At 58.0% G+C, this 57671-nt stretch carries 40 protein-coding genes, 1 pseudogene and 1 riboswitch (1 of these 42 running past the window's edge); of the genes and pseudogenes, 19 read left to right on the forward strand and 22 right to left on the reverse strand.

The window, feature by feature from the left end; translation table 11 throughout:
- Positions 1–322: 322 nt before the first annotated feature.
- The 11 genes from XI06_RS24765 to XI06_RS24815 all read right to left on the reverse strand — a co-directional run bounded on the left by XI06_RS24765 (position 323) and on the right by XI06_RS24815 (position 18062).
- Positions 323–2578 carry a hypothetical protein gene (locus XI06_RS24765; protein WP_271606681.1) on the reverse strand — a complete coding sequence of 752 codons (2256 nt, stop codon included), beginning with the start codon at positions 2576–2578 and terminating at the stop codon, positions 323–325.
- 1331 nt (positions 2579–3909) lie between these two features.
- Positions 3910–5247: a glutamine synthetase gene (locus XI06_RS24770; protein ID WP_271606682.1), complete on the reverse strand. Its 1338-nt coding sequence runs from the start codon at positions 5245–5247 to the stop codon at positions 3910–3912.
- Entirely contained in the window at positions 5247–6533 is a 1287-nt protein-coding gene (locus tag XI06_RS24775) for an ATP-grasp domain-containing protein (protein WP_271606683.1), read from the reverse strand. The genes XI06_RS24770 and XI06_RS24775 overlap by 1 nt, the downstream gene beginning before the upstream one ends.
- The gene (locus tag XI06_RS24780) at positions 6530–7432 is read right to left on the reverse strand and encodes a DMT family transporter (RefSeq protein WP_271606684.1); all 903 of its coding nucleotides are present in this window, start codon (positions 7430–7432) and stop codon (positions 6530–6532) included. Before XI06_RS24780 ends, XI06_RS24775 begins: the two co-directional genes overlap by 4 nt.
- A gap of 129 nt (positions 7433–7561) precedes the next feature.
- The gene (locus XI06_RS24785) at positions 7562–8347 is read right to left on the reverse strand and encodes a gamma-glutamyl-gamma-aminobutyrate hydrolase family protein (protein WP_271606685.1); all 786 of its coding nucleotides are present in this window, start codon (positions 8345–8347) and stop codon (positions 7562–7564) included.
- 29 nt (positions 8348–8376) lie between these two features.
- Positions 8377–9435 (reverse strand): dhydrorhizobitoxine desaturase, encoded by a 1059-nt coding sequence (gene rtxC, locus XI06_RS24790; RefSeq protein ID WP_271606686.1) that lies wholly within the window; start codon positions 9433–9435, stop codon positions 8377–8379.
- 31 nt (positions 9436–9466) lie between these two features.
- Positions 9467–11944, reverse strand: a complete 2478-nt coding sequence (locus XI06_RS24795; RefSeq protein WP_271606687.1) for a 2-aminoethylphosphonate--pyruvate transaminase — start codon at positions 11942–11944, stop codon at positions 9467–9469.
- A gap of 1065 nt (positions 11945–13009) precedes the next feature.
- Positions 13010–13282 carry a hypothetical protein gene (locus tag XI06_RS24800; RefSeq protein WP_271606688.1) on the reverse strand — a complete coding sequence of 91 codons (273 nt, stop codon included), beginning with the start codon at positions 13280–13282 and terminating at the stop codon, positions 13010–13012.
- Positions 13283–13901: 619 nt separating this feature from the next.
- On the reverse strand, positions 13902–15785 hold the full coding sequence (cysN, locus tag XI06_RS24805; protein WP_271606689.1) for a sulfate adenylyltransferase subunit CysN: 1884 nt from the start codon (positions 15783–15785) through the stop codon (positions 13902–13904).
- The gene (cysD, locus tag XI06_RS24810) at positions 15785–16741 is read right to left on the reverse strand and encodes a sulfate adenylyltransferase subunit CysD (protein ID WP_271606818.1); all 957 of its coding nucleotides are present in this window, start codon (positions 16739–16741) and stop codon (positions 15785–15787) included. Before cysD ends, cysN begins: the two co-directional genes overlap by 1 nt.
- A gap of 220 nt (positions 16742–16961) precedes the next feature.
- A complete protein-coding gene (locus XI06_RS24815) occupies positions 16962–18062 on the reverse strand; it encodes a sulfotransferase family protein (protein ID WP_271606690.1) in 1101 nt (366 codons plus the stop codon).
- A 3061-nt stretch (positions 18063–21123) separates the two neighbouring features.
- Here XI06_RS24815 and XI06_RS24820 point away from each other — a divergent pair.
- Together XI06_RS24820 and XI06_RS24825 are read left to right on the forward strand one after the other, a co-directional pair.
- Positions 21124–23571 carry an NEL-type E3 ubiquitin ligase domain-containing protein gene (locus tag XI06_RS24820; protein ID WP_271606691.1) on the forward strand — a complete coding sequence of 816 codons (2448 nt, stop codon included), beginning with the start codon at positions 21124–21126 and terminating at the stop codon, positions 23569–23571.
- 87 nt (positions 23572–23658) lie between these two features.
- On the forward strand, positions 23659–23919 hold the full coding sequence (locus XI06_RS24825; protein ID WP_271606692.1) for a hypothetical protein: 261 nt from the start codon (positions 23659–23661) through the stop codon (positions 23917–23919).
- Between the two features lie 15 nt (positions 23920–23934).
- Here XI06_RS24825 and XI06_RS24830 read toward each other — a convergent pair whose 3' ends face one another.
- Positions 23935–24234: a hypothetical protein gene (locus XI06_RS24830; RefSeq protein ID WP_333909363.1), complete on the reverse strand. Its 300-nt coding sequence runs from the start codon at positions 24232–24234 to the stop codon at positions 23935–23937.
- Between the two features lie 365 nt (positions 24235–24599).
- On the opposite strand from XI06_RS24830, the gene XI06_RS24835 reads away from it, so the two are divergent.
- Positions 24600–24896 (forward strand): chorismate mutase, encoded by a 297-nt coding sequence (locus XI06_RS24835; RefSeq protein WP_271606693.1) that lies wholly within the window; start codon positions 24600–24602, stop codon positions 24894–24896.
- 409 nt (positions 24897–25305) lie between these two features.
- Here the strand turns inward: XI06_RS24835 and XI06_RS24840 are convergent, their stop codons facing one another.
- From XI06_RS24840 to XI06_RS24860, 5 genes are all read right to left on the reverse strand, one after another.
- Positions 25306–25515, reverse strand: coding sequence for a hypothetical protein (locus XI06_RS24840; protein ID WP_271606694.1), 210 nt, complete (start codon positions 25513–25515; stop codon positions 25306–25308).
- 805 nt (positions 25516–26320) lie between these two features.
- Entirely contained in the window at positions 26321–26581 is a 261-nt protein-coding gene (locus XI06_RS24845) for a hypothetical protein (protein ID WP_271606695.1), read from the reverse strand.
- Positions 26582–27259: 678 nt separating this feature from the next.
- Positions 27260–27604: a hypothetical protein gene (locus XI06_RS24850; protein ID WP_271606696.1), complete on the reverse strand. Its 345-nt coding sequence runs from the start codon at positions 27602–27604 to the stop codon at positions 27260–27262.
- 1174 nt (positions 27605–28778) lie between these two features.
- Entirely contained in the window at positions 28779–29039 is a 261-nt protein-coding gene (locus XI06_RS24855) for a hypothetical protein (RefSeq protein WP_271606697.1), read from the reverse strand.
- A gap of 372 nt (positions 29040–29411) precedes the next feature.
- The gene (locus XI06_RS24860) at positions 29412–29639 is read right to left on the reverse strand and encodes a hypothetical protein (RefSeq protein WP_271606698.1); all 228 of its coding nucleotides are present in this window, start codon (positions 29637–29639) and stop codon (positions 29412–29414) included.
- 1648 nt (positions 29640–31287) lie between these two features.
- Between XI06_RS24860 and XI06_RS24865 the strand changes: the two genes are divergently transcribed.
- From XI06_RS24865 to XI06_RS24880, 4 genes are all read left to right on the forward strand, one after another.
- Positions 31288–31539, forward strand: coding sequence for a hypothetical protein (locus XI06_RS24865; RefSeq protein WP_271606699.1), 252 nt, complete (start codon positions 31288–31290; stop codon positions 31537–31539).
- Between the two features lie 169 nt (positions 31540–31708).
- Positions 31709–32017, forward strand: coding sequence for an ATP-binding protein (locus tag XI06_RS24870; protein WP_271606700.1), 309 nt, complete (start codon positions 31709–31711; stop codon positions 32015–32017).
- Positions 32014–32619, forward strand: coding sequence for a response regulator FixJ (fixJ, locus tag XI06_RS24875; RefSeq protein ID WP_271606701.1), 606 nt, complete (start codon positions 32014–32016; stop codon positions 32617–32619). Before XI06_RS24870 ends, fixJ begins: the two co-directional genes overlap by 4 nt.
- A gap of 926 nt (positions 32620–33545) precedes the next feature.
- The gene (locus XI06_RS24880) at positions 33546–34145 is read left to right on the forward strand and encodes a hemerythrin domain-containing protein (RefSeq protein ID WP_271606702.1); all 600 of its coding nucleotides are present in this window, start codon (positions 33546–33548) and stop codon (positions 34143–34145) included.
- Between the two features lie 1161 nt (positions 34146–35306).
- Here XI06_RS24880 and metE read toward each other — a convergent pair.
- Complete coding sequence (gene metE / locus XI06_RS24885; RefSeq protein WP_271606703.1) at positions 35307–37652, reverse strand: 5-methyltetrahydropteroyltriglutamate--homocysteine S-methyltransferase; 2346 nt, start codon at positions 37650–37652, stop codon at positions 35307–35309.
- Positions 37653–37755: 103 nt separating this feature from the next.
- A riboswitch (cobalamin riboswitch) is annotated at positions 37756–37956 on the reverse strand.
- A gap of 999 nt (positions 37957–38955) precedes the next feature.
- On the opposite strand from metE, the gene XI06_RS24890 reads away from it, so the two are divergent.
- The 5 genes from XI06_RS24890 to XI06_RS24910 all read left to right on the forward strand — a co-directional run bounded on the left by XI06_RS24890 (position 38956) and on the right by XI06_RS24910 (position 45427).
- Positions 38956–39738, forward strand: coding sequence for a nodulate formation efficiency C protein (locus XI06_RS24890; RefSeq protein WP_271606704.1), 783 nt, complete (start codon positions 38956–38958; stop codon positions 39736–39738).
- 1799 nt (positions 39739–41537) lie between these two features.
- Positions 41538–42278, forward strand: a complete 741-nt coding sequence (locus tag XI06_RS24895; protein WP_271606819.1) for a thermonuclease family protein — start codon at positions 41538–41540, stop codon at positions 42276–42278.
- Positions 42279–42312: 34 nt separating this feature from the next.
- Positions 42313–43032, forward strand: a complete 720-nt coding sequence (locus XI06_RS24900; RefSeq protein ID WP_271606705.1) for a carbonic anhydrase — start codon at positions 42313–42315, stop codon at positions 43030–43032.
- 897 nt (positions 43033–43929) lie between these two features.
- Complete coding sequence (locus XI06_RS24905) at positions 43930–44109, forward strand: hypothetical protein (protein WP_271606706.1); 180 nt, start codon at positions 43930–43932, stop codon at positions 44107–44109.
- Between the two features lie 151 nt (positions 44110–44260).
- Complete coding sequence (locus XI06_RS24910) at positions 44261–45427, forward strand: acyl-CoA dehydrogenase family protein (protein ID WP_271606707.1); 1167 nt, start codon at positions 44261–44263, stop codon at positions 45425–45427.
- 1511 nt (positions 45428–46938) lie between these two features.
- On the opposite strand, the gene XI06_RS24915 is transcribed toward XI06_RS24910, so the two are convergent.
- Both XI06_RS24915 and XI06_RS43575 read right to left on the reverse strand, forming a co-directional pair.
- On the reverse strand, positions 46939–47991 hold the full coding sequence (locus XI06_RS24915; protein WP_271606708.1) for an omptin family outer membrane protease: 1053 nt from the start codon (positions 47989–47991) through the stop codon (positions 46939–46941).
- Positions 47942–48565 (reverse strand): outer membrane protein, encoded by a 624-nt coding sequence (locus XI06_RS43575; RefSeq protein ID WP_333909364.1) that lies wholly within the window; start codon positions 48563–48565, stop codon positions 47942–47944. The genes XI06_RS24915 and XI06_RS43575 overlap by 50 nt, the downstream gene beginning before the upstream one ends.
- 1530 nt (positions 48566–50095) lie before the next feature.
- Between XI06_RS43575 and XI06_RS24925 the strand changes: the two genes are divergently transcribed.
- The gene (locus XI06_RS24925; RefSeq protein WP_271606709.1) at positions 50096–50452 is read left to right on the forward strand and encodes a hypothetical protein; all 357 of its coding nucleotides are present in this window, start codon (positions 50096–50098) and stop codon (positions 50450–50452) included.
- A gap of 168 nt (positions 50453–50620) precedes the next feature.
- Here XI06_RS24925 and XI06_RS24930 read toward each other — a convergent pair whose 3' ends face one another.
- Positions 50621–51268 (reverse strand): FkbM family methyltransferase, encoded by a 648-nt coding sequence (locus XI06_RS24930; RefSeq protein WP_271606821.1) that lies wholly within the window; start codon positions 51266–51268, stop codon positions 50621–50623.
- Between the two features lie 872 nt (positions 51269–52140).
- Between XI06_RS24930 and XI06_RS24935 the strand changes: the two genes are divergently transcribed.
- Complete coding sequence (locus XI06_RS24935) at positions 52141–52455, forward strand: co-chaperone GroES (protein ID WP_271606710.1); 315 nt, start codon at positions 52141–52143, stop codon at positions 52453–52455.
- A gap of 84 nt (positions 52456–52539) precedes the next feature.
- Positions 52540–54180, forward strand: coding sequence for a chaperonin GroEL (groL, locus tag XI06_RS24940; RefSeq protein WP_271606711.1), 1641 nt, complete (start codon positions 52540–52542; stop codon positions 54178–54180).
- 723 nt (positions 54181–54903) lie between these two features.
- Here groL and XI06_RS24945 read toward each other — a convergent pair.
- Positions 54904–55320, reverse strand: coding sequence for a hypothetical protein (locus XI06_RS24945; protein WP_271606712.1), 417 nt, complete (start codon positions 55318–55320; stop codon positions 54904–54906).
- A gap of 98 nt (positions 55321–55418) precedes the next feature.
- Here XI06_RS24945 and arfA point away from each other — a divergent pair.
- The 4 genes and pseudogenes from arfA to XI06_RS24965 form a co-directional block, all read left to right on the forward strand.
- Positions 55419–56959, forward strand: a pseudogene (gene arfA, locus XI06_RS24950) (arabinosylfuranosidase ArfA).
- Positions 56960–57118: 159 nt separating this feature from the next.
- Complete coding sequence (locus XI06_RS24955) at positions 57119–57367, forward strand: hypothetical protein (RefSeq protein WP_271606713.1); 249 nt, start codon at positions 57119–57121, stop codon at positions 57365–57367.
- 18 nt (positions 57368–57385) lie between these two features.
- Positions 57386–57631: a hypothetical protein gene (locus tag XI06_RS24960; protein ID WP_271606714.1), complete on the forward strand. Its 246-nt coding sequence runs from the start codon at positions 57386–57388 to the stop codon at positions 57629–57631.
- Between the two features lie 5 nt (positions 57632–57636).
- Positions 57637–57671, forward strand: partial view of a site-specific integrase gene (locus XI06_RS24965; protein WP_271606715.1) — the start only. The gene runs 778 nt beyond the window's last position; the window shows 35 of its 813 coding nt (coding positions 1–35); its start codon is at positions 57637–57639; its stop codon lies beyond the right edge, outside the window.

Genomic DNA, 57671 nt, shown 5'->3' on the forward strand with positions numbered 1-57671 from the left:
CCTGAACAAACGCAAGTATGATTTTACAAGTTCATCAGTCGAGCCCACTTTTCGCGCAAGGTGGCTAATGCTTGCAGCCGCTATTCCCGCTTCAGGAGGGCTCGTCTTGTCCACGCCTTTGATTTCCGTCGTTGACGACGACGCCTCAGTCTCTGGCGAACGCTCGCCTCTCCAACACAGCTCAATCCGGCTTCTTAACTCAGGAGTTGGAGCCTGGAGGCCAAAGTGCGGTTCATTCGGCCACTGGATCCGGATGCGAAGAAGACCAATGCCGTACCACAAGCGGCACTCTATCGAGGCGCTTAACTAGTCTCGTATCGAGTCACCTGCGTGCCCCGCGCTCCGTTCCGGCCAAAGGATACCCTGGATAGCCGCTAAAAGCGGAACCTAACAAGGACTTGCAGAACGCAGGCGTGAGCTTGCCGCGGTGGATCACGACGTCTTCGTGACCCGTTGCAGCTCGAGCGTTCTGCCAGAGGCGATTGTAGCCGCGCTGTTCGTTGGATTTCACGTGGCAAGCGGCGAATTCGGCGTCATCCAATGTCGTTAACTGCCACGCATAGACCCGCCGCTTCGTATGGATGTGCACCCACATCGGATTCACCGTACCATTGCGCAGTGGCGTAGGCTGCAGCTTGAGCTCGAATAGCGTTCCTGGCTCACCCTTCAGCGCGCGCGGTGACTCCAAGGGAGCCAACTCCTCGGCCGCCTGCAACCGTTCGAGGTACTTCTGCGAGGGAAACGCATAGGTCTTCATGCAATCGATCTCGATCGAAGCCTTTTGCGCCTTCGCAGTACGTGCCTGCCCCTTAACCTCCGACAACATCGCCTTGAGGCGGACTATTTTTTTTTGCACTTCGGGCACTTGGATAGGCGGGAGTAGGCCGCGTCGGCGAGGTTCGTCCAGCGCGGTTACACAGGCCTCAATCTCCGCGGATTGGCTCTGCAGCCGCTCAACCACGGTGTCCACGACGTGCTCGGCATCTTCGGGCTTCATGTGGCGCGCTTGCGAAACGGCTCTTTGCTCACTGCGCAGATCGAATTGCAAGAGTTCGTCCAATCGCGCGAGCAGGCGCGTCAGTGTCTCCGCCGATGGCGGGGCCTGCCATATTGCCAAGTGTTCTCTCGCGGACGATGACATCCTCGTATGCGCCTCCTCCGGGCTCGCGAGTTTCTTCGTGCCCAGATCCGAGAGCACAATAACCTTGGTGGTTCGCGTCGTATCGGCGTCGGGCCTAGCGAGCTGCGGCTCGGGCTGCCCGGCTGCCGAACTCCCCGCACCTCCGGCCTGCCTGCGCTTGCCCTTCCCTTTCCTTCGCGCTGGACTGCCTTCGGCCGCCGGGTCGTTGCCGGCAGCGTCGGCCGGTAACGCAAGGCCAGCCTCCGTTGGCGGTGCAATGATGGCTGGTGTCTTCGGCTGCACTGCTAGCAGGCGCATGACCTCATGGGCCGTGACCCACGATCCTTCCACGATCTGATCCAACAGATCCAACGGAAGCTCGGGACTTGCTCCCTTATTCCTTAGCTCGGCAACCATGTTGGGCAGCGCCGACGCAAATTCCGATAGCCGCTCCATGACCCCTTCCAGAACGGCGCAGTGCTCTGCGTCGAGGGCTTGTCCTTTGCTGTTCAGAACAGCGTCGCCCGTTGAGAGGAATGCCGGAACAACATCGCCGATGAAGGTTCCGAGTAGACGTGCTCGACCGTTCTCACCCAAGAGGATTTGCCTGACGGCCGGGTCGAGCGTGCTCGCGTGCGACTCAATCATGACCCGCGCGAGAAGGACTTGCGATTGCAGATGCACGCACCTCGTATTCAGTGCCCAACCGGTATGCAGCCGTAGTGTCGCCTGTTCGGCCTGTCGCATTTCGGCCGTTGCACTTGGCAAGCTGGCCGTGGCTGCGCAGACGGACTGCATCCGTTCAGAGCGCAACGCCTTCTTTTCCCACCACTCCGTGCAGGCCAAATAGTGTTTCGCCACACTCGAAGCCGCTCGAAACAACTGGTCGGGCGGAGCATTGGATTGGCGCATCCGCTCGAGTATCTTTCCCGCATTCTCCCTACTCTTCTCCAAGGCGTAGATAGTCGGTGCGGCCAGCGCGTTGCATTCGTTCCCCGCATCCAGAGTCCGGTCACGAATTCGACGAGCCTGCTCTTCGGACAGAATGCTGCGCGCCACATCTGGAGACAGGCTCGCGTAGTAGTCCAGAACTGCTGCGCCTGCTTTGACAACCTGATCGATCAGCTCTTGCGCCTCAGACGAGCTCTGAGCGCCCGTGGCAGCACTGTGGCAAGCATCAAGTTCCTCAAGCAGGCCGTCCATATTTTGTTTCGCTGCGTTGATCCCCTCACCGCTTGAGGAAGTGGGGACTGCCACACCCGAACCTGAGGGCAGGCTCGCGAGCGTCGCCATGCTATCTTCAGACGCTAAGCGCATCCGCTCCACGACGGAGTTGAACACTTGGTGGCCTTCCGCAGGGACAAACTTTGGCTCCGAATGCGCACTGCTCGATACCGACGTAGTGTCGGCTCCCGCAGCCCCAACGTGCGGTTCGCCAGGTCGGCCAATGCCCGTCATGTTCCATCTCCCATACGGTCAACAATGCGCAGCGTCCCTGGATAGGCCACCTGGCTGACGGTTGGCTGACGAAGGATGCTCTCCGAATGCACAACCCTGCCGTCCGAGTTCCTATTCATGGAAGCTGTTGTGGTGCTGAGGCACAATAGAGGATGACCCATAAGGTGCGGGATAGTCGATTGTAGCGCCGGTCCGCATTCCGCTGCCTCGCCGTGACCAGTATGGAAATGTGCGCTGCCAGAAATAGCCTTGCCAAAGTCATTCCCGAATACCGAAAGCCGTCGAGCATGGCGAACCGCAGGGTCGATTGCCAGGCTTCGGCAGCAGCAAAGCTCTTATTAACCGGGAGGAGATGCTATTGTTCGACCAAAGAGTTTCGGATCCAACTATGCGTAGATCTGGCTCGATGTGGAACGTTCCGTCAACTCGACCTCTTCTTCGCGCGTTCGAGTGAGGAGAATCTACGTTGCGCAAGTCCTTTTCAGAATAGGACCTCGCCGAGGATGCTGCCCAGTTAAGCGCACTTAGAATACGGTCATAAAAATAGCGCAGTGAGCGTGCCAAGCACACCGAGCGCCAATCCGATATCGGCGAACTACCGTTAGCCCGTCTCGAAACAGCAGAAAGCGTGAGAATCGGTTCCACCACCAAGATTGCTCCGACCTTGAGCGTCGATCTACAGGATGCATGCACATGACCCGAGGCTGGCGGCATGGGCCCGACCACGACCTCGGTCCGGATCAAGGTCACCTCTCAAGGATGTGAAACCGGAGGTGACGCGGGGCTCTTCAATATCGTTTAGGAGATCGGCGCGAAGACGATCCACTTCGGTGACAGCTGAGACCAAGTGATCAAACTTGGAAAATGGTTCGACTCCACGACGATAGAGGGACTTCCCTCCTGCTCAAGGACGTCGGCAGTGCGCCCGGCTATGCCGAATACCTCGACGCCAGCGGCGACCCTACTCATCTGGAATATGAAAATATGCGCCCGCGGCTCTTTTGATGATTGACGCTTGACATCTATTTGAGCCGCGTGCCGCGACGCCGCGGCTTCCAAATTTTGGACAATGCGCTGGCGCCGGCCTCGAGCATCCTCGGGGCGACGAGGTTGGGATCGAACTGTAGATATAATCTAGCATCCCAACGGAGCAATCGCGGTTGCTGCCACAGAGCAGATAACAGCAGACCTCCTCAACGTTCCCGAGGTCCTCACTTAACGAGTAACGCACATTTGCTCTGTATGAAGTCCAACATCAGCGGAACAGGCAGCCGCAATAGTGTGGCCGGCAAGCGAGAGGAATGAAGTTCAGAACTGTCGAAGAGCTCAAGCTAAATGATCTCGAAGTATCTCCGACGTTCAAAGTCGGTGACCCGATGTTGAACGGCTTCCCACTCCCAACGGCGCGAGCAAGAAAACGCTTCAACAAACCTTTCTCCGAAGACATCACTTGCCGCCGCAGACTCTGCAAACCGAGACGTTGCCTCTGATAGGCTTTGAGGCAGTCTCGCGGACGGCCGACACATTTCCGCGCTTGCATCACCGACGATCGAAGCCGGCAGTGCCGGACCTGTCTCGACACCCAATATTCCCGAACCAATCGCACTTGCGAGCGCGAGATATGGGTTCAGGTCTGCGCCAGGCAGCCTATACTCCAGGCGATGGGCAGATGGCTCTCCCGGAATGGCGCGAATTGCGCAGGAGCGGTTGTCAACTCCCCAGCTTGGACAGATTGGTGCCCAGCAGCCAGGTACCAATCTCTTGTAGCTGTTGAAGTTCGGCGCAGCGAGCACACAGAACTCATTCATGTATTCTAGTTGTCCGGCGATGAATTGCCTCATAAGCTTCGAGACGTTGCCGAACGCATCACTGTCGTAAAACGCATTCTGACTATCCGAGGACATCGAGATGTGAATATGCCCGGACTGGCCGGGCCATTCCTCGGAAACCTTGGCCATAAATGTAGCCATCATGCCTCGCGTTTGCGCCCAGGCCTTTATCATCGACTTGAATATGGTTGCCCGATCGGCAGCTTCCAGCGCATCACAATGACGAAGTGACGCTTCGACCACGCCAGGTCCCGTTTCAAAGTGCAGTCCGCTGAGAGGTATTCTAGCCTTCTCACAAAGCGCCAAGATCTCATCAAACAGCTCATGTTGCGCGACAGAGCGCGCAATCGAGTAGCCGAACGGGCCGCGAGTTAAAGGAGCCCACTCGCCGAACGGCTTTTCTTCAATCGTGTCTGCGTTCTCCTTAAACAGCATGAATTCAAACTCGAACCCGGCAGTGCAGTCGTATCCGTGTTCAGCAGCCCTTCGCAGGACCTTACGCAGAATACCGCGCGGGCAGACGTCCTCATGTGCGCCCGTGAACTCCGCGAGGTAGAGATATTGATCGCCAAGATGAGACACCGAACGGCCGGTGCCTGACAGAATACGCAGGTCAGCATCTCCGAACGCTGATAGCGGCTTTTGCGTGAAACTGGCCGGAATGACCCGGTCCGTACAATCCCACGCCAGCACCGCTTCAGAGAACTTGATAACTTTATCTCCATCCGAGAGATCTTCACCCAAGACGTGTTTGCCTCGCAGAACGCCATCGAAGTCGCTTGCGCCGACCATCGCCACGCGGGCTGGATTCGCTCCGGTCAACCTGGGATCTGTCGGCATTAGTCGCGGTCCTGCATCACTAAATCGAACACCTGGTCCATTCGTATTGCTCGCAACTTGCGATAGTCACTCTCAAGCTGAGTCAAGTCGCTATTCACGAGATAAACGATGCCTGGTGTTGACGCCAAGTCGATCGTGGGAACTAGCTCTTGACCAATCGGAACAAATGCAATGGCATCCGCGAAGCTTGGGAGCTTGCGGATTGCTTCGAGTCCCGGGTAACCGGCAACGACACCGCCCATATCTGAGATCAGCGAGACGCAAAGTGCGTGAGCCTGCCGCTTGTAGGGCCCGCGCAGCCTCATATATTCACCAAAGCCGTTGGGATCTGCGTAGCGCCAGGCCGTCAGGGTCAAATGGTTGTGCCCCAACGCCATCGTTCGTGCTTTTGCCGACATGGTCCCTTGAAGCCTCGCTCCGAAGTCCACCAGGACCGGTCCCCGATGATCGACGATGATCTCAGCATGAGCCGGCCCGTCGACGATCTGTAGTGCCTGCAACGCACGCTCCAAGTAGTCTGACAGTTCCTGAACGATTGGTTCGCTGCCCTCCAACAATCTCTCAAGTGAGCAGACCGATGACGCCCCCTCAATTGGAACCGTGTCATATGTCCAGGCCTCCGTAACGAAGGCTTCCCCGTCCATCGATACGGCATTGACCGTGTATTGCTGGCCATTTATTTTTTCTTGGCCGAGGGCAAAACGATTCAATGCTCCGACACGGTTCGTCTTCCCGACAATTGCGCCAAGAGCCCGCTGAATATCAGCATCTGTCGAGCAAAAGAATACATCCTCGGTACCCGTACTGTTCAGAGGCTTGATCACGATCTGATCGAACTTCGCTTCGCGCTTCCAGCTCGCGATCTCTACAGGACTGTCGGACACGACTTGCCTGATCGATCGCACGCCTGCAGAGGTGAGCGCGCAAGACAATCGCGCTTTGTCACGCCGAGCAGCGGATAGCGCGGTCCCATTTGATGGTAAGCCCAGCCGCTCCGACAAAGAATCGGCGAGTTCAACTCCGGTCTCGCAGCCCGCGATAACGAACTCCAATTCCCGGCCATGGAGAGCCTGAAGATGATATTCAACGATCTCGTCATACCCCATGCGCTCCCTGGGGCGAATGACTTCACCATACAGATCCGCATTGAAATGCGATTGGAATATGGGCGGAATCTGTGCAGCCGACATCACATGCACCGTTCCAATTCCATAGCGCTTGAACTCTTCCGGTAGGTATCGGCCGGTAGAGTATGCGTCTACGATTACACAATTCCGTTCTTTCATGCGGATCTCCGATACTGCAAGTAGATGTTGCCGACAGCAACAGCCGTAATGAGAACATTTCCAACGAACGTGTGTGACGAAGGCACGATGCGAGAATCGAAGTACTGGAACAGGAAGGTGATGATAGGGGCGGTGGACAGGACCATGTTGACGGTGAAGGGCTCTACGCGCCGAATGCCCTGCTGGATCAAGAGCAAAGGAATAAGGATCGTCGACAGCCCAATTGCTGCGATCGCAAACCAATGCTGCGAGATCTCAGGCAAGATAGATGAATGATCGACTAGTCCCAGCAGCAAGAGAATCGTTCCATAAAAGCGATGCGCCAGGACTTGTCGGCCGGAAAACCCACGATCGAAGAGCAGTTTGACAAGTATATTTGTAAGGGCCAGCGATAGGCCGGCCACGATGGCCAAGACGATGCCAAAGGACGATCGAGCCCCCCACTCCACGCCTGCGTTGCCGCAGGCCGAGATCCAAATCATGTAAGTTCCGATCGTTGCGATCGTAACGCTCACGACAATATCGGATGCTGGAGGGGCACCCTGGCGCCTGATCAGTGCATTCAACCACGCTGTTGCGGTGGGCCCCAGCGCCACCATGAAGGCGACGACGATCGCGGGTTCTGCGTATTTCAATCCGATAAATAAGCCGATCCAGCTGATTGCTGTCACGACATTGAGCGCGACAAAGACCAGGAGCGACCATTTCGTCACCGTTGCCCCGCCTCCCCCGTGGCGAGCCAGGAGATTGAACATCAGACAAACCACAGCGAAGGAGAGCAGGAGCGCGACGAACACATCCGCTTGCTGAAAATACGACGCCGCATAAACCTCGCCTGCCGCGCTCAGGACGACGTAAAGCGCCACAAAGAAAACTCCCAGAGCGAAGCGATTCGCCAATCGTCCAGTCTTCCTGTGCCCGCGAGGCGACGCACGGCCCTCGCAGGACCCGACGCGTGCGTTGGCTCCGAGGAAATGTCCTTTCGAGGTGCACGGACCACGTTTGGTTCGAAATGTCACAATCCGCCTCTAGTTCTTCTTCGTTCGGTAGTATCCAACACACGCCTCTCCAAATGCCTTGAACAGTTGCTTGCTGAGGAGATCGGTTGAGACGTGCCATTCGGGGTGCCATTGCACACCGATTTGCAGGGTCGGGGCGCCAATGACCGAAGCCGCCTCGACCAAACCGTCAGCCGCCCACGCCTCCCGCCTCAGCGCCGGCGCAAGCGCCTCGATGCCTTGATTGTGCAGCGAGTTGACTTGCGCTTCGATCGCGCCCGCGATTGGAAAGAGCGCGCCATCGGAACATATGCTGACGCTGTGCGCGGCGTCGTACTGACGGTCTCTTGAACGATCTGGCTTCTCGGCATGCATCGCGCCACTTTCCGGCCTCCACTCCGCAAGCGATGAGCGGAGCGTGCCGCCGAAATAGACGTTGAGTTCCTGAAGCCCACGGCAGATGCCCAGAATTGGCATTCCGAGCGCGATGGCGCTCTCTATAGTTACGGCAGAGAGCCTGTCCCGCGGAAGGTCAAGGATCCCAACCTCAACGTCTTGCCGGTCATCCTCCGCCAAGGACGCAGGCGCTCTCAGGACGGCGGGGTCGATGTTCGATTCATCACCTGTCAACACCAAGCCGTCGAGCCGGCGCATGATCGCCGGGGCCACCTCCTCCCTCGCATCTTCGGCGTCCACCGTCGGCAATATGACGCAAGCCACTCCCGCATGACGATGAAGTGCCTGCAAGTACTTGCGCCGCAACCAGTCGCGATGCACACCATCGACCAGAAGACGGTTCGAAGTGACGCCGACCACGGCTCGGGTGCTCTCTGGCCCTAGCAACGTCACGCGACCTGCCCTCGCGCGCGAATCTCGGCAACGGACTGCTCATACAAGCGTCGATTTCGCTCCTTCAACTGAGCTATGACACTAGGTTGACCTTGAGGCCCCTTGACGAAGAGCCCGCCCCAGGTCGCGGCAACCTTCGCATAGTTCGGATCCTGCATTCGGATTTTTTGAGCTTTGCGCAACAACCAAAACGGGACACCCGGCGAAAGGTGATGCTCAAGGTGGTACTCATCCAAATTCTGCCCGAGGATGGCCCGCTCGAGGAAATTTCCTTTCCGATTCCGGGTGAGATAGACGTTCTGCGTCTCGGTTTCGCACATAGGTGAGTGCTCAGCGAGCTCGATAAACCAGCCGAGGACCTGAAACGTGGTGAGATAGGGCACGATCCAGAACAGGACGACGATATGGAGCAGCCCAACAGCATATGACCCGGCCAGGATGCTGATCCAGAAGAGATAGAAGCCATACTTGTCGACAAGTATGCCTGAGCGGCTCAGATCCTCGACATCTGTGACCGAAAATCGATTCGTCCAAAGGTACTTCAGATACGCCACTGTCGCGCCGCCGAAGATCGGCTTCCAGATCATGTTGAAAGCATACCGCTCCGGAGGCTGCACCTCGTAAACGCCGCTGGCCAGGAAGAACTTCAGGTCGGGGTCCTTGTCCGGGTCTCCAAGATAGGGGTGATGCAAATAGACGTGCGAAATCCGGTAGGCCCAGTGGCGCTGGAACAAGGGATAGGAAGCGAACAGAATGCCCAGGACGTAGTTCCAGGTCGTGTTCTTCGCGAGCGTGCGGTGAGCCGCATCATGAGCGATGGTTGTCAATCCGCGCTGATAGGCACCAATTAGAAGGACGGCCAGCGGGTAGAGCCACCATGAGACCCACACAGTCGCGAGCGTGCACGCAGTGATGATAGCGTAATCTTTGGCAATATATACGGCTCCCGTTATGTTGTCGGGCCTCAGCTCGGAGAGCTGCCTATTGATCTCTCGGCTGAATTGAACGGCCTCATAACGTGATGACCTCAATTTCCAAGCGTCTGCCTGATTCATGAGAACCTCCTCCTGATCGCCTTGCAGGTTGTCAGATTGCGGAAAGCGCCTTGTCCAGATCGCGCAGGATGTCGTTGACATCTTCGATGCCGACGCAAAGCCGGATCGAGCCGCCAAATATGCCGGCAGCTTCGCGCTTTTCCCGCGGGACGGTGGTGTGGGTCGTCGAGACAGGATGGGTCACCAGCGTGCGGGCATCGCCTACATTCGAAACGTGATACATCAAGTCGACGTTCTGAATGAACTTGCGCCCGGCTTGTTCGTCCTCCACTTCGAACATGACCATCGCCCCGTGGCCGTATGCAGCACTGAGTGTCTGTTCGACGATTTCTCGATCGGCGCCTTCAAAGAGCCCCGGGTAGAACACACGGCGTACTTTTGGATGCTCCTTGAGAACGTCGGCCACGATCCTGGCATTCGCGCAGTGCTGCTTCATGCGAAGTGGCAGCGTTTCAAGCCCTTGTATCAGTTGAAAGCTCGCAAACGGAGCGATGGCCGCGCCGGTATCGCGCAACCAGGTCATGCGAGCTTTGAGAAGAAACTCGCTCTTTCCCAGATCGTCGACATCGCGCACCGCGTTATGCCAAACAATTCCGCCATGCGCATCGTCGGGGCGGTTGAACAAGGGAAAGCGAGAGGCTCCCCGGTAGCTAAACTCGCCGTTGTCAACGATCAGTCCACCGAGCGTCGTGCCATGGCCGCATATATATTTCGTTGCGGAGTACGTCGTAATGGCAGCGCCGAGATCTGACGGCCGGCATACCAGTGGCGTCGTCGTATTGTCTACGACCAAAGGCACGCCGTACTTTCGGCCGATCTCGGCCAGCTGTTTGACGGGGAGCGGGATCAGACAAGGATTCGAAATCACCTCTCCGAACAGGCATATCGTGCGATCATCAATGGCACGTTCAAACGTCTCTGGCCTTTGAGGATCGGCCGTCCTCACGCTGATTCCAAGACGCTTTAAGGTGTTGTGGAGCAGGTTCCAAGTATTGCCATATAGATACGGAGAGGCGACGACATTGTCCCCCACTTCGCCACTTGACAGGTTGACGATTGCAAGGAACGTCGCTGCTTGACCTGACGCAACGGCGAGCGCGTCCCTTCCCATATCGACGGCGGCGTAGCGCCTTTCCAGCGCGCGCGTCGTTGGATTGATGATCCTTGTGTAGGTGAACCCATCGGCCTTTACGTTGTAGACGTCGGCAATGTGGTTTAGATCGCCATCGAGTTCATAAGCTGTATTCTGGTAAATCGGCACCGCGACGGCTTTCGTTGCTACGTCACGTCGATAGCCCGCATGTAGAACAGCAGTTTCGGCTGAAAACGGCAGCTGCCGGTCCCCAGCCGCTCGCGCCGGCATCTTTACGCGAGCCCCGCATGACTCTTGGGCCGACATCGGCGCCGCTGACCGAGCCTGACCTGACCGGAAATATGTACGAAAAGCGCAGCCTAACTGCTCGATCCAGCTGGATTGGATTTCCCCAATACAACCGACGCGGAAGCTCCGCGTCGCAAGATGCAGCTTCGAGTAGACGTAAAGGTTGTGGGCCGCCAAGTGGCGATACAGCCCATCGAATCCTGCTTGGTCCACGATTCCGGATGGCGCACTGAACGCGACGCAGACCGGCGACTGCAACTCCGTGGGCAGCAGCGGAGACACCACACCTTCGAGTTCTTCTATGAGATCGTCCCTGACCTTCTCATACCTGCAGCGCCTGGCATCAATGCCCTCCTCGCGTAGAATCTCCAGGGCCTTTGTCGTTGCCTGAACGATGTGTGTGGGTGGGGTCGATCGCCACTCACCCGTGCGCTCGAGCGAGAGCCATTGATCTCTAACGTCGAGCACAAACGACCTCGGTTCTTGAACCGCATTCTCCAGCAGCTCGCGAGACGCGATGACAAACGCTACTCCCGGCGGCCCCTCTATGCACTTGTTGCTCGAGGTGACCAGGACGTCAGGTCCACGCTGGCGCAGATCAATATTAAGGGCGCCGAAAGAACTCATCCCATCGATAATGGTCTTTACACCCCGTCGCCTCGCCTCCTCCACGATCGCGTCCAGCGGATTGACGATTCCGGTTGTCGTCTCACAATGCACGAAACACAGGTGCGTAACGCCAGGATTTCGGCTCAGATGCTCGCCAATTTCTTGCGGATCCAAAGGATCGGTCGCTCGCTTAACAAGCCTCAGTGCTTCGACGCCCCACAGGCGCAAAATCTGTAAAATGCGCTCGCCATAGATGCCGTTTATGCAAACAAGCGGCCTGTCCCCTCGGGACACAAATGAAGAGAGAGCGGCTTCCATTGCAAAAGAGCCGCCTCCCTGAATAGGCACCACCGAATAGTCTTCAGCGTTTCCCAGCAAGCTGAGCATCAGCCGCCTCATGCAGGCGGTCACTTCCTTGAACTCGCAATCGCGCGACGCGAGATCAAGCAGCATCCGGCTTTTGACTGCCAGCGATAACGACAATGGACCAGGCGTCAGCAAAGAGCGCTGTCTTGTCAAACGATTCCTCCTCAAGTTGTATTGGTCAATGGATCTGGAGTATGCCCGCCCCACCAGGGAGACCCTGTGGCGAGCGTCGACTTCTTCGGTCAAACGCCATAGATCGCGGCCGCGCTTCGGGTCGGCCTCCGAAAAGCCTGCCGCATGACAAACCTCCATATCTCAACGCAGATGCAAAGCGATCTTTGCAAAGCTCCTCACCGATAACCATTCAAGCCTCCCAGAAATTGGCTCTGCGACCGCGCCCTCGAACGCAATTGGCCCCGACGCGCGCTCTAATCTAGCCGTCACGCATGCGCAGATTTGAGCGCGGCTGCCTTCTTGCGTCACGAAGCGGCAGGTTGGCCGACCGACTTACGTGTAAACCTGCGCCATTCAGGCAAACTTGACGTTGGAAAACGATGCAGTCGGATCATCGCGCTCGGATGCAGATCAAGGCATGGCACACTTGATCATCGTCGTTCGCAGCGGGAGTCTGATGCGTGGGCTCAAGACTTGGTGCATTCGCACTCCGTCGCTCGTTGAAGAGTTTGTGACGCCGACGACCGCCGTTGTCCATTTCGAGATCGTACAACTTGACGTTAGGGGCGTTTCAACCCTCTCGCGGGATTTTCTCGCGTGAATTTTTCCTGACGTACTCCCATCTGGCGGCGACAAGCCGACGTAGGCAGCAGAGTGCGGAGATTCACAGCGAGCTAGAGTGAGAGTTCGACATTAGGACCATCGGCATTTCGCCTGCAAGCGCGATACTTGCAGGTAAGTGATGACCCAATCTTCCGATCACGTACGATCCTCGCCATGCCCCCAGATGGAGGTACCGAGCTTCTCCGCCGTGCAGGCGAGATCCTCCTGGCTGCTGGTGCCTGGAAAATGTACGCGCTCGTCGCACCTGACTGCCGGTATCACGTCGTTGCGCTTCAATGGAGCGGCCTTCGTCGAGTCCGGCTTGAAGACAATTGGGAGGCCTTGGATCGCTGGCCGTTTAGCAACGATCAGTTCGACACCTTTCGGCCAGTCGCCGTGAAGCAGAACATGTCGTCCTGCTTAGGACTACGTCGAGCCGACTCAAGGTGATGGCACGTGTCCCTCTCTGCGAGCAATCGCTAAGCTGGCAGCATCGAGGCGATCTGGTTGGACGGATTGCACCTCCGAGCCGTCCTGTTCGCGTTGGCTCCTCTGCAGCGCTTGCTCGTTGATGGCGAGCTCGCGTTCGACGCGGTGTACCGCGCGGTCGAACAGGTTGACGGTGGACCAGAGCGGATCATCAAGACATCGTCCTTGCCGCTTGTCATGGATGAACTCCCTTGCCTTTTCGGCCGCGCCCCTCACCGGCTTCATGGCAGGATGGCTAAGGATCGCGGCTGCTTTGTCTTGCGATGCGAAGGCGCGGCGCGTACGCGAGCCGCATCGGCTGACGAGCGGCGGGCCAAAAGGAAGCAAGCTCCCCGAAAGCTGGCGGGTCGCGACAGGAGGGAGTCGGGGTCGACTGCTAGGTTCGGATTGGTCAATATACTGGAGCAAGCGCCCGCTCGCCGGATGCGGCCAGGCGAGGAAAACCGGGGTCCCACCCTCATACTGCTGCGCGAAAAATCAAAGCCGGCCGAGACGCTGCCTGGTTGGCTTAACGGGAGCTCGGCGTCGCTGGCCGCACGCGTAGCAAGAAGCGCTAAGCGAAACTCAACCGACTGGGAGTCGGAAGTCCTCTCTGGCCTTTGTTATCGTCGTAGATTCTCATCTGGAGAAGGATCTCCTCCGCTCCCGCTCATGCTCAATCTCTGCTCGCGTACTCGGTCTCGGATTGCCCGTCACTTCGAGCACGTAACCGGAAGCGGGCACTCGAGGAGTGGGTGCGACGATTTTGTTCCTTTAAAGCGAAAAGTCCGATCGCAGCCCAGCCCGAGCCGAATCGTCTTTGGCCGGGCCCGCAGGATATTTGATGGTGCGATGCGAGGGACATCTAACCATCAAGAATTGAGCGCGCCATCAAGACATCCACTACCGCTTCCGCTGAATGCTCTAGGGTCTGCTCCATGGTCCTCAGATGAATCTCCGGTGTTGTTGGTGCTTCGTAGCACGAATCGATCCCGGTGAAGTTCTTGATCTGGCCGGATTTCACTTTTGAATACAGGCCTTTTGGATCTCGCCGAGCGCATTCTTCGATCGGCGTATCGACGAAGACTTCTATGAACTCATCCTTGCCAACCAGGCCGCGCACCCTGTCGCGTTCGGCCCTAGAGGGCGAGATGAAGGAGCAGATCACGATCAAGCCGCTGTCCGCCATCAACTTGGCAACTTCACCGACGCGCCGAATGTTCTCCACGCGGTCCGTCTCCGAGAAGCCGAGGTCCCCGTTTAATCCGTGCCGGAGGTTGTCGCCATCCAGCAGCATAGTATGCCGCGACATGCCACACAGCTTTTGATCAACCAGGTTGGCAATCGTTGTCTTTCCCGCGCCAGACAGGCCAGTGAACCAGATGACGCAAGGCTTCTGTTTCTTGAGCGCGGCGCGCTCCCTCCTGTCCACGGATAGCGCTTGCCTAACAATATTGGTGTCCCGCCGTAGCGGAAAGGCGATCATGCCGGCCCCGACCGTACGATTCGTGTAACGATCGATGAAGATAAATGACCCGGTCTTTCGATTGAGCTCGTAAGGATCGAATACTGCGGGCATTGCGGTCGCAACATCGCAAAAGCCGATCTCGTTGAGGGAAAGCATCCCGGCGGCCAGATGCTCACAAGTGTTGACGTCGATCCGATGTCTAATTGCGGTAATGCTGCCGATAATCGTCTGCGATCCAATCCGCAGGACGTAATTGCGTCCGGGAGCGAGCGGCTCGTTGTCCATCCAGATCACGTAAGCGGCGAACTGGTCGGCGACCTTCGGTCGGTCGTCCGGCCGCGACAGAATGTCGCCACGGCCGATATCGATTTCATCTTCCAGCGTAATGGTAACCGCATCGCCGGCTTCGGCGCCGACAAGGTCGCCATCGTGGGTCACGATCCGCTTGATGCGCGTGGTCCGTCCCGACGCGGCGACAACGATCTCGTCTCCTGCCGAGATCCTCCCGGAAGCCACCGTCCCGGCATAGCCCCGAAAATCCGGCTTTGGGCGGTTCACCCATTGGACCGGAAAGCGGAAAGGCTGGCCTGCGGTGCCGGACGGGATGTCAATGCTCTCCAAATGCTCGAGCAGGCAGGGACCATCGTACCAGTTGGCATGAGCGGAGCGGTCCACGACGTTGTCGCCGTAGCGGGCCGAGATCGGGATCGGAACGATCGAGGTGAAGCCGAGACCGGCGGCAAAGGCCAGATAGTCACGGGCGATCCGATCGAAGCACTCTTTGTTGTATGCGACAAGATCGATCTTGTTCACTGCCAGCACGACATGACGAATACCGAGCAGCGAACAGATAAAGGAGTGGCGGCGGGTCTGAACCATCACGCCTTTGCGGGCATCGATCAGGATGATGGCGAGCTGGGCATGGGAGGCGCCGGTAGCCATATTGCGGGTATACTGTTCGTGGCCGGGAGCGTCAGCCACCATGAAGGAGCGCCGCGGCGTCGTGAAGAAGCGGTAGGCGACGTCGATCGTGATGCCCTGCTCCCGTTCGGCCTCAAGCCCGTCCACGAGTAACGCGAAATCGATGTCATTTCCGGTGCTACCGTGCTTGATGCTGTCGCGTTCCAGCACCGTGAGCTGATCGTGGTAGATCATCTTGCTGTCGTGCAGTAACCGGCCGATCAGCGTCGATTTGCCGTCGTCCACCGAGCCACACGTGATGAATCGCAGCTGATCCTTTGTCCTGGCCGGGACCGCTTCCGTTGCCGGCTTTACAAACATCAAAAGTACCCTTCCCTCTTCTTCTTCTCCATTGAAGCGGCTTCATCGACATCAATTAGGCGTCCCTGGCGCTCAGACACAGTCGCAGTCCGCATTTCTGCGACGATGTCTTCAATCGCCATCGCCTCGGATTCAATAGCCCCGCTCAAAGGATAACATCCAAGCGTTCGAAAGCGGATCATCCGCATTTCCGGCGTCTCGCCGCAGTTAAGCGGCAATCGCTTGTCGTCGATCATGATCGTCGCACCATTTCGACGTACTGTGGGTCTTAGTTTTGCGAAGTAGAGCGGAACGACCGGAATCTTCTCTAGCATGATGTATTCCCAGACATCGAGCTCGGTCCAGTTTGACATCGCAAACACGCGCATGGTTTCACCCTGGCGTATCCGTGTGTTGAACAGGCTCCAAAGCTCCGGCCGCTGGTTACGGGGGTCCCATACGTGTCCGGCCGAACGGAAGGAGAGTATCCGTTCTTTTGCGCGACTCTTTTCCTCATCGCGCCGGGCGCCGCCAAAGGCGGCATCAAATCCGTGGAGGTCGAGGGCCTGCTTCAGCGCGTCTGTCTTCATCACCTGGGTATGGAGCACGGAGCCGGAATCGATCGGATTGATCCCGCGCGCGATGCCCTCCTCGTTGATATGGACAATCAGGTCGAGGCCGAGCCGCTTGGCTGTCGCGTCTCGAAAGCTGATCATCTCACGGAACTTCCAGGTCGTGTCGACGTGAAGCAGGGGGAAAGGCAATTTTGCCGGATAGAACGCCTTGATCGCAATGTGCAGCATCACGCTTGAGTCTTTTCCGATCGAGTAAAGCATGACCGGCCGTTTGAACCCGGCGACCACATCACGCATGATTTCAATCGATTCAGCCTCGAGACGGCGCAGATGTTTCGGCAGCATATATCTTCTTTTCGATGCAGGATCTCTGTTCTTCGCCGTTCTGTGGCTCCAGCCCAGAGTGGAGAATATGGGCGGAGGAAACGGCCGGCCAAGTGGCAGGCTCGTCCATGAGGTCGAGCTCCATTGGACAGCAGACTTACAGACGCGGCAGCATCTCGTATTCTTCCGCTGGTGCGGCCGGCGCCGGCCTCACACCTGATCGGCAGATCAGCTCGTGCGGGTTAAGGATCTTGGCTAAATCAACCAACGTGTTTTGATCGCAAGCATTCAGATCGCCCTAGGAGTTATTGAGGATCCGCTCAAGCCGCGCGACCTCGCCTCGCAACATCTCGATAGCCGCGTCGCGGTTCTCCGAAACGTTCCAAGCTGTGTCCACCGGCTCTCCAGCGTGAGAGAGGCCGGATAATGTTCCGGCCTTGGTACTTCGCAAATCCCACCAAGTTCGGACTATCCGACGATAGAGTTCGGTTACCTCACCTCCCCTATCCAGCACTCCGGCTTTCTGTGCACGCAGCAGTTCCTGCTCATACCCGAGTTCTAGCAAAAGCTCAGCGCCGACCAAATCAGTCACGGTTTGCATCTCTTCGACGCTCAATTGAGATTGCCATGATTTGACAGAGCTTTCGTCGACGGCGTTTCGTTCCAGGATATTTCGATCCCCAAAGCTGCTGGATCGAAGATAATCCGCTTGTCTCATCCCAGCCGATGCGACGGCCGCTGGGTCACAGCCGAGCCCCTTCAACAGACGCCGGATTTCCTCGTCCGGATGCGCCACGAGCAATTCGTATCGCACGAACTGTGTCTGCGGGCGAGAGCGGTGCGCGGCGAGCTTGGGAAGGCCCAGAACCAAATCGGCGAGTGAAGTTATGATGACGTCGGGCAGACGGAGCATGAGATCGGCGAGACTGGATACGCTAACCGAATGCGGGCTTTCTGTCCGCAGTGGGATGCCCCACGTCGATTTCAGTGAAGCGGCGATGGCATAGGGATTGCGCATCAGAAGGATGTGTGGCGCTTCTGGATAGACAGATTCAAGAAACTCAAGCACGGTCCAATACCGCGGTGTCTTGTCTATGATGATGCGCTTGCCCGCGTCCGCCAGATACTGATCATATGCTGCATCGGCATAAGCGCGGCTGGCGATCGTACGATCTATCCGCCCCAGGAACTCCGAGGTCGCGGTCTTGATCAGTGAGCTGCCCGCCGGATGGCGCTGGTCCACCTTGCCAAATGCTTCAAGCGCCAGCATCAACCAGGGTTCAGGCGGAGCCACAATGTCTGGATGGTGCTGGAGCAAATGCGCCAGGAGTGTCGTCCCGGATCGTGGAAGACCAAGAAGAAAGCACACCGCAGGCGAACGGCCGAAACGTCCGCTCATCGTTCAGACCCTCGTGCCTGAAAAGCAAACTCTGCGGGCGCTCGCTCGATTGAGCCAAACAAGCCAGCCGCGGGATCACATGCACAGCCGCTCCCGTGCAAAGTATCAAAACAAGACTTTCGTGTAGCACTCATGAGTTTAATCCGTTCGGTTCGATCGATCGGCGGGATCACCGAAGATAACTGCAGTCCGCCCCCTCGATTGCTCGACAGTTAAAGCGACGTCAAGCGGCAGCTCAATTACACGAAGATCGATTGCGGATATGGGAAGGTTGGCAAGAGCTATACGGACGTTTGCCGAAGGCCGCCCGCGGTAACAGGAAGGCTATTACGTGTAGTCATAGGTTGCCGTTGCTGGGGCATTGAAGCTCGGCATACCGGCGAGCGCGGCAAAGATGCAGCCCACATTGCGGACATCTCACTTGGCAACGCGCAGCTATCTTGTCAGCGCGCATCGATCCTAACGCAACTTTGCCGTGCATACTGCCGTTGGTCCAAAACACTGAGCCATAGCTCCGGCCAGCCTGTTGTTCGCAAGCCCATCCGTCCGAACTATACCAACTGTTTGATTTACCTGCTCTTGCAGCACTGCCGCCCCCCCTAATCGGCGCTAAGGACGGTTGCAAAGGGCGGAACCTGGCTTAAGATGGCTGATCCAGCAAGCACGCTTGGCCGCATCTATACTGACGGAAACGAGATTGTCCGGCCGATCACATGGGAGGACCATTGTTCTGGGCACACTGGGCCACAGTGGACGATCCTGATGGCGGTGACCTGTTTGGGCAGAGAAAAAGGGGTGTACCGGCCAATCTGGTGTCACGATTGATGCACGTCGACCCTTCCTTCGTGACGACCCACTCAAAGTTGCTAGAGAAAAACGGTTGCTGCGGTATAAGTCCTCCGCAAACGATGACCGGATCCCGCAGATGTCGCGCCAAAACGCGCAAGCATCTCGCGACTTTGGCGCCACGACAGACAGCGTAGGATGAGCTCACTTTTGATGACGAAAGCGGCATTGACCGATCAAGCGAGTTCATGGCCAAGGCTGCTACAGTGAGACATCGCCTGGAATGGGCCCGCTCTGGCATTCAGAAGACCAAACGCACGACTGTCAGAAATGGAGCTCGCTAACCATGAGTCTCCCATTCTTCGAATATGTCTTGAAGCAGCGCGGTCGAAGGTGGTTGTGGTCCGTTCACAACGCCGACGGCGCGCAGGTGATGACGGGTTCAGGACGTAACCGCTCGGCCGCCATCTACCAAGCTAACAGAGCGCTTTTTCAATTGCTGCTGAGCGCGCCATATCGCCTCCGAGCTCGAGCTATCCGACAGGCTCGGCGAGGTCGGCTTACGCCCAAACTTTAGCCGTACGCCTACGACGGAGCTTTCGATTACCCACATTTCCAGCAGCTGCGATTCTTTAAGCCACGCACTTAGAGCACCAAGTCGTGCAGCCCGCTCCAGGGCAGATTTCCTTAGCTCTGTAGTCAGAACTTTAGGGGGCTTTCAAGGCTTCGTCGAGCGCGTCATTGATGAGAGCGGCGTCTCCGGGATGAATTTCGTATATCATCTTCAAGGCCGCAGTGAGATCGGTATCACTCCGCCTCGGCGGACGCTCAGGAATGTCAGTGGACGCAATCGGATCAGACTGCGCATCAACCAGCAACAGCGACCAGTGACTGCCGCGCTGATCTCTATCCGTATTACTGGCATCGCTTACCATCCGCCTTGAGCCACCGCGCGCAGAGATTCGTCCATCATCTTCAAGGCAGTCAGGAGGTTCTTATCGTTCGGAAACAGCTCTGCAGCGCGCTTGATGCGTGAACGCTAACTGCAAGGGGCCCCAATGCGCCAGCAGAAGAACGGTTATGATTGCGGCGTCTTTGTCGTAGACGAGAATAGTAAGGTCGGCCCAGACATCGCCGCAGAACGACTTCTCAAAATCGATCGGGCCTGAGGCGGATACGCCGGATGCTATTTGATGAGGGCATCGACCTTCGGCCGCAACGCATCATCGACCCGCCTGTAAGCGATTGACAGGCGATTTGGGACTTCAACGGAAATGACCATCGCCACGTGGGTCTGCTGTTTGGCCTCTCGAGGCAGCGTGAAACGCTTCTACTCCGCTGAAGGCAATAAAGTGCCCGGCGTGATCAATTGTACGGTCTACAAGGGTTTGCGAAAACTCCGACCTTTAAGAGCGACGACCGCGAAGGTCACATTTTCTTCGAAAACTCCGTGCTAATCATCGTCTGATTGTCCCGGCCGGATGTACGCTGTGGCATGACGGGAGCCCCGGCCTTCAGGCCGGGGTTTTTCGTTTCCATCGCGAGAAGTCCGCCGATTCACTTTGCGGAAGAGCACCTTTCCGTGTTTGCGCAAGAACAGGGCAGTGGCGGCCTCACAGCCTTCGTATGCCAACTTCCAATCCTAGCCTCCCCGGCGGTGGCCACCGCATGCGCGTGACAAATTGCAGTTTTGCGCAGTGTCTACTTCCCTGGTGCTGTCGTGAGAGCGACCGGCATAGCCACCTTGCACCTCCCTAACCGTCACCCAGCGAGCGTGGGCACGATTAGCGGATAACATCCTATTACCTGATCTTCTCCAGCCGGTGGTTGCCAGAGCGCATCTGGTGATTTTCGAGGTGAGACGATGGACTTCGGCCCGCCTCCGATGAACATACTGGCGCAGCAATCGGTCCACCAGTCACCTAAAAGAAGGTGCGCAGCGTGGCGTCAAGCCAACGTGATATTTGCTGTCCAACCTAGCTGCGCAGTGATCGGATTGCGGGATGCAGGGCGGGAGATGCAATTTGCTGACTTGCTCTCGCGGAGTATGAGCACGACTTCCCTCGATATCACGCCGGCAATGCTCAAGTCTGCGTAGCAGACATACGCAAGCTGTCACTACAGTGATCCATCGAGCAATAAGTGTTCCACGAAGGCTTACGGGACAGTTACGATCATTCTGATTCCTCGTCAGCTTCTAGAAAGCTAAGCCTCTTAGCGTGAACGTACTTATCCAGACCGGCGCTAGCTGCTCAGATCTGACTAGGAGAGTGGGATGGATGCGTTCAATAACCTCAACCCATTCGAGACCCGTGTCGATCAGACGTACTACGATCGGCGGCAACAGCAGCAGGCCGACCAAGCCGGGTTTCAGCAGCACGTGAATGATTTGCGTCTTTACGGTCGCCTGCCTCCCAATTCAATTAGCCTCGGCGAGCCGCCCTGTGTTGCTTCGAACAGAGGTGCGGATCGTTTGGGAATGCCGCACGAGGATGTAGTCCGACAAGGCACCTCGCGGTCGCCGTCGGATTCGTTCGCCTGCTCTGAACGAGACGATCAGCATGTGCTTTTTCCGGTCGCGGATCGCGACTGGCAGTTGCCGGATGGCAATTTCAGTCTGACAGATGATTGGCACGCCATGGATTCAGCTGCCGATTGGCCGCCGTATAGTGTCGATCAGGAGGAGCATTCGTGGGCCGAGGCCGGTGATGTAGCGCCGGAGTCGTCAACATCCGCCGCAAATCGTTCCGCGCAAAATTTGGGGGCATCGATTCGGGGCCGACAGGCCCGGCCGGGCGATGGCAATACCTCTAGACTGACCCCGGCCGCAGCGCAGTGGACCATAGCCTTGCAAACGGGGGCTCCGGGGCGCGCAAGCGGTCAGACGCATGAAGACCCTGTCTTCAGCGAGTCGCGGCTTAACCAGATCCTGGATGGCTGGGCCGAGGAGGAAGGGCAGTCGCAAGACGAGAACCGCGAAGAGGCTGTAAGACGAATAAAAGCCTGGAGTGAGGCAGGCAACGTCTATGCAGGGCTGGAGCTCTTAAATCTATCCCTGACGACACTGCCGGCCGCCCTTCCGCCTGGGCTTCAGTCGCTCAACGTGAGCGACAACGAGCTGGTGCACCTGCCTGACGCCCTCCCGTTTGGACTGCGGGCGCTCGGCGCCAGCGGCAACCGGTTGACCCGCCTGCCCGACACACTCCCTAACGGGCTTCAGTCACTTGCCATCGGGGGCAACCGGCTGACCAGTCTGCCTGAAAACCTTCCAGAGGGGCTTTTGACACTCGCGGTCGGCAGTAGCCGCTTGACCAGCCTGCCAGATACTCTGCCGGATGGGCTGCAGGACCTCGACGTCCGCGGCAACCGGTTGACCAGACTGCCCGACGCCCTCCCCATCGGACTTCAGTCACTTGCCGTCGGCGGCAATCGCTTGACCAGCCTTCCCAACACACTCCCGCCTGAAATCAAAGAGCTCGAAGCCGATGGCAACCGGCTGACCAGCCTTCCCGACACTCTCCCCGTCGAACTGCAGGTGCTCTTTGCGCACGACAACCAGCTGGACAGTTTGCCCGAGACCCTCCCCCCCGAGCTCCAGAGACTTCACGTCAGCGGCAACCGGCTGACCAGCTTACCCGACAATCTCCCCGTCGAACTGCAGGTGCTCGAGGCACGCAATAATCGGCTGAGCAGCTTGCCGCAGGCGCTGCTAACCCGGCTAGGTTTTGGGTGCATGGTTTATTTGGAGAATAATCCGCTGCCCGAGCAGGTGCGTACGAATTTGGCGGAAGCCCTGAATTCCCCGGGCTATGACGGCCCGCGGGTCTTCTTCTCGATGGGCGAGGGAACCGCGGCGGATCAGGAACGGTCGCTGGCCGAGGTGGTAGCGGACTGGATGGACGGGGAGCCGGAGGTGATCGACGCCTGGCAAAACTTCGCCGGCGAAGCGGGGGCGCCGGAATACGCGCTCTTCCTCGATAGGCTACGGAACACCGTAAATTATAATAATCCTCATTTCCGGGAGGCCGTCGCCGAGGATCTGCAGCGGGCTGCGATCAGACCGCACTTGCGCGAGCAGTATTTTCAGTTGGCTTTCGGGGCGAGCGAGAGCTGCCAGGATCGCATCACTCTGACCTGGAACAGCATGCAGACCGCACGCCTGAACGCTGATGTCGAGGACGGGGCCTATGACGATCGGCTCGGCGAGCTCACCCAGAAGGCCCGGGTCTTGTTCCGCCTGGGCGCACTCGAGCCGATTGCCCGTCAAAAGGTCAACTCACTCCAGTTCGTCGATGAGATCGAGGTCTATCTCGCCTATCAGGTCAAGCTACGTGACCGCCTGGACCTGAAGCTCATCGCTCCGGACATGCGGTTCTATGACATCTCGTACGTCACTGAGCACGACCTCACCGCAGCCGAGACGCAGGTGCGGAACGAGGAAGCGGCGGGGTTCGCCGATTTTATGGCAACTCGCTGGCAGCCCTGGGAGACGGTGGTGAGCCGGATTGCCCCCGACGCCCATGCAGAGATGCAGAACCGGCTCGCCGAGGCGATGGACGGGGAGTTTCCGAGCCGGCTCGAGCAGCGACTCGCCGACCATCACCTGACCGGAAACAGCGATGCCGAGTTGCAGTTCGGAGCACAGATCCGCGACGAGATCGCCCGCGAGATCAAGGGCGCACTGATGCGGCAGGTGCTCGCGGATCATGCGCTTGAGCTGTGAAGCGGCCGTCCACTCGGCGAGGACGCCGGCGCGCCGAACGGGCTGTTCGTTGAAGACGTTATGCCGGCAGGATTAGGGATTAGGCACGTGGCAGGCACGAGGCGCGCAGAGGAGCTTCGACGACCGCTTGACGAGGAGCCCGCAGAGGGGCTTCAGGAATGGCGAGATGATCACTTCACCTCGTCGGCTTTCGCGCAAGCCGCATTGCATTCAGAGCAGTTCTCTCAAGGAGAGCTTCGGCGAGCGCTGGATCATCTGGATGATGAAGCTGTGCCGTCGGCGGCCTCCATCGCTTCAGAGGAGCTTCAGCGTCTGGAAAACAATTGCATGACGAGCTTCACGGACTAGGAGACAATCATCCTGCTACGTCGGTTTAGCGCTGTAACCGCCAACGGTGGCGGGTGCGACGTAAAAGATGATGACCAAGAGCCGGAGCCAAGTCCATCTCACGAGGGCGAGCGCGAGCTGGCCGACGCCGAAGATTGCGGCGCCAGCCACGAGGGCAACAGCGATGCCGCCCAGAGCGCCGGCTCCCGTGTGGAAGGCCCAAAGACTAATCGTTACGCCGGCGAAGACGGGCAACGCGAAGACTGCAAGCGTGAAGAGCAGCCACGCGAAAAAGCCTATGACGAGGAAAACGAGCAGTGGTGCGAAGGTGATCATGGCGGTGGGCTCCGTGGGTCATAGGGCTGACGGTTGCGCCTTTCACCACCACCACGGCGCGAGCGTGAGTATAACCGCAAATAGAAGCTGTCGGGAATGGCACGATGTTCTGCGACACGCGAAAAACGACGCACCGTTCGATGACATGGCTTTCTCGCGTCACTGGCCTTTCCGATGTCAGAACCCGGTTAATCGGCCCGGATCCAGAAATCACGTCCACTGGCTAAGGTGCTTGCATCAAACTCTTGAGCGGGCCCATAAGGCGTCGACGTTAGCTTGCACTCGAGGTCTGGCTCAAGAATAGTAGTACAGAGACTCGTTATGAAGCCCGAAAAACATCGTGCGCATCGAAGGGACCTGAGACATTGGAAGCTCCCCCCGAATTGAATGTTCTTCGGAGCAGCATCGACAATCTGGACGCCGCCCTGATTCACATTCTCGCAGAACGTTTTAGGTGCACTCGAGAGGTGGGAAAACTAAAAGCTCGATTGCAAATGCCTGCTGCCGATCCAGGTCGGGAGGAGAGACAGACAACAAGACTGCGTGCGCTCGCACAGGCCGCCAACTTTGACCCAGACTTTGCTGAGAAGTTCCTGGCCTTCATCATAACAGAAGTGATCCGGCATCATGATCTTGCTCGTGAAGAGATCGCTAAAGTGTAGAATTGCCTCGTTCAGCATGCGACGCGCGGCCCGTAAAGCTTGACAAGCAAATCCTGCTTCCGAAGGATGCGCTGCTACTACGCGGATGTGGACGACTATCCTCGCGTTGCGAGCGGCTCGGTTTTACTCTCCGCATACTCGGCCAGATTTGAACCGGCGTCGGATCGACCCTTGGACGTTCTGCGGTAAGGTTCATGTGGGGGATCAAAGCGGCGCCCGGATTAATCTCACTAGCTCGCCGCAGAAGCATTGCGTCAATGCCCTCCGGCAGCAGTCTCGGCAACGGAGCGCCAGATCGGTGCTTCCAAGCCGGCCAGCCTCGCGGGAGGCGCCAAGCCTCATCGTCGGCAGCGGCCTAAAAAAGGTCGAACGTCGGCCCAGTCAATTGATGAAGGCGCCCCAAGGCCGCTCAGTGGCGCGCCGGGTATTCCGTGATCTTGCGTGCGCCCTGCCAGAGCTCAACAGCACAATCCTCCGCGAGTAGATAGGTTCTTTTTTTCGCGGTGTCCTCGTCTGCGCAGATGATATTTACGCGCTGCAGAATATGCCCATCAGGCCCGAGCGTGAAGGCTGCGTACTCTTCCATCGAAGTGTGCCCCACGGCTTGGATTACGGCCATGATTGAACGCTTTCGAAGCTTAGCTGGTTCGAGAGTCTGCGATCATGTCCCGCTCGGAGCTGGCCCTTGCTCTCTTGATAAGCGGAACATTTTGCGGTGGGTCCGCCCTGTACGGATTCGGTTCGCTGGTAGTCTGATAGTCACCCAGATTGCCGCCCAAAAACAAGACCTCAGTCTCCTGAGACGCCCCTCACCCAATCTAGCAACTCCTTATCTCCGGGGGCACGCCCGCGCTCTAGAATACCTTTGATTTTCTCGATTGTCCAAGCGGTAACCCGACAAAGCCGCCCCCACCGGAGGGAGACCGAGAATGCCCCATTCGCGAGTTTGTGTCCATTTGGCTAAAGCGATCAGCCGATGAGTTCGGCCCAGCGCGACCAAGACTGTCTCGCCGAAGCTGAAGAAGCCGCCGGCCGAACGGATGCTAGATTCGGCCCTATGGGAGTTCGTTTAAGACTGATTAGCTTCTCGGAAGCTGATGCGCCTAGGACTGGGTGTTTTGGCCCCATCGCCTGCGTCCGGGGACCGAGCGTTTCGGGGTTTTATCTTCGAGACAGGCCTATGGGCTAAGAGTATCTCTTCACTCGCGATCATACATCGCTAGCGGCCGTCGAAAGGCCTTCCAAAAAACTTGATCAAAGATGAGGACGCGTTGGGGCCCGTTCGGCGACGTTGAAGCCATCCAGCACGCGCGCGAAAAACTCTCTCAGCGCGGATAGGCAAAGCTAATTTGCGACGAACTTTCTACGACCAAAGAGGGCGGCCCGCAAGCCGCCCTACCGTCATTAGCCAGCGTTGCTCAAAATTACCGCTGATGTCCGAGTCCAATTCCGAGATTTAAGGCCTTCTGGCGCAGCGCGCCGGCGCTGCGCCTGGTCATTTTTGCTAACTTTATGACCGGGGTCCGAGCCTTCGAATGGACTTTGAGCTCTTTGATATCTGCCTTCGTCCACTCGCGCCGCTTGACGCGTTTCTTTGTTGCTTTTTTCACGATGAATGCTCCTTCTGAGAAGGGCGCTTGTATCATAGTTTTTTTGCAGCGACGACCGTAAAAAAGAACAGTCATCGGAACTCGCGCCAGGTATTAGCTCGGTCATGCTTTCGGAAGACAAGGCGTCTGGACTAGTGCAGCTGTGGAATTGAAACTTCGTACGGACTGTGTGTAGAGGCTTCGTTATAATTGAATGCTCAATCGAAGCCTTTCTATTCGAAGCTAAGCACGTAGACTAACATGTTCTGGAATGAGCAAGCCAATCGCGATGAACCTGAACAGCTGCATCTCGGGAAGGTTCGTGATTTGTATTAAGCCTAGAGTGATCAAACATCGAGGCCCTGAGAGACATCGGGGCGGTCTCTTGCTATGGTCACCTTATGGCGATTAGCGCGCTCGTTATCTAAACGCCAGAGCTCCCTTGGGGCTTGCGCGAATACTAAATCGGTCAGGTCTTCGCGTCGGTCATTCGGGCTCGGCTCAACGCGTCGGAGTGCACGAAGACATTAGCTCCTCCATTCCCTTAGGTTGGATAAAGCCATATCATCCGTTGGTCGCGTTGAGCCACTTCACAGTACGAATAGCCACCGCATTTATATCCAAACTGAACTTGCGTAATCTAGTCGGCGTACGTGGCCATCAGCAAGGGATTGAGCGGCAAGCCGTCATGCCGATAGCCGTTGCGCGTGCTCAATCGCTTGCCGGGGAGCGCTTTCTGCGCGCTGGTTCGTAGCTGCGAAGACCCGGGGGCGGCTACCCATCTTCGCGCTCTTGCGCGATCTCCTGAACCTGACCCTGCATAGCACCCACATCTACCAATTCGAGCCTTTCAAGAGTCTTCCTTCCCTCGTCGGTGATAATCCAGCACCCGGCCGCTCGCTCGATCAGCCTTTGGCCAAAAATATCGAGTTGGGGCGCTCGGCTCGCGATACGCTTCATACGCGCCGGCCACTCTGGGCCGCTGCTGTAATAAATGGCCAAATGCTGTTTAACGACTTCGATGCTCGCCCGTCCGTGCGGCTGGCCGGCAAGTATCTCTTCAGTATGGACAGCTGAAAACTCACGCGCGCACGCCATTGAGTCGAGGAAAAGCTCCATAATACTTATCCTGAGGGAAGCCGCAGCGCCGTGCGTGGCTTTTCAAAAGAAACCTTGCGCCATACGCCTAATGAAGCAGAATACCCGCCTGCCGTCGACGCCGTAAGCAAGGTTCTCGACGGCATCGGCGATATCCTGCCCAGAGTGTTTTGAAGAATGGGTCAGCGGAGATAGCCGCGTTGGCTACGCGTGTGACGAGATCTCGACTGCCGTCTTCGACCGATTCGAGATCAGACTACGTCGGTGGTAACCGCGCTGTTGCACATCTTGGCGAATAACATCGCTCACTGAACGCACCGCCCGCTTCTTTCGCTTCCAACTGCCGGCCAACCCAGCAGAGATCGCGAACCCTCGCGGAACGACCAAAAGATCGCGTCTTCCGTTCACATAAATATCGAACATGTCGTCCCTCGGTTGACACCAGTGTAGATTGCCGGTTCATACATTTGGTGACATCGAAGCAACAGTTGCGCTTAACGAACTACGCGAGTTGTCTCCGGATTTCGCCCGCACTTGAGAGTGCACCGCGCAATCTCGCTTCTCCTTCACGTGCTCCGCATTGCCGAGAATGCAGGAGCCTTCGCGCGCGCCTTATTGTCGCTAACAGATTCCCCATGTCCGGGCGTCGTTCAAGGCAATAAGCTTTGCAGGCTACCGTCGGATCGATAACGAGCCGGTGAACTGAATTGTCCTTTGGACAGAGGCCTGATCTGTGATGCGAGGGACTTTTGCCGCTCGGACGAATTTGATTGAGCATTTGTCTGCCCTGGCAATTCTCTTTGAGTTTATCCCTGATCGCGCGATCGAATCGTACTCGGATGCTGATGTTACAATGTACGTGAGGACCGTTGTGGGTGCGATGGTGCCGACGAACGCCAACGTGTTCACGCCCCAACCTACCGCCCGTTCATAGCGGCGATTGAGGATGACGGCGGCGCTGGCAAGCTGGCGGCGAAAGTGAGCAATACGCAGAAGGTAAACGCCGGATCGTATTCCCATCGCCGCCAGAAACAGCGAGTACAGACACAAGGGCTGTCATGGATTTCGAGGCGGCAATGACGTTTGTCCTGTGTCGACCTTCTTTGAATGTGGGCATGCTCGGGGATCAAAGCTCTTCGGCAGAACCTGTTGAGCGCAGTCAATCACGAAAGCGCAGCGGGAGGATATATCACGATCAAGCGCGCAGGGTCTGTTCGTTCGGGCATTCTTTGAGCGGACTTGCATGGTTCTGCTTCTCGAGGTTGGCGGCGCAGAGGACTTTGGTCTGACATGGGCCGCTCACCCGCTGGAGATCGCGCAATACGTTCCATAGCCGCAGCAAGCGCGAGGCGCTTGCTGCGCTGTTCAGGAGAGTGCGCTCTTGCGCCATGGTTTGAAAGGCAGATGCGGACAGATTAAAGTCACGTGCGATCGCATCGATGTGCTGCGAGCTCAAGTAAGGCCGGTTCGGACAGGCTCACGCGCAACCGGCTGAGTAAATGCCTTAACCGTCAGCCATGGCTGCCAGAGCTAGACTTGTTCTTGTCACGAATCAAACAAGACCGATTTGTGGGAGCGGATCCTTCGATCCGGATGGCCCTGCCGGTACGACGCTTTACGGAGCGCTGCAGAGCCAGTTTGAGCGGCAGGCGGCAAACCCTCCAGCGAGATCCGCTAGGTGTCGTGGGACAATAGGGCGCTCACCGATTTGACGCCAGGATCACCAGTTGTTCTCGAATCGACGGTCGATGCGCCCCTGTCCGGGATCACGCTTACATTACAGATTGACCCACAATCCAATTCGCGGACTCCCTCCGCCAAAGTCAAGCTAACCAGCCCATGCCGGCGGTAATGCAGGCGGGGTTCGGAGCTCTATCACATCGGCGAAGACGGTCCAATCGCGGACACTCTTTTGCTTGCAGAAATCGCTCTCCGCCTGCTGTGCAGCAGCGCACAGCGTGGCGGCATCGACCTTGAACGTCGCCTGACAGGCACGATGTTCGTGCCCGGTATCATCACAAACGGTCTTGATGAACCGAACATTAAATGAAGTCATGGCATCCTCTTCTTGTGGGTTTGCTTATCCACCATTCTGCCATTCGCTCCACAAGAGTATTTGATCTGCCTCAAGCGGCGTCCCCAACCGGTTGTCCGCTCCTCCATCGAGATAAGGTCGAAACTTTGCCAGCGCGACTCGAGCCCTCCTGTTGTCGCGCAGACCACTTTTCCAGCTTGGCGGATCGCACTCTGTTTTGCGCCGAGGAATAACGCCTCCTGGTCTGTTCATGCCCTCGACTGACAAAATTGAACGACCGATGACTCGAGGAACGTCTGAAGAGACGATTGAGAGCCGCATGCGCCGTCACGCCCGAGATGCCGGCTATTGATCTCTATCGATCCATACTCAACCGCTGGCAATATTGAGAGGCCACTAACTTTACACGCGATACTTGGTGGTCTCACGAGGCATTTGCCGCAAACACCAGGTCGTCGCGCCAATCGCCGAGCAGAGCCATTTCTGAGGCGCGCCGCGGCCGAGGCAATCGATGGCGAGACGTATGCGCACGTGATCGTGGGCCAAGATGAGGCAAACTGCCGCGGCCGCGACAGCACAGCCGATGATCACGCTTGTCGCAGCCAACGTTTCGATGGCCCCAGGGCTCGCGACTTCAGCGCCAAAGCCTTTGGCTTGGATCTGCCCGGCAAGGCCACCGATATTGCGAGGCGAGCGATCAATTGAACATCCGCTTGCCGGCTATCGCAACATTGAGGACAAATACCGTCGTGGTCCATTGGCGAGCGGTGCGCCTCAAATCAACCCGGCTACATGCTGGCGTGTTCAACGCGAGCCCTCGCGGATCGCCCGACTTGGGACATGTCGCCAGCCGACGCGGGCCTGTGGGGCTCGCAGCAGCCGCTCGAGCTCGGCCATTCTGGATGCGCATCAGCTCTTTTTGACCTGTATCAAATACTGCGGCGACTGCCTACTGATAGAAGTGAGCTTCCCGTCCAAGGTCACACACATGGCAGAAAGAAAGACTTGGCGCCCCATCATCTTTTCATGTCCAGATACCGGCGACCGAGTTCAAGGTTGCTGCCGGACGTCCCGAGCCTCCTGCCGATGACCTACACACGATAGCCTTACGCCGCATGCGAAGGCGTCCACTTCATCGACCCGCGGACGGGGGCGATGATCGGCGCCGAGCGCAGCTAGGCTCATCCGAATGGTGTCAAGCGAGTTGCGGCGTCTTCCGGTTCTCGGGGATGCCCCGCTCACAAGGGCGCGGCTGACGTCATTACAACCCAACGCCCCACGGGGACGCCGTGGGACAAAGAGATTTCGTACCAACGAAGGATGTTCGACATGACAGACCACGGGGACATTCGTCCCGCCGCCGGCCAGATCGCGGGAGCGGCAGTCCCGTTCAACTTCTGCAGAACAGCGGTTAATACCAAGCGCCGAGGACCTGAGCTGATCCAGATCGATTCGATCGAGGGCCGGGAGTTGTTTCGCAGCGCCAGTCCAAATATTTCGGGTGGCGAGCCGATCATGTCCCGGCACGATAGGTTCAACGGTGCCACGGCCGATAAAACCCCGGCCGCGGCTGGCGCAATCGGAACCACGCCCCCCGGGCAATATTGGGCTGAGCCTGCTCGCGCGGCGGCCAAGCCATCTCGTGCGTAGTTCAGAAGGTTGCCTGAATTTGTCAGCCGGCAGCGATGAACACCGTCCAAGATCTACTGGCGACCTGACCTGGGAGCGGGTCGAAACGGCGCCGCCCATTGATCAGGATCTGGAGATTGCCGTGATCGAGGGGAATGCCATTCACCGGGTGGTCTTTCCTTGCCGCCGGGCCTTCGGCGGCTGGATCAAGGCCAAGACCGGAGAACACGTGGCCGTGCAGCCAACGCACTGGCGCATATGGCCTGATGGCGGCGGCCGTTCTGCACAATAGATTGGTGTGAGCTGAGGCGCGTTCTGCTCCGGTGGCCCTCGTGAAACAATGTAGAGTCGATCGAATGAGAGGGTCTACCAGGAAGCATGTCGGACCACATCTGGTAAGGCTATGGCACTGCCGCGGCAGCCGCCGCGCTGCCTCTCGTGCTGTCGTCGACAAGATCCAGATGCAGAAGGTCGCGGTGGACTTGATACGCAATGCAATCGAGGCCGTGGCTTCCTGCCCGCGCGCGGAAGTTGCTGTCGACAGATTTACAGTTGCTAATAAGGATCCCGGCATCAGCGCTGATATCACCGACCGACTGTTCCAGCCCTTTGTCACGACTAAAAGGCATGGCACGGGTGTGGGCCTATCAATCTGCCGGACGATCATCGAGTCACATGGCGGCCATATCGTCGCGCAAGCAAATCCGGGTGGCAGCGCGATCCTTCAGTTCACCGCGCCATTTGTCGAGCTTAGCGAAGAGACAGCATGATTGGGCGGCGCATTCTTGTGATCGACGATGACGCCGCAATGCGGGACTCGCTCGCGTTTCTTCTTGATGTTAACGGTTTCTACGTAGCAACCTATGAGACGGCGACCGCGTTTCTTAATGACGTCGCGAGCGGTCCAGTTGATTGCATTGTGTCGGACATCCGCATGCCGGGTATGAGCGGTCTCGAGCTAGTCGGTAAAGTGAAGGCCAATCGCGTCGACTGCCCCGTCGTCTTAATAACTGGTCATAGCGACGTATCGCTCGCAGTCGAAGCGATGAAAGCGGGTGCGGCCGACTTCCTCGAGAAGCCGTTTGTGGAGGAGGTGCTATTGCGTGCGATCAATAGTGCTCTGGAAGCGCGGCCAACAAAACCAGCCGATGACGCAGCAAAACTCCAGGCAGAAGCCCGCCTCGCGGGCCTCTCGTCGCGCGAGCGTGACGTCCTGCAGGGACTATTAGCCGGCAAGATTAACAAGGTGATCGCCCATGATCTCGGCATCAGTCCCAGGACAGTCGAGGTTTACCGTGCAAACCTCATGGCCAAGACCAATGTCCGCAGCATGTCCGAGTTGATGCGGATCGCCATTGCCGCGGGACTCTAGCACCAGCGCAATTGGCGCGAATGGTTTATTCATGCATTCAAGCTGCGCACCCCAGGCAAACGGACGGTTTTCAGGCGCACCGCGCCGAGCGGGTCATGTTTTCGATGACGGCTACCGATGCAACACACGCTGCTGGTTTCTTGCATCACGACGGCACATGAAGCAGATCAATTACGTCGGCCTACATTTGTGCTCCGACGGACAGCGGGTCTGTCGCCCCGGAGAACGGGGGCTACGGCAGCCTATCGCATGATCATCGAGCGCGCCGACCACGTCGGTCAGCGTACATCGATCGGGATGCCGTCAATATCTGCCTGGTCACCTCCGCGGCCGACCGATGCTGACGGGGATCAGAGCCAAGGCGCCCGAACAAGACTTCCTGCGGCAAGCCGAAAGTGGCTGTGGACGACAACTTTTCGGCTGGCTGGAGCTCTTCACGGGTGCGGCCGTGCGCTTCCGACTGTTTCCATGGACGCGGCCGACGAAGCCAGCATGCAGCTTTCTAATCCGGTTTGGCCATGTTTGGCAAACAAGTGACCACGCCGCCCCATTCAAAACGCCCTGCTCATGGCACTTACGGATAAATACTTAGGGACTTCTACCTAGGGAAAACATCCAAATTTTCGAGTTCGTCAGGAGCAGCCAATCTGCGTCCCATCGATGTCCGCAAGATAGGGTCCGCCATGCACGCCCAGGCCGCCACATTTAGCGAAACGAGCCGTTATCCGACCAGCGTCTTGCGGGGCAACCTCAACACTTCGGCGGCTAAGTTGATTTACGCCAGTTCAAATTCAAAGCGCGCTACGTTTTTGCGTCGAATAGCTCAGAAAATCGCGGCGTAGCGAAGGCCACCGAATTCGGCTTGGGCGATCTTGTAAGTGGCAGAAACCGCTTCCGGCCTACATTGTGCCTCCAGGAGCACCGGAATGATCATCGACCTTTTGCTTCGAGAGCATCGCAACATTGATCTGCTTCTGGCCGCTCTTCAACACGAATTGGAGATTTTTGAGGGAGGGATCGGTCCCGATTATGAGGTCATCCGCGCGATTATCAGCTATTTCGAGGTTTACCCCGAGCTGTACCATCATCCACAGGAAGACTTGATTTTTTCGAAGCTCAAAGCTCGCGATCCCGATGCAGCTGCAATCGTCGGCGATCTCGCGCTTGAACACCAGGAAGTGGCCGACCGTTTGCACCACTTCGCGCGAGCTATTGACGCCATCCTTGCGGATCGTGAACTCTTTCGGCAAGACGTCGGCGATATCATACGCGACTTTATAGTACGCGAGCGGCGCCACATGATGTGGGAAGAACGAGATTTCTTTCCGGCCGCACTGAAGGCTCTCTCGGCACAGGAATGGACCAAAATCGCTTCCGCCGTCACCGATGATGGAGATCCCCTGTTCAGCGAGACAGCGGCAGCCACTTCCGATGCGCTAAGAGCGCATATTCTGCAATTGGAGCAAGAAGCTGAGGCCGAACGGAGCTCGGTCGCATTTTCGTCCGCCAAGGCCGGCAACCCGTGACACGGCGCCGAGACGTAGGGGCCGTATTGATCGGCGCCGTCTTACAGCAGAATTAGACCTCATGCTCATCCTGTCGAATGAAAATGGGGGTGTTCGCGGGCACGTAGGCTGCCGCACCGCCAAAATGGCTTTCTGCGCACGATGATCGCTTCCGGTGCCAACGGCATGGCCGAGCCTTCCTGAGCCCTGGTTCCGGCACCTTCCACAATGTGATGTCGCAGGTCTGGCAGTTGCGCAGTGACATCGCGCGAAACGGATACCGTCCGCCGCCCCACAACGACGGACGATTGCCGCCGCGCGGGCGGGGCGAAGCACTCCCACTCTTTCCCAGCGCTCTCAATGATCCGACCGCGGCCGGTTCGACCCACAGCACCCCAATTGCCAGGCTTGCTCGCCCGGGTACATTTAGGCGCTGGACGACGTCCTAACCCTGCGCTGAGCCGAGCCGTGTCGGATCGGAGATCGCCATGATTCAACTGGCCTGTGCTGAGGGCAGGACCACGCACACGGCTGAGGAGCACCCTATCGGCACCAGTGCCTTCTTCAAGCTCGTGACATCCTCCGCGTGGTCCGCTCATAGACTCTCAAACAGAGGCCCAAGATGAAACCCGACCATCGGGTGGAACCGGTCGACCAAGGACTGCCTTAAGCAGGGGTCAAATCAATAGTAACCGCTCATGCATTGTCTACGCTTGCAAGATCCTTGGAGCCGGGTTTTTCGTGTCGTCCCGCTGATCGAGCATAAGGTTTCCAGGCAGGAAAGCGCACCGAGTTTGCGGCTCGTGCCCTGCGGTGACCGCCCGGCATCACCGTCCTCGTCGCCGTCGTAATCGTTGCGGACGTGCTCTTGACCGACAAACCCCGTCTAACTTTATAAACCTCAGGCTAACGGTCGCATACCACGGCATAATTGAGCTACGCTGAGCTTGTGCTTCAATTGAGCTCAGATTTTCGGCGAATGTCCTTGCCGTGATCGAACCGGCGGTTGTCCTCTCTCCGCCGATGGAAGTCCACGCGATGCGTCAGCGTCGCTCCTCCCAGACTTTCGCCCGGCCCGCTCAGCGGGGCCGGGCTTTTTTTATTCCCAAGGCTCCATCGATCACCGACAGCGCAAATGACCGCAAGAGGATCCGCTTTGTCGAGAAGAGACCCAACCCCGGATCAACGGCCTCGCGGATCGAATGCAGCGCGAAGTTGGCGGGCGGCAGCGACCATGTTCGCTAGCGCCGGACGCACTTCCTCCCATTTGCGCGTCTTCAGGCCGCAGTCCGGATTGACCCAGAGCTGCGAATCCTGCAGCCGGGTCCGAGCCAACGCCATCAGTTCCTTCATTTCGCCCGCCTCGGGAACGCGTGGGGAGTGGATGTCGTACACGCCCGGCCCGATCTGATTTGGATATTCGTAGTTCCTGAAGGCGTCGAGTAGTTCCATTTTCGAGCGCGACGTCTCGATCGAGATGACATCTGCGTCCATTGCAGCGATCGCAACGATGATGTCGTTGAACTCCGAGTAGCACATATGTGTATGAATTTGCGTTTCATCGGCGACGCCCGATGAGCAGATGCGGAAGCAATCCACAGCCCAGTCGAGATAGGCCGTCCACTCCGATCGACGCAACGGCATTCCTTCGCGCAGTGCGGCTTCGTCGATCTGGATCATTGTCGCACCAGCATTCTCGAGATCGCGGACTTCGTCTCGGATCGCGAGCGCAATCTGGCGGCAGACCTCGCTTCTGGGAATATCATCGCGAACAAAGGACCAGTTCAAGATCGTTACCGGTCCGGTCAAGATCGCCTTCATCGGCCTCCTCGTTAGTGATTGCGCGTAGCACCACCAGTCTACGGTGATGGGCTTCGACCGCACTACATCGCCAAACAGGATCGGTGGCCTGACGCAGCGCGATCCGTAGGACTGCACCCATCCGTTCTTGGTAAATGCGAAGCCGGCAAGTTGCTCGCCGAAGTACTGCACCATGTCATTGCGTTCGAACTCGCCGTGCACGAGGACGTCAAGACCGATGTCCTCCTGCCAACGTACGGCGCGCACAGTCTCCCCCTTGAGGAACCGGTCGTATTGCTCGTTACTCATCGCGCCTCGCGCATGCGCCGCACGCGCATTCCGGACCTCTGTGGTCTGCGGAAACGATCCGATCGTCGTGGTAGGAAAAGGCGGTAGTCCGAAACGATTGTTTTGGATCTCGGCACGACGGGCAAATGGGCTCACGCGCCGACGCATGGCGTGATCGATCGCTTTCATCCGGACAGCGACATTGGCATTACGGATTTTCGGCGAAGTCCGGCGGACAGCCGCGGCACATTCCGACTCGGCAAGAGCTAGCGCGACATTCTGGTCGCCTGCGAGTGCCCGCCCCAGGATAGCAAGCTCTCGCATCTTCTGGACCGCAAAAGCAAGCCAGCTCTTGACGTCGGAAGCGAGCCCGGTCTCGAGTCCAACATCGACCGGCACATGAAGCAGCGAGCAGGATGGGGCGATCTGTACACGATCTTTGCCGAGCTTCGCAATCGCGGGCTCGAGCCGCTGGCGCAGCGAGGACAAATTCGACCGCCATACATTCCGGCCGTCGACGACACCGAGCGACATGACGAGATCACTTCGGCCGCCAGCGATGATCTGGTCCAACAACTGTGGCGCTCGAACCAGATCGAGATGCAGTCCGGCAACTGGCAGGCTCAAGGCGGTGTCCAGATTGTCGCCGAGGTCGCCGAAATAGCTGGCAACCATGATCTTGATGGCCGGCCCCTCCTTGGCCAGCCGCTCATACGCACGCCGCAAAGATTTTCGCGCCCCCTCGTCCAGATCAAGAACCAGGCAGGGCTCGTCGAACTGAACCCACTTTGCCCCACGTTTGGCCAATTCCTGCAGAACCTCGATATAGACCGGTATCAGTTCATCCAGTAGTGAGAGTGGCTGGAACGCAGGATCGGGACTCTTGCCGAGCTTTAGGAATGTAACCGGCCCGATCAGGACAGGGCGGGTCTGAAAGCCGAGACCCTTGGCTTCCTCATACTCCTCAATCGGCTTGCGAGAGCATAGCCTGAAAGTCTGTCCCGTGTGAAACTCGGGGACCATGTAGTGGTAGTTGGTGTCGAACCACTTGGTCATCTCCTGCGCGGGTGCGCCAAATCCGCACGATCGATGAGCGCAACTCGCATCCTGGTCGTCGAATTGTGAACCACGGGCCATGGCGAAGTACGTCTTTAGCGAGACGAATTCGGCTTTCGAGGCGTAGATCTCCGGGATGGCGCCGACCATGACACTTGTGTCGAGCACCTGATCATAGAGCGAGAAATCGTTCGATGGAATGACCGTGACGCCGATAGATTTCTGACGAGCCCAGTTCGCGGCACGCAGGCCCGCTGCGTCCTCGAGCAACTGCTGTTCGCTGCTTTTTCCGGCCCAGTAGCTTTCTAGAGCGCGTTTGAGCTCGCGCCTTGGACCGATGCGTGGCGTGCCGAGCGTGGCAACCGGAAGGGAGAGAAGAGACATAGCGTCAACCCCATGTTGGGGACAAAGGCCATGGCGGACGCTGGCAGGCGACGTCGCGTGGTGCGACGGTTGCTTGGCGCACCACCGGGACACCCCGCCCGTGGACTAATACATTGTCGAGGCAGGTCTCCTGGCTCGCGGATCATCGCTGCTGTCTGGCCTTCCCGAAGCCGCAGGCTTCAGTGACATCGTTGGACAGCGGCTCGCCGCTCACAGTTGCGGGGGCAGCGCCGGCATCTTCACCGGCTTCCCTCTTAGCTCCGGATCAAGTGGGAACCGGAGAACCTCGACGAGTCGGAGTATCGGCAAGACAAGTCTTCCGTCAACCTCTCAGATCTTATCTCAAGCTGATGCTGCGACATCCGTTACGCGATTGACCGCGCATCTTGATCGTAGAGTCGATGGAGAAAGGCTCTCCGTCAGCGATATTGTAATGACCATCGCAGCTGCCCCGGCCCGCACGCCAGGTGGCGGAAGGGACAAATGCGCCTTGCGCCGGCCGGCACTGTTGCCTGGAGCAGAACGCATTTGATGTCTCGGCTTCCCACCGGTTTTTCGAGCGCGTCCGCCATCCGACCGCCCTCTCGACCAGCTCGATCCGCGCTGAATACGCCTAAGTCACCTGGCAAAGCCAGCAACATACCTAGCCGGCACGGTGATTTGCAGTGCGAGCCAGACTCCAAATGCTCGGCGGTGAAGATCGGCTTCGCATCGTTGGCCTTCTATAGCAAAGTGCACTGACGAAGGTCGCTCTCGACTTCCCGAGCGCCGCATGTCGCGAAAGAAGCGCCAAACGCGCTCTGGGCTCTTGGCCGCAAGTGTCCAGAGGCATGCCAGAGATCGAAAGCCCACATCCCGGCAACGATACCGAACCAAACGGTTCTATGGCAGCAAACGTGCTTCTAATTCTCATCAGGAACTTGGCACCGAGGCGCCGCACTGCGCCGTCGAATGCTGCGCGACGAGAACGCATAAGCCGCGCTGGATAGCGCTGAAGGGAAACATCGAGACGTGCGCAAGTCGGAAAGCCGACAAAGAGGACAAAAAGCGGCGGGAATTGCCGTCTATTACCTGGCACGAGGAATGCAAGTCTTCGGCATGCCCAGTTTCCTCCTGCTGGGCATATCCAGCACAGCAACTTGAGGCTGTCGCCGGCAGCGAAGTTAGCGGCGCGTGACATAGAGGGGAGCGCCTGCTCGCACGGGACACGGTCGGTCTCCCCGTCGCGTCGCCGCTAACTTCTTGCGCTCACGCATAACAGGTTGAAGGTTGCCTGCTTTGGAATGACGCTTGGATAACGGTTATGAAAACAGTGTCTAGAAGACGCGCGTCGTTATGGTTTTGTCTCGGTCGCCCCCTTATCTGCCTGGCCGGGCTGGCTGCGACGAGCAACAGTGTTCGCGCCATCGAGAGCCCCCATATCGAAAGATTCAAGTCAACGTGGCGAGCGCAAGACGGTGCGACAATAGAACAAATTATCTCCAACGTCTCGAAGGTGGCACAATTCGTCCCTCGAATGTGGGGCGTCGCTGAACTTGACGAAAACGACTATGTTTTCGTTTCGTGGACCAGGCACCCGGATGATACATTAGACGAACAGAACGTTATCACCTGGAGGGTCGCGCTCGACGGCACGTTTCAACTTGCGTCGACCTATGCAAAGCCGATCGAATTGGGCTGGCACGCCCTAGCACTCTCGTTGATCGCCACTGAAATCAAGGCGGGTGAAAGGGACGCAAATCTTCGCTTTCTGCATGATCCGAGCAACTTCAACTTTGTGACGACCACGCAAGGCCGACTCGGCGATCTTCTGCGGCAGGGCCGCTGCACAATCGTTGAACCTGTTGGAGTGGACTACTTGCCGAAGCAGAAGGACAAGCCGACCGAGAAGGGTGATCTGTGGCGCGTTTTGCTTTTGGTGAACTGTGATATCCCAGGGCCCCGGTTTTTTACACACAACGGGGTCATCACTTTCGAGAAGAGCGAAGGGCAAGATTGGGAGCCGCAATCCCCTTTTGCCAAGCGTATCGCGGCCTTTCCTCCTGGCTCCTGGTTCGCTCGCATGGAGCCAAAGGAACGGGAATAGTAAGAGAGGAGCGAAAGCGCTTGGTAAATGGTCGGGCAGAGCAAGATCACGCCGCAGCTCCTTTACCGCCAAACGCCTCAGAGCAAACTGCAAGACATTCAGCGCGAAAGTGTCGGTGCTTACGCCTTCGCAGCAGTCGCGAGCCTTTCCCGCGGCCTTCGGCCCCTCAGGAAAAACTCGCGCAGCACGATTACTCGAGTGTTTTTGTTAGGAGTTGGCCGCAGGAGCGCGTGCCAGTTAGCAAACTTTTGCCCCTGACTCAGTGAGAGGACACCAATCTGCCGGGGAACCAGCTCAGCATGCTACTCCTCAAGGGACCGGACATGGAGATGGCTCGTGCCCGAGCCCGATCCGGCGTGCACGCCGCGCAACGCGACGGGCTGGTGAGCATGCCGACGCCGAGGCGGCACGATCGAGTGCTGCGATGAAACCCATTAAGAGGGTAACGGGCAGTGTTAGCGGGCCGGCATGCCCCTGAGCACCGGCGAGTGCCCTCGGCGAGGAGCCCCGGAGCCGTGCGCGAGGCATCGAGGACCGAACTGAGTCGGCGCTAGATTTCCTCGCGCGCATTCGTCTGCGCGTCATAGATCCGGACTTGAAGCATGGGAAAACGCTTCTTTAGTTCTGCTCCGCCTGCCCTGGCGCCGTCTCTGGTTGCGAATTCAGCTCTGAGTCGGCCATCCACTTCAAGCGCGTAAGAAGAGACCGGCGATTCCCGGGGGGCTTCAACCATTTCATTCCCGTTGTGTAGTGAGGTCATGGAGAATGATTTGTAGCTTGAGTCGGCTACACCGCACCAGAGCGACCTGCCCAAGTGCCGCAATGGCGTAACCCTGTTGTGGATTGACGCCTCGCACCGAGTGGCATCGGGATGGGCACTCGCGATCGTCCGAACACGCGGGCGGCTTAACCCTCGCCGGTGCGTATACGACAAAGCCACGAAGGTTGCCGTTTCAACTTTTCTGGCGCAAAACGCACGCCCTCATGCCGGGCTCGCTGGGTAAATTCCACATGTGATCGCGGTGAAGCGTACTACGCGAGAGCGGCCGCCAGTCGCGCCGCCGGGGTCATGACAATCGGGTTCTTCTACGAACGGGGTGGCGCACCACGAACGGTCCTGGTGCGGCGCAGACGTGCGAAAAGCCACAATGCGATTGGCATCAACGACCATTCGGCCCGGTTCTCCGAAAAACGCCTCCGGGTTTTGCGCGGTTTGCCAAACGGTACCGGTTCATTTACGCTGAGCGTTGGACTGAACTCCGTGGCGCCTTTGTCCAGACCTCAGAGGAAGCGAGTCCAGATTTCTTTCGAACACCATCTTTTCCTGACAACAATTTACTCGAAATGTCATCGCTCTCCGCTGAACCGTCGGCAGCCTTCTGTCTGCCAATGCAGTTGGCACAAAGCATAGCCAGGTTGCTCCTCCACGCCTGACTTCCACTCGACCCCTCAAGATTCGACGGCGCCATTTGCTCTTCAAGCGCGTGAGAAGCAGCGTTCCGAGGTTCGGCTTTCTCCCGCATACCGGGTTCACGGCTGAGCGATAGGGAACTCCTCTTCAGGCCAAGAGGGTGCAGTGCACGCCCAGAGAGAGAGAGAGAGAGAGGCCGGCGAGGCTCGAAGGGCGAATACCGCGACACGTACGCCCGAAGAAATCGCTTGAACCTCACGCAGCGTCAGGTCGTAGCTTGGAAACCACGGCCAAGCATTCATAGAGTAAACGTCGAAAGATGCCGGCCTATTAACGGACATCGTGCGCTTAAGCAGTCGAATGTGCCGGCGCCGAATCGTGCGTGGACATGGATCAAGAGCGAAAAGTGATTGTCGGGATGAAACACCGCGTAATGATGATCGCATTGTTCGCTGTCATCACATCTCCGGTATGCGCGGCGAAACGAAGCGGCCTTCCGCGCATCCTCGACGGCAATACGATTGAGATCGAGCAGACCAAGATCCGACTCTCAGGCATTGAAGCTCCTGAGACTGATCAGATTTGCCTCGACGCCCACGGCCGGAAATGGGCTTGCGGGGTAGCTGCTCGCAACGCGCTTATCAAGCATTCGAACGGACGAACGTGGGATTGTCATACCACAGGAGTGGATGAGTACTGGAGGTCACGCGGCAGTTGCTTCATCGAAGGCGAGGACGTGAACGCCTGGATGGTACGCTCGGGCTGGGCGCTCTCGTCGGGTCCGTACGTCATCTATGAGGTTGTGGCGAGCAAGACCTGTGCGGGGCTGTGGTCGGGGGCGTTCATCGCGCCCTGGGACTGGCGCCGCCGCAGTAAGGGAACGATCATCATCGGCGCGAGCTCGGTTCCGGTCGACGCTCAGGAACTCCTGCTCGGATCCGCTCTGCTATCGGACCCGCCCTCGTCCGAGTGTGTGATAAAAGGCACCGTGGCCCGCAATGGCGAGCGCATTTATCACCTGCCCGGGCAACTCAGTTACGAACAAATCGACATGACGAAGACCGGTGAACGCTGGCTCTGCAGCGAAGCGGAAGCCAAAGCCACCGGGTGGCGTAAAGCGGGCCGATGAGATGAGAAACGTGCAGACAGGCCAGTCGCCGAATATGTCCTATCTGACCACGATCGTGCCTTCGCGCCGCTTGCTGTTGATGTTCGCTATTTCGTCGGTTTGGCTGCGGCTTGGCAGCAACATTGTCGATGCGAAGGAAGCAAAAGCGCCGCCCAAGCCAGATAACCTGCTCTCGCCGGAAGCTGCTCTGAAGCGACTGATGGAAGGGAACGATCGCTATGTCCAGGGCGCATCACGAGGCGACGATTTCAAGCGCGAGCGCCGGGTGTTGGTGGATGGGCAAAATCCATATGCCGCAGTTCTGAGCTGCGCCGATTCTCGCGTGGCGCCAGAACTTGTCTTCGATAGCGGACTTGGTGATCTGTTTGTCTGCCGCCTCGCCGGCAACTTCGCCAACGATGACACGCTCGCCAGTATGGAATATGCGGTGGCCGTGCTGAACACGCCGCTGATCCTGGTACTTGGCCACGATCATTGTGGCGCGATAGACGCCACGATCAAGTCGCTTCGCGATGATAAGCTGCCGCCGGGGCACCTTTCATCCCTCGTCGCTGCGCTTGCGCCTGCGGTAAAAGCCTCTCGTCGACAAACGGGTGACACGCCCGCCGAAGCAACCCGACAAAATGTAATCAATAACGTCAACAAACTCACATCGACGGGGCCCATTCTGAACACGGCAGTTGAGCAGAGCAGACTGAAGGTTGTGGGGGGCATATATCGGCTCGACACCGGCAGGGTCGATTTGTTGAGCTGACGCTGCACCTTCGCGCCGTTTGCCGCCTGATTTACAGGACTTCAGTCGAGTTTCCGCGCAATCGCTCGTGCACCGCCTGCATCAAATGCACGGAATACAATCCGCTCCACAATTGTCATAGCCTCGGGAAGCCCTTTGGTATGCGCGGCCTCTTAATTCTCCTCGCGTTGTACGTGCTCATGTTCGCAACGCGAGGCCAGCACCAAGAGACAGTGATAGCGGCGGCGACACTATTCACGCCTGCACGTTGATGGCCAGCCCAACAGAGGTGCATTCCTTGGCGTGTCCAGCTCGCACAGCAAGAGCGCCGCAATCATCTGCCGGTCTTCTGCTGCTGAGATCAGTGCCGTACAGGACAGAATCGCTTGGCCTTTGGTACAGGCGGATCAGTTGCTGCGAACCTCGAAAATCTCAAATTCTCCTGGTAGATTTTTGGTTTCGCTTGCATGAACGGCGGCACTCTTGCAGCATCTAGAAGAGCGACTTGATCGTGAAATGGCAGCGCCCTGGCACCGCCGTCGCGTCTCTTGAACACGTTTGACGGTTCGTAATGTCAGGAGATCGGAGCGGGCTGAAACTCCGGTAGGCAAGCCGATCCCGATTGGTCCGCGGTCGAGGTCCACTTCAATCGTTCTCCTTCGCCGTGTTCGGTTGCTGACGTCTTGTGCCCGGAACCAGACACGGGAAGCGCGAGCATCCTGCTGGCGTGCGCACGCCCCAGGTGATCTCGCTCGATTAAGACACGGCAGCGGACCATGTCTGATGGCACGTCGATTGCTGGGGAACGGAAAAGAGCCGCGAGAGCTTGGGGCGGCCTCGCGTTCGCCAAGTCAGGAATTCGCAACGTGGCCCGAGCCGGCCAGGCCCAATTGTGACAAATCGTCCGTTGGAGACGACATGACAAAACGAGCGCTGCCGTCAACCGTCGGGGACATAGTGCAGCAGAGGCGGATCGATCTCGCCGCCGCGTATCGGCTGCTTTGCCGCTTCAGCCTTAAAGACAGCATTGATAGCTATATCTCGGTCAGCCTTCCCAACCCTCAAGACCTTTTCTTTCAGCCAATACGTTGGGGCTAAACGCCTGCAATCGCGTCACAGCACAATATCAACTGCGACAATTTCTACGATCCCTTCCGAATAGTTATCAATCGGGTCGGCTTCGCCACGCGCAGGCAATCCAAATCAATGAAGCGCGACGTGGGTCGGCTCAAGACACTGAGGACAGCTTATGAACGCTCCACCAGACAAGATCACTGCAGAAACCGACGCTACGGCTGCGACCTGGGATAATCTGTCGCCGCTACTGGTCGATATCCGCGCGCGTCGAAAGGAGTTCGCCCGCGCGCAGAAGATTCCCGACGAGATTATCGAGGGCTTCAAGCGCGTTGGCGTCTATCGGGCGCTGGCCGCCAGGCGATTCGGCGGGGATGAGCGAACGCCGACCGATTTCTGTCGCCTGATCGAGCGCATTTCCGAAGCCGATGGCTCGGCCGGTTGGGTCGCCAGCTTCGGCGATGGGGCTCGCTACCTCGCTGCGCTTCCGGACGACACGCTTCGCAAGGTATACGCGAATGGACCTGACGTGGTGTTGGCAGGCGCGCTTTTCCCGCTCCAGCCCGCCAGGCGAAGCACCGACGGGTTTATCGTGAACGGCGTGTGGCCATTCGCCAGCGGCTCACCGGGCGCGGATCTGATAGGCGTTGGCATCACTGTGGAAGACGATCCGACCGGTGGCCTTCCGCGAGTAGCCGTGATGCCGGCCGAAAAGGTAACAATCCGCCCCAATTGGGACGTCATCGGCCTGCAAGGCACCGGCAGTCACGATGTCGTTGTCAACGACGTCATTGTGCCGGAGGAATGGACCTTGATCCGCGGCGGTCCGCCGACAGTCGACGGTCCGGTCTATCGTTATCCGTCCGTGACTTTCGCTGCACAGGCGCATGCGATTGTCGGCGTCGGTATTGCGCGCTCTGCGCTAGACGAGGTAATCGCCATGGCCGGAAGCCGCGCCTCAATCACTGGAGCGCCTGTGATGGCAGAGCGCGGCTATGTCCAACTGGAAATGGCCAGAGCGGAAGCCTTGCTGCGTTCCGCCCGTTCCTTCTTCTATGAGGCCACCGAGGAGCTGTGGAAGGAAGCGCTCAAAGGTGCGGTAAACCAGAGCACGGCGATGCTGATGCGGCTCGCCGCGACGAACGCCGCGCGGCAGAGCGCTGAGGTCTGTAGCATTGCGAGCGGTCTCGCTGGAAGTGCGTCGCTCTGTAACACCAGCAATCTGGCGCGCGCCATGTGCGACAGCTTCGTGGTCGCCCAACACGCCGCTTTAAACGAGGGAACGCTTCAAAGCGCCGGCCGACTCCTGCTCGGAAGTGAAGCACAGCCGGGCTTTCCATGAAGTGCTTCTTCACGTTCCGCACGCCCCTCCGCAACGGATTGCCGGACCTGCGATATGATGCTTTCTCCAGCACAGAACCTGGCGGCCTGCCGGCCTCGTTCAAAGGACAGGAGAAGAAACCCTTGCAGTCCGGCGCTTCTCAAAACACCACTTCATATCCGTTGAGATTCTCTTCTCCGTCGCAAAAATACCGAGCGCTCTCGTAGTCTTCACGCCGCTGCCTAACCCATTGTCGTGTCGAGCACGATCCACCTTCATTTCAGCGCAACGGCTCCGACTCAACTCACGCATTTCAAGCAGGACTTCTCTAATATCGCGCTCCATGCGCAGCCGCTCGTTCTCCTGGCGCAGGCGCCCGATCTCCGAAGCCTGGTCCGCCGAAATCGGCGTCGCCTGCGTGGTGGGGCGCCACCCTGCCGATGCCGGTTCCTGCCGGAGCTTATCCAGCTAACCGTCGCAGCGCGGAGTCGCGCAGACTGAGCTCCTTGGCGGCCGTTCCACTCGATCGACCGCTCAATGCCGCCAGCCCAACGGCCTGGTGCCTGTAGTCCTCTGTGAACATCGACGTTGATGTGCTGGCATTCGAGCCCTCCACGCCCTCCGAGCCTATTACAGGTGTCCACTCATTCGGAGAAGGTTCACGGGAACATGGCCCGCCAGGGAAATTGATTACGACACCGAGGCGCGGCGGGCCCCATGCAGCGCAAGTCTTCGCTGCGAGATCAGAAGCTCTACATCGAAATGCGTTGGGCGTTGAAATGGCGTCCTCACTTTCTCGCCTGCGTAGGTGGATCAATAAGATCAAGCGCAATGTTTATTTGCTCAAGGTGGCGCTCGATCTTTCGCGCCGGACAACGTCCCGGGTAGACTTAAGCTTCCTAAGAGTACCTGCTTTCGGGTGAGCAGATTTGTGATGACTGTCGTCATCTTATCTCCGTTACAGTTCAGAATATCGCGGGATCTTGCCTTTTCTGCGCTTTCACCAGTGCTCCTGTCAGCCGCGACACAGAGCGTCGTCATGCCCAGAAATCACTCCAGTGGGCCTGAGCACTCGGGCTCACGGGCGCGTCCGAACGGAGCGGCCGGTGTCGTGTCAGTCTGGCCCCGCCTCATCCATGAACTTCGATGGAATGTGCGACATCGTTGACTGAGCTAACGCAATGCGCGAAACTGGATGCTTGTTTTGACAGTCAGAATTGTTCTTCTCACTCCAACGAGCGCGTAGCATCAAGCAGATGTTACGGTGGCTGGTGGTCGCGTCTACTATTTGCGACGATTATTCGATTGCGCTCATCGTTTTAGCCTCTCATGCACCGTTAACGCCTCTGCTGCGGGATTGCGAACAATCCGTATGCGCTTGGATCAGGGGCCGGTAGAAAGCGGCACGCGCGAATTGCACGTACCGCCTCCATGTGGCTCTGACGCGTCGGCCCGATCATCCTCAATGCCGACAAGGAAGTGCGGGCCCCTCTATATAGAGTCCTCGCCTCTCGGCCGGACGTTCAGCACGTTCAGTCAAACTCGTAAGAGGCCTGAATGAACGTGCCCCATCGTTCCATGCTATACTTCGCATCATTAGCCGAATGAAGGGTACCGACTCCGTTGCGGCCGCTGCCGAAGTCCTCGCTTCCTCTTGAAGTCCACATCGCCCAATATCGGGCGCCTACGCCGACGCTGAAGGTGTCGGTGACAAAATAGGACAAGATGCCTTCCAACTGCACCCCACCACCACCGCTCCCTCGCTGATCAAGGAAGGTCGTCTTCTCGCGGTAAAGGTGGTTGTCGCGCCCCTGGAAATCCGTCCATGGGAGGTAAGCAACCTCCGCACTTAGGCGCCAACGATCGAGTAGCACAGTCTCAGCGGCGACGCCAATACGCAGCGCATTCCAATTGGCGTCTTCGCTACCCACCGTCCTTTTATGCACCGTCCTATTATCATTCTCGCTGCCTCCGAAGCATGGATAGTAGGGCAATGCTAACTGAATGCAGCCTATGGAGTCAGACTTCTGGCCGTAGTAGGTCCAGCCCACAAACGCGCCGGCCTTGTAGGCGCTGCCGCGCAAAAAGTCATATCCAGCATCGGCCGTGTAGTATGCGAACCGCCCGTTTGCCTCGCGAGACCCAGTCAGATAATAAGCGGTGGGGACTCCATCTGGGTCAATCGCCCAATCTTCGTCGTTCATGCTTCCACGGCCGAAACGTCCGAACCCAATATTTCCTTTCAGGAAGATCCCCCAGGGGCTCTCGATACGTTCGAACAACTCACCAGAAATCCCGTCAAGCTTGTGATACGTGAGCCTCGACACAAGGCTGCTCGGATCGTTATAGGGCTCGTAAGGATGATCCCATTGAAATCTTCCTCGGCTCAGCCAAACTCTTGTACCGCTTTCCACCGACCAATCTTGCGTCAGAGCAATCGGCTGGGCGTTAACGCTCGGCTTTGTCGGGTAGAGCGCTAGATCGGACCATTCCGGCGTCCCCCCGTCGGCATCAAAATGGTAATTCAGACCAATCTTACCGATGTGATAGCTGCTGGACAGGGTACTGACATTGGCTGGGACCACCGAGGGAAGCGGGTGTTGTGGTTGGAGGGGTCGCCAGACTTGGTCCGCCGAACCTCAGATAGTCGTACTCGAACTTGAGAGACCAATCCGGCGTGAGTGCTTGCTCGATGCCTACGCCGATTGTGCCACCTAGACGACTGTCATCGAAACGTGTGGCGTTCTTTAGCACGTCCTCAGGTTCGTGGTTATTGACGATATCACCGCGATTGTGTTGCCACGCGACACCTAACTTGAAATAGGCTAGCGTACGGCCCTGCGGGCCAAAGGTATAACCCAGCCGACCGGTGCCGGTCGCAAAGACATCCGGACCTGCTTTGCAGTTTGCGCTCACGATCATGCCGGAGGCGGCAAGACAGGTGTTTGTACCGTTGGAGATTGCGCCACTGCCATCTACTTCGAAGCCAAAAAACCCAGCGCTCCCTCTGCCAATTGTAGCCGATTTGACCTCCGGATAGGAGCGCTGGGGTGTCGACCACGTCGCCATAGATCGAAGGGCCATAGGGGTCAGTGAACGATGTCCGGCCGTAGCCCCCGCCGAAGTGCCCCCCCAACGTATCCGCCAGTCCAGCTCCATATTGCTGCTTGCGCCTTTACTGGGACTCCGAGATCGGCCGAATGAGTGGCGGCGCTTGTAACGAGCGCAGCTGTTCCGGCTACACAACAAAGACGTTTTAATCGCATGTCACCTCACGTCGCGCGCCATCTTACAAAGGCGAATGATCCGACTGCGCTGGCGCCGCGTCACGGCGGGGTGCAGGACTTATGCCACCAACCGCAAGGCGAATTACCGCCATTTTACGAGCGCACTGTCGTGTTCGCGACAGGACAGGTGGGTTTCGGCCAACGCTTCCCTGCCCAGCAACACCGATAGTATCGCCTCGACATTTTATCGAAGTACTGACGCGCGGAGACTCGTGTGAGGTTTGTCACTTGGTGGCAGGAAAGCCACGGCATGCCCTTCGGTGCGTCAAGAAACAGGAGGTGCTCTTTGCAGAAAGCGGGAGGCCCTCGCCGCCATTCCGCAGCAAGGCTGTTGTGGCCCGAGCGTCCGGAAGTCTCGTCTGTGTCCTGCGTCGAGAACAGCTTCCCGCCGCGTTCATAGCCCCTTATCGACGGCGCCCGATCGATCTTCCGCCTCGGGTCGCATGTACAGCTTCTGTAAATCGCTCGCCGCTTCTGCTGCGACGCCATCCGGGCGCCAACTCTTCGCCGCAGGCGAATTGCCTTCACTGGCGAGAACTGGACTCTATCGTAATTTTCTAGACAAGACGAAGCCCTCTTAGAAACAGAATGTGACACGCACGTCGACCGCTGGTAGATCCCTCAGTTGCCTGTGAGCGGTCGGCGGGTTGAATTTTGAGCGGATCAGCTCAAAGACGTTGACTCGCACGTGGCGTCAGATTGTAGCATTTCGAAATAGCTGACGTGGATGCCCGGCAAGTCGGACCGGCCGCTGTCTGCTGCCCTCGGTGAGGCGATGATAGGAATTCGGTCGATGGTGTGTATAGCAGAGGGCGAAGTAGGCGCCCCAATCGCCGCCTGCGGGCTCGCGCGACCGACACGGAGTGCTCGCATGCGAATAAGAACGTACTCCGTCCCAGCCTCGGGGAATGCTGGCTCGCTGCACCCTGCGACCGGGACGTTGATGCCGTTCGAACGGACGCGGATCATCTCTGTTCGACGTCTCTCATTTAATCTGCATGACTTTGACGATGCTCAGGACAACGGAGAATACAACCTTCAAGGTTTTGCGAGGCAATCGTGCGCCGCATTCCATCAATGTCATCTCATAGAAAAGAAACGACGCCAGATTTCTTTCGATCGTTGATCAATTCGTAATTAGACTTTGCGGTGAACGTTTTCCCGCAAATAAGCGCCGGCGGCTCTCCCTCTGTCGGCGCCTGACTTTGGCCCGGCCATCGAAAAGAGGCCGGGCTTTTTTTCGACCGACGACTGGCAGTCTTCGAGTGTTCTGGCCCGCCGCGTCTCATGACTTGCGGAGGGTCGGGAGACAGAGACAAACGTAAGCGATCGATTGAGATCGATCCGATCCTGCACCTAAATTTGAATGGCCTCCGCGCAACCGACCGACTATTGTCGATCCATGTCTCGCTTTGTGTGCCTAACTGCTACTATCCTGTCGCTGCTGCCGGTCGTCGCGAACGCTGCGCCAATTCACAAGCGGCCCAAGCCGGTCTGGCAAGGTTACGGCTTCCTCCCCGGCTATCGCCAGTCGCCGAGCAACAGTATTCCGCTCTACAAGCAAAAGGACGCAATGCGCCGGTTCTCGCACGCCGATCGGGGCCACTGGTATATTGACCCGGTTCCTCAGTACTACGGCTGGGATGGCGAGTGGCACTATTTCGGCCACCCGGGCTTCGACGGCGGCCGCTACAATGGCGGCAGTTTCGGCCCGTGTTGGACACGGACGCCGATCGGACCGATCTGGAATTGCGCGTGATCGGGCGGCGCGGCTAGGAGAAACTTGGTGCCATTGCGCCGGGATTACGATGAGGCGTTTACTGACGTCCTCGCCGCTAATCATCACCAGTTGTGCAGCTTTTGGCTGGCACAGACCGCGCTCGTCAGGTCTTGCAGCGCTGAATGAGATGCTCGATACGGGCAGCCACTAGAAGCGCATATTTTTCAACAATACATCACCTTCCACTGTGCGCGGATAGTGGGCCGCCACTTCGAATGATGGCAACAGGTCAAGAATGGCTTGCAGGGACAACTGCCCTTCGTAGAGCTCGCGGTCGCTATATTCCGTGTAGAGGAAGCGCGTGTTACTTAAGGTCTGCGTGCCGCCGGCAATAACATCGGCTTCGGCTCCCTGGACATCCATCCAGATGAAATCGACCATGCTCACGTCCGCTTCGCTGCACCAGTCGTCCAGCCGCCGCGTTTCAACCGAGACCGGGCGATCGAACCGAACCCAATCATACTCGGTAAGATGATTCTTCGGGCGGCGTATTGAGCCGGAGAGGTCCCATTCCTTCGCATCACCATCTGCATTGCTTGGATGGAAGTCGATAATCCCGTTTCGATCACTGATGGCGATTTCAAGCAGCTTCACCTTATTGATGGATGAGCCCAGCTTTTTCTTGAAGCGCGCGATCGCTCTGGGGTCCGGCTCAAAGCAGTAGAGTTGCGCTTGCGGGCAGAGATTGAGAAATTGTTGCGTATCGGTCCCGTCATTGCAGCCGATATCCAGGATGACGGGATTCGGCTTCTGAAGAAGTGAGACGATGTGCTGGTGTACTTCTACGGAGGACACAGGTGCTTTTTCCATTTGGCGCGGAGATCGCGTGAGTTTTGAACTTTGAACCGCAATCACACGCCAGACGCGCCGGCACAACGTATATCAACGTATATCGTTCATATGCCGCTCAGTTCCCTCGATGCATGGCGGCTATTTGGACGCCATCAATATCAAAGGGAAACCTCTCGGACGGTAGGTGGCCGCGACTGCTCCGCAATACAAATTCCAACCCGGCGTCGGCAGAGGCGCCTCTGATTGTCGCCGGCTGTTCTTTTTCTGGACTCCCGAACGACTCGGCTTCGCTCGAATGTCATCTATCGGCTATTCTCAGTGGAGCGTGACGGGCAGAGCGATCTCTCGTCCGCGGCAATAGCCAATCAGCTCGGTCACAGTTGGGCGAAATGTGTTCTGCCGCTCAACGGTCGCCATCTCAGATTCGCTGACGCAATTTGCGGTTTTTGAGATAGTTGGCATATTTCTGCGACCGCGTCAGACTGATTGAGCGCTCATCGATGAGCCTGTGCATCGCACGGTCCGCCGGCGTCAGCTGCTAGATGCTGCTGTCAGACAAAGCAATGATGTACCGCACCCGGCCGTCGTCGCTGGAAAACGCGGCGCTTCGATCGATGCAACGGCCGTCCGTGCAATGTTGAGGAACCCTGCTCAATCTGGGTGTTTCGACGAAGCGCAATGTCAAATTCGCGACAGCTTGGCGGGCTGCGTACCTGAGGGCGTTTGCTTCCGGACAAAGACACGCGAGGTCAAGCTACGATTCATCAGAACTGCGAGGCTCGATCGTTCAGCTCGTTTTTGGCCTGACTCTTGCTATAATTGTGCTTGTCACAATGTGACTATCTCTAACTGGTTCAAACGCTCAGGAGCCTTACATGAATTTCCGTCCGCTTCACGACCGCGTCGTGGTCAAGCGCATCGACGCCGATGAGAAGACCGCAGGTGGCATTATCATTCCCGACACAGCCAAGGAAAAGCCTTCCCAGGGCGAAGTCGTCGCTGTTGGCCCCGGCGGCCGCGACGAAGCCGGCAAGCTGATTCCGATCGACGTCGAGGTCGGCGACCGCGTGCTGTTCGGCAAATGGTCGGGCACCGAAGTCAAGATCGACGGCCAGGAGCTGTTGATCATGAAGGAGAGCGACATCATGGGCGTTCTCACCGATGTGCTTTCCAAGAAGAAAGCCGCCTAACCCAGCGCTCGCACAGCTCCCCCTGACGAGCGCCCGCTTGGGCGCGCCGAAGGATGAGAGAATAAGAACTGAGGAAATTCTTTTATGACAGCCAAGGAAGTCAAGTTCGGGGTAGACGCGCGGGACCGCATGCTGCGCGGCGTCGACATCCTCGCCAATGCCGTGCAGGTCACGCTCGGTCCCAAGGGCCGCAACGTCGTGCTCGACAAGTCGTTCGGCGCGCCTCGCATCACCAAGGACGGCGTTGCCGTCGCCAAGGACATTGAACTCGACGACAAGTTCGAGAACATGGGCGCCCAGATGGTGCGCGAAGTAGCTTCGAAGGCGGCGGATGCTGCCGGCGACGGCACCACCACCGCGACCGTCCTGGCCGCCGCGATTGTCCGCGAAGGCGCCAAGTCGGTTGCCGCTGGTATGAACCCGATGGACCTGAAGCGCGGTATCGACCTCGCGGTCGAGGCCGTGGTCGCGGATCTCCAGAAGAACTCCAAGAAGGTCACCTCGAATGAGGAGATCGCCCAAGTCGGCACCATCTCGGCCAACGGCGACGAGGAGATCGGCAAGTTCCTCGCCGACGCCGTGAAGAAGGTTGGCAACGAGGGTGTCATCACGGTCGAAGAGGCCAAGTCGCTCGAGACCGAGCTCGACGTCGTCGAGGGCATGCAGTTCGACCGCGGCTACATCTCGCCCTACTTCGTCACCAACGCCGACAAGATGCGCGTTGAGATGGACGACGCCTACATCCTCATCAACGAGAAGAAGCTGTCTTCGCTGAATGAGCTGCTGCCGCTGCTCGAGGCCGTGGTGCAGAGTGGCAAGCCGCTGGTCATCGTCGCCGAGGACGTCGAGGGCGAAGCGCTCGCGACCCTGGTCGTGAACCGCCTCCGTGGCGGCCTGAAGGTCGCGGCCGTCAAGGCTCCGGGCTTCGGCGATCGCCGCAAGGCCATGCTGCAGGACATCGCGATCCTGACCGGCGGCCAGGCGATCTCGGAAGATCTCGGCATCAAGCTCGAGAACGTCACGCTCAACTTGCTCGGTCGCGCCAAGAAGGTGATGATCGACAAGGAGAACACCACGATCGTCAACGGCGCCGGCAAGAAGGCCGACATCGAGGCGCGCGTGGCCCAGATCAAGGCGCAGATCGAGGAGACCACCTCGGACTACGACCGTGAGAAGCTGCAGGAGCGTCTCGCCAAGCTCGCGGGCGGCGTCGCGGTGATCCGCGTCGGCGGCGCGACCGAGGTCGAGGTCAAGGAGCGCAAGGATCGCGTCGATGACGCGATGCACGCGACCCGTGCGGCTGTCGAGGAAGGAATCCTGCCGGGCGGCGGCGTCGCCCTGCTTCGGGCCTCCGAGCAGCTCAAGGGCCTGCGCACCAAGAACGACGACCAGAAGACCGGCGTCGAGATCGTGCGCAAGGCGCTGTCCTGGCCGGCTCGCCAGATCGCGATCAATGCCGGCGAAGACGGCTCGATCGTGGTCGGTAAAGTCCTGGACAACGAGCTGTACTCTTATGGCTTCGATGCGCAGACAGGCGAGTATACCAACCTGGTCGCCAAGGGCATCATTGACCCGACCAAGGTGGTGCGCATCGCGGTCCAGAACGCCTCCTCGGTTGCCGCGCTCTTGATCACCACGGAAGCAATGGTTGCCGAGCTGCCGAAGAAGGCCGCGGCTGGTCCAGCAATGCCTCCAGGCGCCGGCATGGGCGGTATGGACTTCTGATCCACTCTGTCAATGTGTGGATGACATGCAAAACCCTGGCACGAATGCCAGGGTTTTTGTTTCGGGGAGCTTGCAACGTAGCCCTTGCAAGGCGCGCCAAAAGCCCACCCCCTCGGCATATCCGAATGAAGCGGTAGGGCCCAGTTTGCTTGTGACTTCTTCGGCGGCGACGCCCTCGGCCTAGGTAAAATGGTCCCAGCACTGCGATGGAAGTGGGCCTGTCGCTGTTTGTCTGTCACGAAGCTGCTACCGCCGAGTGTTTGAACGCTTCGTCTCTCGTCTCCGGCGGCGACGGAAAGGCTCTGGGGTATATCCGGTGCCGCCTACCCGCTTTCGGCCTGCTTGCCTACTTTCCAGTTTGACGCCTGGTCCCAAGCGCCCAAATGCCCTTTCCTGGAGAGTTTGGCGCTTACATCTGATGGTCACAAGGCCTTAACTGAAACCCGTCAGCGAGAATGCCTCATTGTCAAAAACCACAAGACATCCTGCAGAAGTGCCATGATTTAGCGTACGCTATATTTTGTTCTCGCGGATGGGCTCCGCTTCGCCTAGCGGGCCCCTCAACTTCGCCGGAGCGTCCTACCATGATATCTGTTTTACAGACAGAGTGTGTGTACAGGTTGCGCAACTGATGCTGCTGAGCACACGGTCAGGCAGATCACGGGGGGAATGACTTTTGAGGATGCAGCGGGACCGAACTTTGAATTACCCAGAACTAGGGTCTTACGACTCTGAAGACGATAGCCCGCTGGTTGCGCCACGCGGGCTTGCGGCGAAATCGGCAATTCGTTGCCGATTGCCCTGTGGGGGCGTTTTCTGTTGTAGTATTTGCGCCAAATCTCCAGCTTTCTTGTGCGTCTGCAAGGTTGAGGCACCGATCGGTGTTGAGATCCGGCCCCGACGCGATCGTTGAAGAGCCTGGATGAATGCATTGTGGTTTGGCTTGCCGGGCCGCCAAGCCCAGCGTGAGGCCGCGCTGTAAACCTCAGTCAAGATTGCGCAGACCGACTTGCTGACCTGATCGATGCGGATCCTGAACATCCCACTTCTTTGCAGACCCTTTTCTGGCATCTCCACAACGACGCTGCCGCCGTAGGCTCGCACTCCGCAAATCTCACAAGAGATGCAGATCGTCTTCATGGAGCTCTCTCCGGTGTCGGCACGAATTTTGATTCTTCCTTTCGCGGAGTAGGAGCCAGCTCGTAGCCGTCATCAGCCGCAGGACACCCGAGAAGAACATGAGGAAAGCCAAAGTTCTGGTCGACCGCGACTTCACCATTGGTCGCAGGGACCCTCGGCTGTTTGGTGTCTTCATCGAACATCTCGGCCGATGCATCTATGGTGCATCTACGAGCCAGGCCATCGGAGCGCAGACGAAAGAGGCTTTCGTAAGGACGTGCTGGCGCTGGTGAAGGAGCTCGGGCCGACGCTCGTTCGATATCCAGGCGGCAATTTCGTCTCCGGTTACAATTGGGAGGACGGCGTCGGGCCACTGGAGACAAGGCCAGCGCGCCTCGACTTAGCCTGGTTCAGCACCGAGCCCAACAGCTTCGGCACAAATGAATTCATGGACTGGTGCAGGGCGGCCGATGCCGCGCCGATGATTGCCGTCAATCTGGGGACCCGCGGCGGCGATGCCGCTTGCAATCTAGTCGAATACTGTAACCACCCCGGAGGAACTGCGTGGTCGGAACTCCGCCGCAAGCACGGCTGGCGGACGCCTCATGGGATCAAGCTGTGGTGCCTCGGCAATGAGATGGACGGGCCCTGGCAGATAGGGCAAAAGAGCGCAGCCGCTTACGGGGCAGCTGCAAGAGAGGCGGCCAAGATGATGCGGCGGGTGGACCCTACCATCGAGCTTGCGGTGTGCGGTTCATCGTTGCGCAACATGCCTAGTTTTGGCCAATGGGAAGAAACGGTCCTCGAACACACCTTCGATTACGTCGACTACATTTCAATCCATACTTATCTCGAGAATTGCAGCCAGGACACCGCATCGTTTCTCGCGAGCACCGACCTGATGGACAGCTTCATCGATGAGGTCGTCGTCCTAGCTGATGCGGTTGCGGCCAAGCGGCGCTCCAAGAAGCGTCTTATGCTGAGCTTCGACGAATGGAACGTCTGGTATCGCACGCGCAATGAGGTTGCCCCGGTGGTAGACTGCTGGCCAGTGGCGCCACCCATCCTTGAGGAACTCTATACGATGGAGGACGCGCTCGCCTTCGGCGGCGCTTGCATTTCCCTGCTGAATCACGCCGATCGGGTGAGAATTGCCTGCCTGGCGCAACTCGTGAATGTCATTGCGCCGATCATGACAAAGACAGGCGGAGGTGCGTGGCGCCAGACCATCTTCTTTCCTTTTGCGCATATGAGCCGCTTTGGTCGCGGCAGAATTTTGCACGCGCAAGTCGAGACGGAAGCCTATTATGCGTCGCACAACAATCATGACGGTAGACCGGCCGGGCCCCTTCCAGCGCCTGACGTGCCGTATCTCAAGATAGCGGCAGTCGCCGAACAAGGCGGCGGCTTGTCGCTCTTTCTGCTCAATCGTGATCTGAAGCAGGAGATGGAGGTGAGCGTCCAGGCCAGGAGCTTCGGTCCCCTGACAGTTCACGAGGCGATTGAGCTCCGGCACGATGATCTGATGGCGGCAAATACCGAGAATACGCCGGACAAGGTCAAGCCGGCGCCGTTGCAAAGCGTGGCGTTTGACCGCGCGAGGTTGCGGGCGACACTCAAGCCGGCGTCATGGAATGTGATCTACCTGGCGGCACATTGACAAGATGAAGGGCCTACGAAGACGGCGCCAAAGGATCAATCATCATCGCAGTTTAGGTTCCTGCTTGAGCATGATTTGGCGCGAATCGAAATCGCTTGAGCGCCATGTATGTCGACAAGCTCGACGGCCGGATGGACGCGGGCATGTACGACAGACAGGATGGCGTCTGAATGGCGCAAGGAGCAGGCTCGACGCCTGCAGGAGATCGGATGGCAAGAAGCCGCCGAGCAATCTTATATGGACGGGGGAGTCGCGCTCCTCACCAATGCCAAAGACTCTCAGCAGATTTCCACGAGCCTGCGGCGGACAAACGTCGCCTTCTTAAATTTCGTACTTTCGAACTCGTATTGGCGCGATGGCGAGCTCACGGCGACATTTCGCCAACCCTTTGATTTACTGAAGAATTGAGCGGCGGCCCGTCGGACGATGACGGCAGGGCCGGCCGACTCCAGATCCGCGTTCTGGCTGGTCCGGGCTAGCCGCCCAACGACGATCGAAGGGAAGCAGCACCGCGTCGCCACGAAGAAGGATGATCTCCGGCAGGCCGAGGAAGTCGCCGAAGAATGGTATCTCACCTTACGGGGAATAGTACGGAGCGGTGACCTGGAAAAGGTCACCGCTCGTAAAAAGGAAAAGACTTTCCAGGCCGCCGCAGAGAAGTTTCTGGAATAGTTCGTGTGCTGACGGAAGGTCAGCGCAACGCCATCTACGT

This window comes from Bradyrhizobium sp. CCBAU 11434 (genome assembly GCF_028128895.1).
Lineage (GTDB): Bacteria > Pseudomonadota > Alphaproteobacteria > Rhizobiales > Xanthobacteraceae > Bradyrhizobium > Bradyrhizobium zhengyangense.

Coding starts and splice junctions, on each gene's coding strand:
- XI06_RS24765 (WP_271606681.1), bottom strand. CDS start 2,578: ATGACGGGCATTGGCCGACCTGGCGAACCGCACGTTGGGGCTGCGGGA.
- XI06_RS24770 (WP_271606682.1), bottom strand. CDS start 5,247: ATGCCGACAGATCCCAGGTTGACCGGAGCGAATCCAGCCCGCGTGGCG.
- XI06_RS24775 (WP_271606683.1), bottom strand. CDS start 6,533: ATGAAAGAACGGAATTGTGTAATCGTAGACGCATACTCTACCGGCCGA.
- rtxC (WP_271606686.1), bottom strand. CDS start 9,435: ATGAATCAGGCAGACGCTTGGAAATTGAGGTCATCACGTTATGAGGCC.
- XI06_RS24800 (WP_271606688.1), bottom strand. CDS start 13,282: ATGAAGCCGGTGAGGGGCGCGGCCGAAAAGGCAAGGGAGTTCATCCAT.
- cysN (WP_271606689.1), bottom strand. CDS start 15,785: ATGTTTGTAAAGCCGGCAACGGAAGCGGTCCCGGCCAGGACAAAGGAT.
- XI06_RS24815 (WP_271606690.1), bottom strand. CDS start 18,062: ATGAGCGGACGTTTCGGCCGTTCGCCTGCGGTGTGCTTTCTTCTTGGT.
- XI06_RS24820 (WP_271606691.1), top strand. CDS start 21,124: ATGGATGCGTTCAATAACCTCAACCCATTCGAGACCCGTGTCGATCAG.
- XI06_RS24830 (WP_333909363.1), bottom strand. CDS start 24,234: ATGATCACCTTCGCACCACTGCTCGTTTTCCTCGTCATAGGCTTTTTC.
- XI06_RS24840 (WP_271606694.1), bottom strand. CDS start 25,515: ATGGCCGTAATCCAAGCCGTGGGGCACACTTCGATGGAAGAGTACGCA.
- XI06_RS24845 (WP_271606695.1), bottom strand. CDS start 26,581: ATGACTGTTCTTTTTTACGGTCGTCGCTGCAAAAAAACTATGATACAA.
- XI06_RS24850 (WP_271606696.1), bottom strand. CDS start 27,604: ATGGAGCTTTTCCTCGACTCAATGGCGTGCGCGCGTGAGTTTTCAGCT.
- XI06_RS24860 (WP_271606698.1), bottom strand. CDS start 29,639: ATGACTTCATTTAATGTTCGGTTCATCAAGACCGTTTGTGATGATACC.
- XI06_RS24870 (WP_271606700.1), top strand. CDS start 31,709: ATGCAGAAGGTCGCGGTGGACTTGATACGCAATGCAATCGAGGCCGTG.
- fixJ (WP_271606701.1), top strand. CDS start 32,014: ATGATTGGGCGGCGCATTCTTGTGATCGACGATGACGCCGCAATGCGG.
- XI06_RS24880 (WP_271606702.1), top strand. CDS start 33,546: ATGATCATCGACCTTTTGCTTCGAGAGCATCGCAACATTGATCTGCTT.
- metE (WP_271606703.1), bottom strand. CDS start 37,652: ATGTCTCTTCTCTCCCTTCCGGTTGCCACGCTCGGCACGCCACGCATC.
- XI06_RS24890 (WP_271606704.1), top strand. CDS start 38,956: ATGAAAACAGTGTCTAGAAGACGCGCGTCGTTATGGTTTTGTCTCGGT.
- XI06_RS24895 (WP_271606819.1), top strand. CDS start 41,538: ATGGATCAAGAGCGAAAAGTGATTGTCGGGATGAAACACCGCGTAATG.
- XI06_RS24900 (WP_271606705.1), top strand. CDS start 42,313: ATGTCCTATCTGACCACGATCGTGCCTTCGCGCCGCTTGCTGTTGATG.
- XI06_RS24905 (WP_271606706.1), top strand. CDS start 43,930: ATGACAAAACGAGCGCTGCCGTCAACCGTCGGGGACATAGTGCAGCAG.
- XI06_RS24910 (WP_271606707.1), top strand. CDS start 44,261: ATGAACGCTCCACCAGACAAGATCACTGCAGAAACCGACGCTACGGCT.
- XI06_RS43575 (WP_333909364.1), bottom strand. CDS start 48,565: ATGGAGCTGGACTGGCGGATACGTTGGGGGGGCACTTCGGCGGGGGCT.
- XI06_RS24925 (WP_271606709.1), top strand. CDS start 50,096: ATGTCTCGCTTTGTGTGCCTAACTGCTACTATCCTGTCGCTGCTGCCG.
- XI06_RS24935 (WP_271606710.1), top strand. CDS start 52,141: ATGAATTTCCGTCCGCTTCACGACCGCGTCGTGGTCAAGCGCATCGAC.
- groL (WP_271606711.1), top strand. CDS start 52,540: ATGACAGCCAAGGAAGTCAAGTTCGGGGTAGACGCGCGGGACCGCATG.
- XI06_RS24945 (WP_271606712.1), bottom strand. CDS start 55,320: ATGAAGACGATCTGCATCTCTTGTGAGATTTGCGGAGTGCGAGCCTAC.
- XI06_RS24955 (WP_271606713.1), top strand. CDS start 57,119: ATGGCGTCTGAATGGCGCAAGGAGCAGGCTCGACGCCTGCAGGAGATC.
- XI06_RS24960 (WP_271606714.1), top strand. CDS start 57,386: ATGACGGCAGGGCCGGCCGACTCCAGATCCGCGTTCTGGCTGGTCCGG.